At 39.8% G+C, this 56,468-nt stretch carries 57 protein-coding genes and 1 rRNA gene (2 of these 58 running past the window's edge); 39 read left to right on the top strand and 19 right to left on the bottom strand.

Translation table 11 applies throughout. The annotated features are described in order from the left end of the window. The 5 genes in view from rnc to LEP1GSC195_RS00265 are tightly spaced (at most 1 nt apart) and all read left to right on the top strand, a layout consistent with a single transcriptional unit that may run on beyond the window. On the top strand, nt 1-416 hold the 3' portion of the coding sequence (gene rnc, locus LEP1GSC195_RS00285) for a ribonuclease III (protein WP_015679727.1). 313 nt of this gene lie to the left of the window's left edge; 416 of the gene's 729 nt are visible here — the last part of the coding sequence; the start codon falls outside the window, past its left edge; it ends in the stop codon at nt 414-416. After that, nucleotides 413-877, top strand: coding sequence for an NUDIX domain-containing protein (locus LEP1GSC195_RS00280; RefSeq protein WP_015679631.1), 465 nt, complete (start codon nt 413-415; stop codon nt 875-877). The genes rnc and LEP1GSC195_RS00280 overlap by 4 nt, the downstream gene beginning before the upstream one ends. Continuing rightward, on the top strand, nt 874-1,965 hold the full coding sequence (gene aroB, locus LEP1GSC195_RS00275; RefSeq protein WP_015679572.1) for a 3-dehydroquinate synthase: 1,092 nt from the start codon (nt 874-876) through the stop codon (nt 1,963-1,965). Before LEP1GSC195_RS00280 ends, aroB begins: the two co-directional genes overlap by 4 nt. Nucleotide 1,966: 1 nt before the next feature. Beyond that, complete coding sequence (locus LEP1GSC195_RS00270) at nt 1,967-2,863, top strand: mechanosensitive ion channel family protein (protein WP_015679657.1); 897 nt, start codon at nt 1,967-1,969, stop codon at nt 2,861-2,863. Further along, on the top strand, nt 2,838-3,578 hold the full coding sequence (locus LEP1GSC195_RS00265; RefSeq protein ID WP_015679732.1) for a toxin-antitoxin system YwqK family antitoxin: 741 nt from the start codon (nt 2,838-2,840) through the stop codon (nt 3,576-3,578). The genes LEP1GSC195_RS00270 and LEP1GSC195_RS00265 overlap by 26 nt, the downstream gene beginning before the upstream one ends. 34 nt (nt 3,579-3,612) lie before the next feature. Here the strand turns inward: LEP1GSC195_RS00265 and LEP1GSC195_RS00260 are convergent, their stop codons facing one another. Together LEP1GSC195_RS00260 and LEP1GSC195_RS00255 are read right to left on the bottom strand one after the other, a co-directional pair. Continuing rightward, on the bottom strand, nt 3,613-4,632 hold the full coding sequence (locus tag LEP1GSC195_RS00260) for an LIC_10230 family protein (protein WP_015679517.1): 1,020 nt from the start codon (nt 4,630-4,632) through the stop codon (nt 3,613-3,615). Nucleotides 4,633-4,637: 5 nt separating this feature from the next. Continuing rightward, nucleotides 4,638-5,624, bottom strand: a complete 987-nt coding sequence (locus LEP1GSC195_RS00255) for a hypothetical protein (protein ID WP_015679609.1) — start codon at nt 5,622-5,624, stop codon at nt 4,638-4,640. Between the two features lie 60 nt (nt 5,625-5,684). Between LEP1GSC195_RS00255 and LEP1GSC195_RS00250 the strand changes: the two genes are divergently transcribed. The 11 genes from LEP1GSC195_RS00250 to LEP1GSC195_RS00200 all read left to right on the top strand — a co-directional run bounded on the left by LEP1GSC195_RS00250 (nt 5,685) and on the right by LEP1GSC195_RS00200 (nt 17,659). Further along, nucleotides 5,685-7,037, top strand: coding sequence for an ABC transporter permease (locus LEP1GSC195_RS00250; protein ID WP_040506146.1), 1,353 nt, complete (start codon nt 5,685-5,687; stop codon nt 7,035-7,037). Next, entirely contained in the window at nt 7,030-7,725 is a 696-nt protein-coding gene (locus LEP1GSC195_RS00245) for an ABC transporter ATP-binding protein (RefSeq protein WP_015679716.1), read from the top strand. The genes LEP1GSC195_RS00250 and LEP1GSC195_RS00245 overlap by 8 nt, the downstream gene beginning before the upstream one ends. Before the next feature lies 1 nt (nt 7,726). Beyond that, on the top strand, nt 7,727-8,506 hold the full coding sequence (locus tag LEP1GSC195_RS00240; protein WP_015679696.1) for an ATP--guanido phosphotransferase: 780 nt from the start codon (nt 7,727-7,729) through the stop codon (nt 8,504-8,506). Nucleotides 8,507-8,566: 60 nt separating this feature from the next. Continuing rightward, entirely contained in the window at nt 8,567-11,119 is a 2,553-nt protein-coding gene (locus tag LEP1GSC195_RS00235; RefSeq protein WP_015679618.1) for an ATP-dependent Clp protease ATP-binding subunit, read from the top strand. Nucleotides 11,120-11,145: 26 nt separating this feature from the next. Continuing rightward, nucleotides 11,146-11,580 carry a hypothetical protein gene (locus LEP1GSC195_RS00230; RefSeq protein WP_002978155.1) on the top strand — a complete coding sequence of 145 codons (435 nt, stop codon included), beginning with the start codon at nt 11,146-11,148 and terminating at the stop codon, nt 11,578-11,580. Further along, nucleotides 11,577-12,356 (top strand): tetratricopeptide repeat protein, encoded by a 780-nt coding sequence (locus LEP1GSC195_RS00225; protein WP_015679533.1) that lies wholly within the window; start codon nt 11,577-11,579, stop codon nt 12,354-12,356. Before LEP1GSC195_RS00230 ends, LEP1GSC195_RS00225 begins: the two co-directional genes overlap by 4 nt. Next, nucleotides 12,353-13,642 carry a tRNA (N(6)-L-threonylcarbamoyladenosine(37)-C(2))-methylthiotransferase MtaB gene (gene mtaB, locus LEP1GSC195_RS00220; RefSeq protein WP_084597379.1) on the top strand — a complete coding sequence of 430 codons (1,290 nt, stop codon included), beginning with the start codon at nt 12,353-12,355 and terminating at the stop codon, nt 13,640-13,642. Before LEP1GSC195_RS00225 ends, mtaB begins: the two co-directional genes overlap by 4 nt. 55 nt (nt 13,643-13,697) lie before the next feature. Next, complete coding sequence (locus LEP1GSC195_RS00215) at nt 13,698-14,468, top strand: efflux RND transporter periplasmic adaptor subunit (protein WP_040506145.1); 771 nt, start codon at nt 13,698-13,700, stop codon at nt 14,466-14,468. Continuing rightward, entirely contained in the window at nt 14,468-15,721 is a 1,254-nt protein-coding gene (locus LEP1GSC195_RS00210; protein WP_015679680.1) for an ABC transporter permease, read from the top strand. Before LEP1GSC195_RS00215 ends, LEP1GSC195_RS00210 begins: the two co-directional genes overlap by 1 nt. Beyond that, on the top strand, nt 15,722-16,390 hold the full coding sequence (locus tag LEP1GSC195_RS00205; protein ID WP_015679512.1) for an ABC transporter ATP-binding protein: 669 nt from the start codon (nt 15,722-15,724) through the stop codon (nt 16,388-16,390). It abuts the gene before it with no gap. Between the two features lie 96 nt (nt 16,391-16,486). Next, the gene (locus tag LEP1GSC195_RS00200) at nt 16,487-17,659 is read left to right on the top strand and encodes a trans-sulfuration enzyme family protein (protein WP_015679638.1); all 1,173 of its coding nucleotides are present in this window, start codon (nt 16,487-16,489) and stop codon (nt 17,657-17,659) included. On the opposite strand, the gene LEP1GSC195_RS00195 is transcribed toward LEP1GSC195_RS00200, so the two are convergent. The 8 genes from LEP1GSC195_RS00195 to LEP1GSC195_RS00160 all read right to left on the bottom strand — a co-directional run bounded on the left by LEP1GSC195_RS00195 (nt 17,619) and on the right by LEP1GSC195_RS00160 (nt 25,693). Then, on the bottom strand, nt 17,619-18,791 hold the full coding sequence (locus tag LEP1GSC195_RS00195; RefSeq protein WP_015679599.1) for a multiheme c-type cytochrome: 1,173 nt from the start codon (nt 18,789-18,791) through the stop codon (nt 17,619-17,621). The two genes, LEP1GSC195_RS00200 and LEP1GSC195_RS00195, sit on opposite strands and share 41 nt — an antisense overlap. A 67-nt stretch (nt 18,792-18,858) precedes the next feature. Then, nucleotides 18,859-20,307 carry a rhodanese-like domain-containing protein gene (locus tag LEP1GSC195_RS00190; protein WP_015679503.1) on the bottom strand — a complete coding sequence of 483 codons (1,449 nt, stop codon included), beginning with the start codon at nt 20,305-20,307 and terminating at the stop codon, nt 18,859-18,861. A 9-nt stretch (nt 20,308-20,316) separates the two neighbouring features. Beyond that, the gene (locus LEP1GSC195_RS00185; protein WP_015679616.1) at nt 20,317-21,273 is read right to left on the bottom strand and encodes a hypothetical protein; all 957 of its coding nucleotides are present in this window, start codon (nt 21,271-21,273) and stop codon (nt 20,317-20,319) included. A 3-nt stretch (nt 21,274-21,276) separates the two neighbouring features. Further along, nucleotides 21,277-21,636, bottom strand: a complete 360-nt coding sequence (locus LEP1GSC195_RS00180; RefSeq protein WP_015679573.1) for a hypothetical protein — start codon at nt 21,634-21,636, stop codon at nt 21,277-21,279. Between the two features lie 83 nt (nt 21,637-21,719). Further along, nucleotides 21,720-23,096: a rhodanese-like protein gene (locus LEP1GSC195_RS00175; RefSeq protein WP_015679501.1), complete on the bottom strand. Its 1,377-nt coding sequence runs from the start codon at nt 23,094-23,096 to the stop codon at nt 21,720-21,722. A gap of 194 nt (nt 23,097-23,290) precedes the next feature. Further along, the gene (locus LEP1GSC195_RS00170; RefSeq protein ID WP_015679561.1) at nt 23,291-23,902 is read right to left on the bottom strand and encodes a helix-turn-helix domain-containing protein; all 612 of its coding nucleotides are present in this window, start codon (nt 23,900-23,902) and stop codon (nt 23,291-23,293) included. Next, nucleotides 23,886-25,202, bottom strand: a complete 1,317-nt coding sequence (locus LEP1GSC195_RS00165; RefSeq protein WP_015679650.1) for a hypothetical protein — start codon at nt 25,200-25,202, stop codon at nt 23,886-23,888. Before LEP1GSC195_RS00165 ends, LEP1GSC195_RS00170 begins: the two co-directional genes overlap by 17 nt. A 14-nt stretch (nt 25,203-25,216) precedes the next feature. Beyond that, nucleotides 25,217-25,693 (bottom strand): DUF4395 domain-containing protein, encoded by a 477-nt coding sequence (locus LEP1GSC195_RS00160; RefSeq protein WP_015679690.1) that lies wholly within the window; start codon nt 25,691-25,693, stop codon nt 25,217-25,219. Between the two features lie 139 nt (nt 25,694-25,832). Here LEP1GSC195_RS00160 and LEP1GSC195_RS00155 point away from each other — a divergent pair, with 139 nt between their 5' ends. From LEP1GSC195_RS00155 to LEP1GSC195_RS00135, 6 genes are read left to right on the top strand one after another with little or no spacing between them, the layout of a single operon-like run. Then, complete coding sequence (locus LEP1GSC195_RS00155) at nt 25,833-26,756, top strand: sulfurtransferase (protein ID WP_015679728.1); 924 nt, start codon at nt 25,833-25,835, stop codon at nt 26,754-26,756. Then, entirely contained in the window at nt 26,714-28,069 is a 1,356-nt protein-coding gene (locus LEP1GSC195_RS00150; RefSeq protein ID WP_015679724.1) for a cytochrome c3 family protein, read from the top strand. The genes LEP1GSC195_RS00155 and LEP1GSC195_RS00150 overlap by 43 nt, the downstream gene beginning before the upstream one ends. Next, entirely contained in the window at nt 28,062-28,643 is a 582-nt protein-coding gene (locus LEP1GSC195_RS00145; RefSeq protein WP_015679505.1) for a glycosyltransferase family 2 protein, read from the top strand. The genes LEP1GSC195_RS00150 and LEP1GSC195_RS00145 overlap by 8 nt, the downstream gene beginning before the upstream one ends. Before the next feature lies 1 nt (nt 28,644). Beyond that, nucleotides 28,645-28,818: a hypothetical protein gene (locus LEP1GSC195_RS19910; protein ID WP_015679575.1), complete on the top strand. Its 174-nt coding sequence runs from the start codon at nt 28,645-28,647 to the stop codon at nt 28,816-28,818. Continuing rightward, nucleotides 28,805-30,085 (top strand): hypothetical protein, encoded by a 1,281-nt coding sequence (locus LEP1GSC195_RS00140; protein WP_015679660.1) that lies wholly within the window; start codon nt 28,805-28,807, stop codon nt 30,083-30,085. Before LEP1GSC195_RS19910 ends, LEP1GSC195_RS00140 begins: the two co-directional genes overlap by 14 nt. Further along, a complete protein-coding gene (locus LEP1GSC195_RS00135) occupies nt 30,045-30,641 on the top strand; it encodes a TIGR04282 family arsenosugar biosynthesis glycosyltransferase (RefSeq protein ID WP_015679550.1) in 597 nt (198 codons plus the stop codon). Before LEP1GSC195_RS00140 ends, LEP1GSC195_RS00135 begins: the two co-directional genes overlap by 41 nt. Here LEP1GSC195_RS00135 and LEP1GSC195_RS00130 read toward each other — a convergent pair. Beyond that, nucleotides 30,638-31,114, bottom strand: coding sequence for an OmpA family protein (locus LEP1GSC195_RS00130; RefSeq protein ID WP_015679603.1), 477 nt, complete (start codon nt 31,112-31,114; stop codon nt 30,638-30,640). The two genes, LEP1GSC195_RS00135 and LEP1GSC195_RS00130, sit on opposite strands and share 4 nt — an antisense overlap. 102 nt (nt 31,115-31,216) lie before the next feature. Here LEP1GSC195_RS00130 and lpxD point away from each other — a divergent pair, with 102 nt between their 5' ends. Then, nucleotides 31,217-32,236, top strand: coding sequence for a UDP-3-O-(3-hydroxymyristoyl)glucosamine N-acyltransferase (gene lpxD, locus LEP1GSC195_RS00125; RefSeq protein ID WP_015679491.1), 1,020 nt, complete (start codon nt 31,217-31,219; stop codon nt 32,234-32,236). Nucleotides 32,237-32,295: 59 nt separating this feature from the next. On the opposite strand, the gene LEP1GSC195_RS00120 is transcribed toward lpxD, so the two are convergent. The 3 genes from LEP1GSC195_RS00120 to LEP1GSC195_RS00110 are packed head-to-tail and all read right to left on the bottom strand — an operon-like array spanning nt 32,296 to nt 33,746. Next, complete coding sequence (locus LEP1GSC195_RS00120) at nt 32,296-32,643, bottom strand: arsenate reductase family protein (protein WP_015679652.1); 348 nt, start codon at nt 32,641-32,643, stop codon at nt 32,296-32,298. Then, entirely contained in the window at nt 32,640-32,879 is a 240-nt protein-coding gene (locus LEP1GSC195_RS00115; RefSeq protein WP_015679611.1) for a hypothetical protein, read from the bottom strand. The genes LEP1GSC195_RS00120 and LEP1GSC195_RS00115 overlap by 4 nt, the downstream gene beginning before the upstream one ends. A gap of 39 nt (nt 32,880-32,918) precedes the next feature. Further along, on the bottom strand, nt 32,919-33,746 hold the full coding sequence (locus LEP1GSC195_RS00110; RefSeq protein WP_015679516.1) for an LIC_11366 family protein: 828 nt from the start codon (nt 33,744-33,746) through the stop codon (nt 32,919-32,921). Nucleotides 33,747-33,781: 35 nt separating this feature from the next. Here LEP1GSC195_RS00110 and asd point away from each other — a divergent pair, with 35 nt between their 5' ends. The 14 genes from asd (at nt 33,782) to LEP1GSC195_RS00035 (ending at nt 49,678) form a co-directional block, all read left to right on the top strand. Continuing rightward, nucleotides 33,782-36,028, top strand: coding sequence for an archaetidylserine decarboxylase (gene asd / locus LEP1GSC195_RS00105; RefSeq protein WP_015679639.1), 2,247 nt, complete (start codon nt 33,782-33,784; stop codon nt 36,026-36,028). Between the two features lie 2 nt (nt 36,029-36,030). Continuing rightward, nucleotides 36,031-36,354, top strand: coding sequence for a DUF971 domain-containing protein (locus LEP1GSC195_RS00100; protein WP_015679600.1), 324 nt, complete (start codon nt 36,031-36,033; stop codon nt 36,352-36,354). A 95-nt stretch (nt 36,355-36,449) separates the two neighbouring features. Beyond that, entirely contained in the window at nt 36,450-37,520 is a 1,071-nt protein-coding gene (gene fliN / locus LEP1GSC195_RS00095; protein ID WP_015679519.1) for a flagellar motor switch protein FliN, read from the top strand. Between the two features lie 41 nt (nt 37,521-37,561). After that, nucleotides 37,562-38,299, top strand: coding sequence for a FliO/MopB family protein (locus LEP1GSC195_RS00090; protein ID WP_040506144.1), 738 nt, complete (start codon nt 37,562-37,564; stop codon nt 38,297-38,299). Continuing rightward, nucleotides 38,296-39,105, top strand: coding sequence for a flagellar type III secretion system pore protein FliP (gene fliP, locus LEP1GSC195_RS00085; protein ID WP_015679593.1), 810 nt, complete (start codon nt 38,296-38,298; stop codon nt 39,103-39,105). The genes LEP1GSC195_RS00090 and fliP overlap by 4 nt, the downstream gene beginning before the upstream one ends. Further along, entirely contained in the window at nt 39,102-39,365 is a 264-nt protein-coding gene (gene fliQ, locus LEP1GSC195_RS00080) for a flagellar biosynthesis protein FliQ (RefSeq protein WP_002974890.1), read from the top strand. Before fliP ends, fliQ begins: the two co-directional genes overlap by 4 nt. A 1-nt stretch (nt 39,366) precedes the next feature. Beyond that, the gene (fliR, locus tag LEP1GSC195_RS00075) at nt 39,367-40,149 is read left to right on the top strand and encodes a flagellar biosynthetic protein FliR (protein ID WP_015679750.1); all 783 of its coding nucleotides are present in this window, start codon (nt 39,367-39,369) and stop codon (nt 40,147-40,149) included. Further along, complete coding sequence (locus tag LEP1GSC195_RS00070) at nt 40,146-41,411, top strand: EscU/YscU/HrcU family type III secretion system export apparatus switch protein (RefSeq protein WP_015679529.1); 1,266 nt, start codon at nt 40,146-40,148, stop codon at nt 41,409-41,411. The genes fliR and LEP1GSC195_RS00070 overlap by 4 nt, the downstream gene beginning before the upstream one ends. A 4-nt stretch (nt 41,412-41,415) precedes the next feature. After that, nucleotides 41,416-43,530: a flagellar biosynthesis protein FlhA gene (locus LEP1GSC195_RS00065; protein ID WP_015679486.1), complete on the top strand. Its 2,115-nt coding sequence runs from the start codon at nt 41,416-41,418 to the stop codon at nt 43,528-43,530. Between the two features lie 10 nt (nt 43,531-43,540). Further along, the gene (gene dusA, locus LEP1GSC195_RS00060; protein ID WP_015679669.1) at nt 43,541-44,515 is read left to right on the top strand and encodes a tRNA dihydrouridine(20/20a) synthase DusA; all 975 of its coding nucleotides are present in this window, start codon (nt 43,541-43,543) and stop codon (nt 44,513-44,515) included. A 331-nt stretch (nt 44,516-44,846) separates the two neighbouring features. Continuing rightward, nucleotides 44,847-46,544 carry a DNA repair helicase XPB gene (locus LEP1GSC195_RS00050; protein ID WP_015679595.1) on the top strand — a complete coding sequence of 566 codons (1,698 nt, stop codon included), beginning with the start codon at nt 44,847-44,849 and terminating at the stop codon, nt 46,542-46,544. 8 nt (nt 46,545-46,552) lie between these two features. Further along, nucleotides 46,553-47,770 (top strand): pyridoxal phosphate-dependent aminotransferase, encoded by a 1,218-nt coding sequence (locus LEP1GSC195_RS00045; protein ID WP_015679476.1) that lies wholly within the window; start codon nt 46,553-46,555, stop codon nt 47,768-47,770. A 1-nt stretch (nt 47,771) separates the two neighbouring features. After that, a complete protein-coding gene (locus LEP1GSC195_RS00040; RefSeq protein ID WP_015679748.1) occupies nt 47,772-48,872 on the top strand; it encodes an SH3 domain-containing protein in 1,101 nt (366 codons plus the stop codon). Between the two features lie 11 nt (nt 48,873-48,883). Further along, complete coding sequence (locus tag LEP1GSC195_RS00035) at nt 48,884-49,678, top strand: alpha/beta fold hydrolase (protein ID WP_015679524.1); 795 nt, start codon at nt 48,884-48,886, stop codon at nt 49,676-49,678. Nucleotides 49,679-49,836: 158 nt separating this feature from the next. Here LEP1GSC195_RS00035 and LEP1GSC195_RS00030 read toward each other — a convergent pair whose 3' ends face one another. Beyond that, complete coding sequence (locus tag LEP1GSC195_RS00030; protein ID WP_002978136.1) at nt 49,837-50,307, bottom strand: Dps family protein; 471 nt, start codon at nt 50,305-50,307, stop codon at nt 49,837-49,839. 26 nt (nt 50,308-50,333) lie between these two features. Continuing rightward, nucleotides 50,334-50,951, bottom strand: coding sequence for a CsgG/HfaB family protein (locus LEP1GSC195_RS00025; RefSeq protein ID WP_232227587.1), 618 nt, complete (start codon nt 50,949-50,951; stop codon nt 50,334-50,336). Nucleotides 50,952-51,078: 127 nt separating this feature from the next. On the opposite strand from LEP1GSC195_RS00025, the gene LEP1GSC195_RS00020 reads away from it, so the two are divergent. Beyond that, nucleotides 51,079-51,993: an alpha/beta hydrolase gene (locus LEP1GSC195_RS00020; RefSeq protein ID WP_015679686.1), complete on the top strand. Its 915-nt coding sequence runs from the start codon at nt 51,079-51,081 to the stop codon at nt 51,991-51,993. 9 nt (nt 51,994-52,002) lie between these two features. On the opposite strand, the gene LEP1GSC195_RS19905 is transcribed toward LEP1GSC195_RS00020, so the two are convergent. From LEP1GSC195_RS19905 to LEP1GSC195_RS00010, 3 genes are read right to left on the bottom strand one after another with little or no spacing between them, the layout of a single operon-like run. Then, entirely contained in the window at nt 52,003-52,449 is a 447-nt protein-coding gene (locus LEP1GSC195_RS19905; protein ID WP_232227584.1) for a hypothetical protein, read from the bottom strand. Further along, nucleotides 52,439-53,734: a hypothetical protein gene (locus LEP1GSC195_RS00015; protein ID WP_015679726.1), complete on the bottom strand. Its 1,296-nt coding sequence runs from the start codon at nt 53,732-53,734 to the stop codon at nt 52,439-52,441. The genes LEP1GSC195_RS19905 and LEP1GSC195_RS00015 overlap by 11 nt, the downstream gene beginning before the upstream one ends. 10 nt (nt 53,735-53,744) lie before the next feature. After that, nucleotides 53,745-54,773, bottom strand: a complete 1,029-nt coding sequence (locus tag LEP1GSC195_RS00010; protein WP_015679608.1) for an LA_0442/LA_0875 N-terminal domain-containing protein — start codon at nt 54,771-54,773, stop codon at nt 53,745-53,747. Nucleotides 54,774-55,878: 1,105 nt separating this feature from the next. On the opposite strand from LEP1GSC195_RS00010, the gene LEP1GSC195_RS00005 reads away from it, so the two are divergent. Then, nucleotides 55,879-56,468, top strand: a 23S ribosomal RNA gene (locus LEP1GSC195_RS00005); it runs 2,349 nt beyond the window's last position.

The following is a 56,468-nucleotide window of genomic DNA, read 5'->3' as shown; positions in this document are numbered from 1 at the left end:
CCTACAGATTCCCTGAATTTTTACTTCTAGGCAGAGGGGAGAGAGAAAAGGGGGAATCCAATACCAATCTCCAAGCAGATAGCTTTGAGGCCTTTCTGGGGGCACTGTATCTTGACCAAGGCCTTGCGAGTTGCCGTAAATTCCTTACTCCCCATTTCCAGGTGATGGAGAAGGGTGTGGATGATGCAGAAGAGACAAAAGATTATAAAACCATTTTACAGGAATTTTGCCAAAAGAAATGGAAAAAAATACCTGAATATTCCGTTATGAAAGAAGAGGGTCCTGACCACGACAAAGAGTTCCTTGTCTCTGTTCTTTGCGAAAATCACTTCCAAACCAGTGGGGATGGAAAGAACAAACGTCGGGCAGAACAGATGGCAGCTAAGGCAGCTCTCCGCTTTTTAAAAATACTATGATAGACTTTTTATTAAAATCCAAATCGATGCGGGTTCGAGTGGCAGCCCTCATCCAAGATCCTAAAGGAAAAATTTTGCTTGTACAGCAGCAGAAAAAACAATCGGGGTATTGGTTACTTCCGGGTGGAGGGATTGAATTTGGGGAGACGGGAGAGGAAGCTCTCAAACGAGAACTGAACGAAGAGTTGTCTCTGGAGGTAAGCCAGATGGATTTTTTATTTTTAAATGAATCCATTGATCCAGATAAAAAACGCCACTTGATCCAAATTGTTTTTTTAACCAAGGTAAAAGATTTGTTACCTACCTTAAATCCAAAAGAAAAAGCGATTTCTGGATTTGGTTATTTTACGACAAAAGAAATTTTATCTATGGACATTCGTCCGGACATTAAACATTACTTCCGGGCCAAAAGCACAAATAAACCTAGATATATTTCCAGCCCATGGGTGAATGAACCATGAAGTTGTCAGAACGTGAAATTATTGGACAAGGGTTTCGTTACCCAATCGAATTACACGAAGACTTCCAAGGCCTATCTGAGAAATTAAATTCGCTTCCCAAAGTTTCCAAGGTCTATGTCCTCACAAGCCGTGAAATTGCAGGAATCTACGAAAAATATATTACAAAAGAACTAAGTTCCCTGAACGTTCCTTTTTCCTTCATTTATTTAAAACCTGGAGAAAAGAACAAACACATTGATCGAGTAAAGAAGGTCTACAACCAACTCATTGAAACAGATGCAGATAGAAAGGCGGTTGTTATCGCTTTTGGTGGGGGGGTTGTTGGAGACTTCGCTGGTTTCATTGCTGCCACCTACCAGAGAGGTGTACGGTTTGTCCAGGTGCCTACAACACTCCTTGCTTGTGTTGACTCCTCTGTAGGAGGAAAGGTCGCAGTCAATGTGGATTCTGGTAAAAATATGGTGGGAGCTTTTTACCAACCAGAGTTTGTATTTGCACCTCTCTTTACTCTTTCGACTTTACCAGAAAAGGAATGGAGTTGTGGTCTTGCGGAAATTGCAAAACACGCATTTCTCGATGGAGGGGATTTTTTAGATAAAATATCTAAATCAAAACGTTCCGATTTTTCAGCAAACTCGCCAATTCTTCGTTATGCGATTGAAGAGTCAGTCCGAGTGAAGTCCGGAATTGTTTCGCAGGACGAAAAAGAAACGGGCCTACGTGCCGTTTTGAATTTGGGACATACCACAGGGCATGCCATTGAATCCTTAACCCAATATAAAAAATACTCTCATGGAGAAGCAGTTGCTGTTGGTCTTGTGACAGCCTTACTGTTGTCACGTGAGCTTGTCGGTTTTTCAGAATCAAATTTTCAAAGAGCAATTACGCTTATGAAACAATTGGAACTTCCGACACGTTTAGAAGAGAAACCAGATGAAATTCTGAAACACATGGAACATGATAAAAAAAAGGAAGGGACTTCCTTAAAATTTGTTTTATTGGAAGACTTCGGAAAACCAAAATTTGGTGTTTCTGTCGAACGAAAGAACATCTTTGAAATTTTAAAACGTCAAAAAGGGAAACTATAGAATGGGTGGAGGAAGCCTAAAAGAATTCTATTTGGATTTGAATCCATTAACCCTGCTACGAAGTTCCGGTCGTGATGTTGCAGAAACTATGATCCTATTTGGATACATGGTGGTTTTTGCTATTTTCTCCTATAAAATCACAATGCTTCTTGTCGAGAGAATCAAACCAGCACCGGATGCCGTTCACGAATACAATCGTAGAAAAGTGGCTCGTATGGGTTTCCTCTTAGTTTTTGGCATTGCCTACCTTCCTATTATTTTTTCTAGTTTATCACTACTGCCTACGGTCCTTGGTCTTGCCGGTGCGGGGATTGTCATTTCGCTGAAAGAAGTTTGGCTGAATATGGTAGGTTGGTTTATGATTATGGGAGGGAATGGTTTTAAGGTTGGTGACCGAATCGAGATCGACAACATCAAAGGAGATGTTGTGAATATCGGTTTTTTTAAATTCACTCTACTGGAAATTGCGTCAGATCCTAGATTTGAACAATCCACCAACAGACTCATTCATTTCCCCAATTATAATGTAGTTTTACATCGTTTTTTTATTGTTTCGGAAACCATGGATTTTGTGTGGGATGAGTTTCGCGTATATTTGCATTTGCATTCCAACTGGGAAAAAGCTGAAAAAATTTGTTCTCAAATTCTGAATGAAGAATTAGTATTAGCACCGGAACTAGTGGAATCAAAAATTCGCGAGATGTCAAAAAATTACCTAGTGAGGCTTGGTAAAACCACTCCCATTGTATATACTTCCTTAGAACCGGAAGGAACGATCTTAATGTGTTTGCGATATTTAACGCCTATTAGGTCAAAGCGTCTTAATCGAATCCTTATCTCCAAAGAAATTCTTACAAAGTTCAAAAATGAAAATGACATCCACATCTACTCCCATTAAAGATAATTCCATTTGGATCTTTGTATCCTTACTTCTTTTTGTTTTGTTAACCGGCGTAATTTTGGGTCCGTGTAAAGGTGGGACAACAAAACATAACTCAATTCCAAAAGAAGCGGTATACAATAAAAAAACAAACTACTATAGTTTAACTAGTGAAGGCATCTATAGGGAGTGGTATGAAAATGGAAATTTAATCACAGAGTTTCCAGTAAATGCACTCGGTCAGCCAGATGGATACAGCAAAAAATTAAACTATCTTACCGGAATTACTATCATGGAAGGAAAATTTTTAAACGGAGATCGGGATGGTCTTTGGAAATTTTATTTTTCTGATGGAAAGATTTATATTGAACAAAACTACAAATCGGGGAATCGGAAAAAACAACTGTGGATCCAAACTGCTGAACTTGGAAATGAAACGGGATCATTTCATAGATACTTCCGAAGTGGTAGGCTAAACGAAAAAGGTTTCTTTGATGGTGGGCTCCGCACTGGGGACTGGGTGCGTTATTATCCAGATACTAGAGTGGAAGAGAAAGGTAGTTACGAAAACGATAAAAAAGTTGGTGAATGGTTTTATTATTATCCCACTGGTGCGAAAGAAGCCTCCGAAGTTTACTCCGATGACGGAGAGTTGATTGCAAGATCAACCTATTACCCGAATGGGAGTGTATGGTGTTTGGTGCGGAAAGGGAAGGAACCAGAGTGCCACTAGGGTTAGGGCACTCTTTCAAATTATAACTGAATTATTAGAATTCGGTGGCTTTACCGAAGAGTCCCAAATGGTTTTGGATTAAGTCGATATTAAACAGTAAAAGACTAAACAAAAACGTTACAAAAAGTACAATCAAAATGGTGCTAAACACCGCCCAGAAACTATTTCTTAAAAAACGAAATTGTAGATAAGCAAAACTAACGGCCAGGTTCTTCCAATTGTTACTGTTTGGCTCTCCACCTACTTTTTTGTAATTAAAGATATAAAACAGAGATAAAAGCCCAAGTAAAAAGAAGATAAAGTAACTAAACTCAGTTACGTAGTGTTTTTGTAAGAGAAAGAGAGGAATGTAAATCAAATTTCCTATCAAAATTCCAATAAGGATGATAATGGCCACATGAAAGACAGGCGCAAAGATGGATCCCGTTTTTGTATTACTGGGTGATCTCCCTTCTTCTTCTAGGGAAGAGGAAAACTGTAGGGATTGAAATCCTTCTGCTAATTCTTTATTTTTTAAAATCAAACGGTAAGAAATTATAGTGATCACATAAGTGAAAACTAAAAATACAAAATAGAAGTAGGATAATACTTCCTTTTGTAGCATTAGATTGAGTTGAAAAAAAACTTTTGGTGCCAATACAAGAAAAGAAACAGGATAAAAAACGTGCGCTAAGGATTTATGAAACCAAACTCGAAAAGCATAAGAAACAGCCGTAGAAAAGGTTAACAATAAATAAAATAGAGAAAGCCCAAGCAGTAACTTTTGTCCCACTAAAACGCGTTTGATATTGTCCTTGGTTTCTTCTTGTTCTGTATCGACTGGAAGTTCTCTGGATTCCAACTCTACTAAAAAAGATTCTAAGTAAGAAATTCGGTTCAAAACTCCATTTTCAGAAATTACTTTTGGTTTCATTGATTCCATAGCGGATTCTGAAGTCTCTGCTGCGATATAGTCTGGGAATTGAACTGTGTAATCGACAAAGAGGGAGTGGATGATTACGATAGCAATGAATATAGGTGTAATGATAGGGAGTTGTTTTTTCAATTTTTCCATAGAGATTATAAGATCACAAAAATAGTCATCATACCAATAGCAAGGACTACTAACATAATGATGTAAGGCCATAAATGAAAACTTTCATCCGCAGAAAGAGTCGGATTCTGTTTCGCTTTTGAGACTGCTACTGTAGGTGAAGCAACCGAATTCATGATATTGGCAGCACCTTGTTGGCTGTCAGTGGTTTTGATTTTTACAGAGTTTTCTTCTTCAATGATTTTACCATAGACTTGTTCATTGATTTTGATGACAACTTCCGAAAAATTCTTGTTATTCGAGATGTTCACAATTTTAGCTGGGATTTGTTTGATCGCTCCCGACTCTTCTTTCAATTCTAAGGAATTGATGATAGAATCTGTTACTGCGTCTCCTGGAACCAAACGGATGTACACATTGTCACCTGCTTTCAGTTCTACGAGTGGCGTTCCATTTACGGGTGAGAGTTGGAATTTGAATTGAACAATTTGTTTGTCCGCAGGAACTAAAAATCCAGAGGCTTGAGGAACTGGTGTTACCGGAGGAGCTTCTTTTTTTGCAATTTCTTCTTCATCAACCGTTGTTTTGGAAATATCGTTAGGATCGATTAGTTCAAAATGGATTTCTACTTTGGGTTCGGTGTTCCCAGAAGTCCTTTTGTGTATTTCGCTAAAAACGAAGTCCAAACGATCCGTTAGGTTGTGGTCCATGTAGTGGAGGATTTCTTCCAAAAAACTTTCCGAGCCAAATTTGGTTTTGATAAGCTCCTGGAGGGACTTAGTAATGTTTTTTTGCTGTTCCCCTTTGTAGATGACCCTCTGCATTCGGTTGTAAAAGTCCTGAAATGTGGACCGAACAGGTAAAAGGGACAGCGGGCTTGTACATGAAACTCCCTCAAACTTCACCGATTTGGTTTCAACCGGGTCAATGACTGCAGCAATCATGGTATAAACCATATTGGCTTCGTCTCGAAGGTTTACTTTGACAGAATAATAGTTTGGTGTCTCAGGCATAAGGTTCTTTTTTGACAGTATCCATCTTTAGAAGAAAGCTGTCAAAAAGATTAGGTCATCATGGGAATCGTCTCTTTAATCACAATCCGTTACATCCGAGGGTCCAGAGTTCTGGGTTTCCTCTCTATCAAATCCAGGCTGTCGTTCATTGTTATGGCGGTCGGAGTAGGGCTCCTAGTAGTAGTCCTCTCCATTTTCAACGGATTCCAAAAACAAGTAAAGGAATCACTCTGGCAAGGGGGGCCTCATATCACTATTGAGAACTCTTATGGCTCCGGCGCCATTTATGATTACGAAAAGGTCATCCAACACCTCAAGGCCGACCCGAAACTCGCCGAGTCCTTCGTTTCTGTAGAAGGGAACATCACAAGTCACGGTCTCATCCAAAGTAATAACAACTTCAATCCAATCATGATTCGCGCAGTCCCCGTGGACTCCGTAGAAAAATTGGTGGAGAATGGACTTCCGAACTTTCCTCGGATTTTACAATACGATCGAGACGAAATCCAATCCATCAATACGAAGAAACTCGTAGTTGTGGGAAAAGAAATGAGTGCCATTTACGGATACGGCCTTGGTCGTGAGATCACAATGGCAGTTCCTGGAGGAAGGTTTACTGTCGAACGTGGGGTGCAAGTAAATGTCCAAACCTTTCGTTTGGTTGGACTTTTTAAAACGGGATATTATAACTACGATTCTAAGTTTGTGTTTTTGTCTCTTCCGCAAGCCCAAGAGTTTTTTAAAATGCAAGGTGCTGTGAACCAAGTAGCAATTAAGGTTCGTTCCCTGGATGATTTAAAACTTACTAAACATAGAATCTTATCTCGGTTAAACGAAGACAATTGGAATCAAAAAATTCAGGATGAAACTTCTTGGTCCGTGCGAACCATTGCAGAAGAACAAGAAAATTTTTTGGCAGCACTAAGATTGGAAAAAACAATCATCTCCATTATTGTTTTTCTTTTTATCGTTCTTGCTGCCCTTGGGATGGTGGCCACTGTGCACTCTCTTATCCGTGCTAAACGTAGATCCATCGGAACATTAAAAGCTCTGGGTCTTGCATCCAATGATATCCTACTTATCTTTACATTGAATGCCATGATTGTGGGAATCTTATCATCGCTTGTGGGTGGGATGACGGGAATCTTTATCGCAACAAAATTAGAAGTGATCATCAATATCATTTCTGAGATTATCAATGGGATTGGTGGTTTACTCAATCCAGGTGATTGGGATCCTGTGGAGCTTGTTCCAAAAGATATTTATTATTTTGATCATATTCCTGTAGATATTGATATATCCTTTATCTTTATGGTGACAACGGCTGCAACCATCCTCTCTGGACTTGCTGGTTATTTCCCGGCACGTATGGCAGCGAATCTAAACCCAGTGGATACAATAAGAAATGACTGATATGAATGTAAAACCGACTGTTTCTGTTCGCAAATTAGAAAAATACTACCAGGTTGTAGACAAAAAGTACCATATCATTTCAGGTCTGGATTTTGAAGTGATGCCTGGAGAGATTGTTTCTGTGGAAGGAGCCTCTGGTGTTGGTAAGTCCACTCTCCTCAATATTCTTGGCGCTATGGATTCGTTTGACGACGGTGAGGTGGAAGTTTGCGGGGTTTCCTTAAAGAACCTGAACGAAAAACAAAGAGAAACTTTCCGTGCTGAAAAAATTTCTTTTATCTTCCAACAACATCTTTTATTACCAGACTTTACGGCATTGGAAAATGTGATGATGCCTCTTCTCATTGCAAGGATGAATCCGAGCATCGCTAAAGTCCAAGCTACAGAGATTTTAAAAAAAGTAGGCCTTGGGGAAAGGACTGGAAGTTTCCCTTCCCAACTTTCTGGTGGAGAGAGTGCGAGAGTCGGCGTGGCTCGGGCCCTTGTGGGAAGAAGACAACTGATTTTGGCCGATGAACCCACAGGAAACTTGGACCGAGACAACTCTCGTCATTTGATGGATCTTATCAAAGAACTCCAAAATGAATTTAAGTTTTCTTTGATTCTTGTGACTCATGACTTGGAGCTTGCTTCCATGGCTCATAAACGAAACAGGATTGTATCGGGACAACTAACCCCAGTTACTTGATATGCGATTTTGTCGTTTTTGCGGAGCCAAAGAAATTCAGTTTCGTAAAAGCGGCAAGTTCGGCTGTGTCCATTGTGCTCAAATTTTTAACTATCCCAAACCAAACCGCAGAATAAAAATTCCCGAAAACCAAATCCAAACTTTAGAAAGTTTTATAAAAGAGAATTTATCGTCTCTGACTCTTTTTTCACTGCGAACCCGCATCACAAGAAATCTAAAATCGAGTTTGTTTCCTTTTTATGATCCATTGTTAGATAAATCCAAACAATTGTTAGTTGAAAGTGGATTCGGCTCCCAATTGTATTTGGATACAAATTTGCCTTCTTTGCATTTAGAGGAGAATCCAGAACCTAGGATGGGTTTTTATTTGGGATCGGAGGACCATATCCGTTGGGAAGAAATCTCCTTCCATCCATATCCAAATCGAAACCAAACCTTAGTCCAGAAAAAGGAAAAGATTTCTATCTTTCGGTTTTTGTTCCAAAAATCCCATTGGGCAGAGCTTCCAGAGATTGGATTTGTCTCTTCTTGTCCTACGAATTTAGGGGCTGGAAGGAGGGATTCGATCCTGCTCGGACTCACGCCAGAGGTCGTTTCTGAGTTTTTTTCAATTTTACAAACATTGTCTGAATTTGGTATAGAATTTGCTCCATCCACCGATTATAGAATTAGGAACATCGGAAAAGACCGAGTTCTTGTCGTAAAAATCTCGTGGAAGAACGTTTTGGCAGTTCAAAAACGTCAGTTTTACAAAATTCTTGGTTTACTAGGCTCCTATTAAACCGGTACGGTCATGATGGGAACAAGGACGTTCGTCTAATTAATAAAGGCAGGGTGCGGCATGTTGGAATTCACAAAAAGAGCAAAAAGAGTCATCAACGAAATCGCCCAAGATGAGGCTAAACGTTTGGGTTCCGATTTTATCGGTCCTGAACACATTCTACTTGGGCTTCTCCGGGAGGAGGACTCTGTCGCGATTAAGATTCTTACGAATCTAAACATCAATTTAAACGAACTCCGTAAAGAAGTCGAAAAGAGAACTCGTGAGGGTTCCGGTGCCTTGTTGCTTGATGTGAGCCAAGGACAAGACAAATACCAAAAGATGATCGAAGTTTCTAAAGAGGAAGCAAAACGCCTCAAACACAACTATGTGGGAACGGAACACATTCTTTTGGCACTACTTCGCGATAACAATAATATCGCCGGTGGATCGTTATCCTCTTTCAGCGTAAATTATAACGTCATTAAATCAGAGATTTTACGACTTCTAGGAGCGCCACCTTCGGGTGCGGTAGGTGGTGGGGCAACCGGGACACAATCGGGTACCCAAGGCCAAACGCAAACAGCGGCTCCAAGACAAGAAAAAAGTAAAACTCCTATTTTGGATGAGTTTGCACGGGACCTAACACAACTGGCTCGTGAGAAAAAATTGGATCCAGTGATTGGTCGTTCCAAAGAAATCGAACGGGTCATCCAAATCCTTTCACGTAAAACAAAAAATAACCCAGTTCTTGTGGGAGAGTCCGGTGTTGGTAAAACGGCCATTGTAGAAGGACTTGCGCAAGCAGTGATTGAAAAGTTGGTTCCTGATCTACCTTTCGACAAACGAGTGTTATCTTTGGATTTGGCAAGCCTGATTGCAGGTACTAAATACCGTGGTGAATTTGAAGAACGATTGAAAAAAATCATGAAAGAAATCGTCACTTCCCAAAACATCATCATCTTTATTGATGAGTTACACACTCTCATTGGTGCCGGTGCCGCAGAAGGAGCAGTGGATGCAGCAAACATTCTCAAACCAGCCCTAGCAAGGGGCGAGCTACAATGTATTGGTGCTACCACAAATAATGAATACCGTAAATACATAGAAAAAGATTCTGCCTTGGAAAGAAGATTCCAAATGGTGAAGGTTCTTGAACCTTCCGTGGATGATGCGGTTCTGATCTTAGATGGTTTGAAAAAAGCTTACGAAGCTCACCATAAGGTTCGTTATACGGAAAAAGCAATCGAACAAGCGGTAAAATTATCTCACCGTTATATCAACGATCGTTTTTTACCAGACAAAGCCATTGATATCATAGATGAAGCGGGAGCGAAAGCGCGCCTTGCGAATTGCCAACGTCCTAACGAAATCAAGGAAATTGAAGAAGAGATCAAAGGTCTTTCTGTTAAAAAAGAAGATTTAGTTCGAAGCCAAGAGTATGAAAAAGCAGCAGCGGTTCGTGATGAAGTGAATCGTAAAAAAGGCCTTCTGGATGAAAAAACCAAACAGTGGCAAGAACGAATGGAAGGGTATGCTGTTTCGATTGAAGAAGAAGATATTCTATCCGTTGTTAGCCTCTGGACAGGAATTCCTTTGAAAAAAATGGAAGAGTCCGAGAATACAAAACTTCTCAATTTGGAAGAAGACATCAAAACTCGCATCGTGGGTCAAACCGACGCTATTGAAAAAGTAGCTCGTGCTGTCAGACGTTCTCGCACTGGACTCAAAAGTGAAAAACGTCCTACAGGATCGTTTATTTTCCTTGGGCCAACGGGTGTCGGAAAAACGGAACTAGCAAAAGCGCTCGCAGAACAACTCTTTGGTTCGGAAGACAATATGCTTCGAATCGATATGTCCGAATACATGGAACCTCATGCAGTCTCAAGACTAATTGGAGCACCTCCAGGTTACGTAGGATATGATGATGGTGGCCAACTTACAGAATTTGTAAGAAGAAAACCGTATAGTTTGGTTCTTCTTGATGAGATCGAAAAAGCTCACCATGATCTTTTTAATATCCTACTTCAAATTATGGAAGAAGGGAATTTAACAGATACTAAAGGTAGAAAAGTAAATTTCCGAGATACGATCATCATCATGACGTCGAACATCGCTGCGAAAGAAATTTCTAAAGGTGGTCGATTGGGTTTTGAGGATTTTGCAGACGAAAGAGAAACTTACAAAGCAGAACAAGCTAGGGAACAATTGAAAAAACATTTCAATCCAGAGTTCCTCAACCGTGTAGATGAAGTTGTTTACTTTGCTCCTCTCAAAAAAGAAGAGATCGTAAACATTGTAGACATCATGTTGAAAGACTTTAACAAACGTTTGACTGAAAAGAAAGTGCTAGTGGATCTTTCTTTTGCTGCAAAAGAACATTTTGCTACCATTGGATACGACCAAAACTATGGAGCTCGTCCTCTCAGAAGAGTTTTCCAAAGAGAATTGGAAGACTATATGGCAGTGCAATCGTTGAAAGGTGTCTATGATAACCCAACTAAGATCCTAGTAGATTTGGCCGAGGGGAAACTCGTGTATACAGAAACTCCTTGGACTGAATACAAGGAAGCTCCGAAAAAAGACGGTGGTTCTTCTCCTAGTGCTGAGGAAAAAGATTTGGCTCTCGTTTAGAGAGTCTTTCGGACAGGCGAACGGAAATGGCTATCCTCATTCCCCTCGTCTTTCTGTTTTCTTATTTTTTTATTCGCAAAGTATGGTTCCAACTCCGGAAAATCCGCACCGTTGGAACCATCGAACGGATCGAACTGGGTTACATTCGGCCCAATCTTATCCTCCCAGAAGTCAAAGTTTTTTATAAATATTACTTTCAGTCGGGTCTCTATTTTGGCTCTGGTTATCTCAATCTGTCCGATTTTCTTACCAATCAGGAATTTCATGTCCATTTAGGACCAGGTGAAAATCCCATTTTGTATACGGAAGATTCAGAGATCATCACGGAAGAACATATCGAACATTACTTGCTTTCCAAGGGGGGCAGCGTTTTCCTATACCTGGACCCCATCGAACCCTACCATTCTAGGATAGATTCGGTCAATTTGAACTCCATTACAGTTCCCTCGGATCTTTTATGAAACATTTTATTCAGATTGCTGCTGTTACTTGTCTTCTCGTAACTTCCCTTTATTCTCAAGAAAAAGAACAAGTTGGTTCTGCTTACTTTCAAGCTGTTGATGAATACAAGGTAAAAAATTATAACAAGTCCATTGAGCTTGTAAAAAGCCTACTCACAGATGGTAAGTCTTCCTATGAATTTTATGCCTTACTTGCATATAACTATGACAAGTTGAATGATTTCGAAAATTCCTATAAAAATATTTTGGAAGCGAGAAAACGTAAACCCGATGATGAAGATCTTTTGCAAGGTAGCCTTGCCATTTTGACTCGGCATAAAAAATGGAAACCCGCCATTGAACTGGCAGAAAAAACCATTCCTTTATACCCACAAAATCCAGAAGTTAGATATTTTTATGCTTTGGCTCTTTCAGAAAAAGGTGCTTCTAAAACAGCATTGTCTCAAATTGAAAAAGCAAAGGCAGGTAGTCCAAGCGACTTTCGGATGTTGGAATTAGAAGGCAAAATTTATTATAACTTAAAGAATTATGACAAAGCAGATGTTAGTTTACGATGGGCATCTTCTTTGAACCAAAATTCTGCGGAAATTTGGAATAACTTAGCCCTCGTTCAAGAGTCCTTATACAAATCGAACAAAAAATTGGGTAAAAAAAATCAAGCAAACACTTATTTAACGGAAGCTAAGGAATGTATTCAGAAAGCTTCTGATTTGAATGGGGAAAGTATTACAATTAAAGAAAATTCTAAACGGATTGCTGCCTTCACATCCCTGTGAAAATTAAGTTTCATACACTTGGCTGTCGGTTGAACTTTTTTGAAACCGATGGTATGTACTCTGTGCTGAGAGACAAAGGTTTTTCTCTTGCCCAAGCGGAAGAAGAGGCTCAATACATCGTTGTCAACACTTGCACCGTTACTAATAAAGCGGATGTAAAGAACAGAAATATCATTCGTAACGCCATTCGCACAAATCCCGGTGCAAAAGTCTATGTGACCGGCTGTTATGCGGAAACTGACAAAGAAATCTTACAAAATATACCTGGCGTTTTTGGTGTTTTTGGGAATACGGAAAAAAGTTCCCTTCCATATAAAATATTAGAAGATTGGGAAGGAAAAGAAACTTATCCCCATAAAGCCCTTGACCGTTTTTCTTATTCGGATGTGCTTCCGGAAGGTCATACCCGTGCGTATTTAAAAATTCAAGATGGTTGTAATAGGAAATGTTCCTATTGTAAAATTCCTGCAGCAAGGGGCCTTGGGGTCAGTAGAAATTACAATGACGTTTTAGACCAAGTTAGATACTTACAAGACAATGGTGTTGGTGAAATCCAGCTAACGGGCGTTAATTTGGGCTGGTACCGGTTAGAAAATGGGGAGAAGGGTTTTTTAAATCTATTGGAAGGTATTCTAAAAATTTTAGAATACTCTAGAATTCGTCTGTCTTCCATTGAACCACCCGATGTGGGCCCCGGCCTACTTGATCTAATGAAACATTCCAGGTTTTGTAAATTTTTGCATATACCCATTCAAAGTGGCAGCCGTAAAGTTTTAAAAGATATGCGAAGGACTTATCATCCAGATGCCTTCCGCACAAGGATAGAACTTGCAAAAGAAAAACTTCCCAACTTATTCCTCGGAACCGATGTAATCGTTGGATTCCCTTCTGAAACAGAGATAGAGTTTCAGGAAACAAAACAATTGTTAGTGGAGCTTGGGTTTGCAAAACTGCATGTATTCCCGTATTCGGTTCGGAAAGGTACAACTGCTGAATCTTTTGGGGATCCTATTCCGGGTGATGAAAAAAAACGCAGAGTGCTTGATTTGATGTCACTTAGTTCTGCGCTTCATACTAAATACGCAGAGTCAGTGATTGGAAAAACTTATGAAGCCATTCTTGAAAGTGATGGAAGGTTTGTGACTGACAATTATCTGAAAGGCAGGTTGGCTGATTCTTTCCGATTTGATACCCTACAAACAGGTCAATTTGTAGATGTTAGGTGTCTGGATTACAAGCCCGCCAAAGATAGAGAAGGTGAGTTTGTTTTTGGATTGTCTCTTTAGATTTCCTTAGAAAAAGAATTTCCAAAAACACTTGATTGATTACGATTAGGTCATCATGGATCGTAAAAAGCTATATATTCTTGGTTTTATTATTGTAATGGTTCTAATCATTACGTCCTTTTGGTTCCTCCGAAATTCCCAATCCAACCGATTAGGAGTCGAAAGAGGTTCGTTAGTGGAAGCCGTTTATGCTTTGGGAACGGTAAAACCTGTAGATAGTTTTAGTTTAAAATTTGGAATTGCTGCTTCAGTCCGTGAGATCTTTGTAGAAGAAGGGCAGGCTGTCACAAAAGGCCAACCTCTCCTTGTGAATGATTCAGGAATTACCTTTCGCTCTCCTTTCAACGGAACCTTAACCAAGTTAAATGTTGCCAAAAATGAAACGGCTATGCCTGGGCTTCCGCTTTTGGAAATTCAAAATTTAAAAGAAGTTTATATCTCGGTATCTCTCGATCAAGAATCCGCTTTACGAGTCAAATCAGGGCAACAAGCCCAACTTAGTTTTGAATCCATTCGAGGAAATGTCTATAAGGGAAAGGTGGAAAGGATCTATCCATCAAATGGTCAGTTTTTAGTTCGAATCGAACCAGATGAACTTCCGCAAGGGATTTTACCTGATATGACAACAGACGTTGCCATCGAAGTGTCTTCTAAGGAAAATGTCATCTTAGTTCCGTTAGTTGCAGTTGATCGTGGGAAACTAACTCGGTTTCGGAATGGAAAACGCGATAAAATTGAAATTCGGATCGGAGCTATCAATTCAGAATATGGGGAACTCATCCAAGGAGATTTGAAAGAAGGCGACGAAGTATTGGTAAAAAATTAATGTTGTTTCTTGCCATTAGACAGATCCTTTCTAGGCCACAACAATCTATCCTTACACTCATTGGAATTGTACTTGGGACCGCTGGATATATTGTCTTTTCAGGAATTATGTTGGGGTTCCAGGCAGTCATTACCGACCAATTGGTGAATTCCGATGGGCAAATCAAAATTTCTCCCAAAGATGAACTTATTACGGAACGAACATTCGAAGATGTTTTTTTTCAAGGTAAAACAGTTCGTTGGTTGTCTCCCCCATCAGGAAGGACTGACAATTCTCGATTAACAAATGTTCTTGGGTGGATGGACAAACTATCTAACGATCATAGGGTTCTTTCCTTTGCTCCCCAACTAACCAAGGAAGTTATTTTTGTAAATGGAAAAGCAACCGCACCGGCAAGGTTTGTAGGCGTTGACCCCAATATCCAACCTAAGGTTACTAATTTAGGTGATTATATTATCGAGGGAAAAATTTCAGATTTATCCAGAGGAACTTCTCTTGCTATTATGGGTGAGGGTGTGCTTAATAAACTTGGTGCGAAAATTGGTGATACCATTTCTGTCTACATCCCAGGAACTGATTTAATTCCTTTGAAAGTGGTTGGAATTCTGAGTACAGGCAACCGCCTTGTTGATGAAGTCACGGTTTATTCGTCATTATCCACGGTTCAAAGTATTACGAAATCCAGTGGCGAAATTTCGCAAATCATTGTTAAAATTAAAGACATTCGAGAAGCTGCAAAAATTGCAGAAGATTGGCGATACTTTAGCAAAGATAAGGTGGAAAGTTGGGATGAAGTAAACGCAAGTATTCTTCAAGTTTTTAGAACTCAGGATATAGTGCGAAATTCAACAACGTTTACGATTATTCTCGTGGTTGCTTTTGGAATTTATAATATTTTGAATATGGTTGTGAACCAAAAGAAAAAGGAAGTAGCCATCCTTCGTTCGATTGGGTTCGACGAAAAGGACACAATCCAGCTGTTTATTTTCCAAGGATTATTTTTGGGAACCTTGGGTGCGGTGATTGGAATTTTAGTCGGGATCCTCGGATGTTATTATATCGATGGAATTCCTATTGGGGACCCCAAACAAAATTCAAAAGCACTAATGAAAACCATGATGATTTCTTGGGACTGGATGATTTACGTGAAAGGATTTTCGATTGCAGTACTTAGTGCATCGATCGCCAGTTATATTCCGGCACGGATGGCAAGTCGGCTTTCTCCTGTTGATATCATTCGAGGGGCAACGTAAATGTTAGGAATCGAAGCCAATCATATTTTTAAATCTTTTGGTGAACCACCGCAAGATGTGATCAAGGATGTTTCTTTGGAGATTGCAGTAGGTGATTTTGTTGCCCTTACGGGTAAGTCAGGATCTGGTAAATCTACTTTACTGTATATTGTTAGTGGTTTAGACAATCCAACTAGTGGTGATGTCAAATTGAATGGACAGTCGCTCGTTGGTATGGGAAGTGAGGAGATTCATCGTTTAAGAAATTTATCTATTGGTTTTGTTTTCCAATTTCACTACTTACTTCCTGAACTTACAGGGCTTGAAAACATTACTATGCCTGCCAGAAAAACTGGCTCTCAAAAAGCAATTGAAGAGTATGCTCTCCATTTGATGGAAAGTTTTTCAGTTTTACATTGTAAGGATAAGTTTCCAAGTCAGATGTCTGGTGGAGAAGGCCAAAGGGTTGCCATCGCAAGGGCTCTCGTTCAAAAACCAAAGTTTCTCTTTGCCGATGAACCAACTGGAAACTTAGATACAGCTAATGGTGATAAGGTGATGGAAATATTCAAACGAATCAATCAAGTAGATGGCACTACCATTCTATTTGTTACGCATGACCCTGATTATGCGGGCCTTGCAAGTCGCCGTGTCCACATGATCGACGGTAAAATTGCAGAAATTTCTTGAAAATTCTGTTATATTAGTTTAAATTCGATTCTATAGCAGATTTTTTCCAAAAAAATTAATGAATTCGAACGTTCATCGCCAACCTTGGTAGAAGATATGTTTGAACACTTTGAAACTGATGCCATCCGCATCCAAACCAAACGAACCGGGGAAAAGGAACATTCTACCCCTCTTTTTTTAACATCCAGTTTTGTTTTTGATGATGCGGAACATGCAAGGGCTCTCTTTGCAGAGGAAGTTACCGGTAACCAATACACAAGGTTTTCCAATCCCAATACGACGGAACTTATCGATAAACTATGTTCTTTGGAACATACTGAGGATGGAATTGCAACGGCATCTGGAATGTCGGCAGTTTTTACATCTGTGTTTGGCCTTATCAAATCGGGAGATCATATTGTATCAGCAAGGGCCATTTTTGGGTCCACTCATCAGATTTTTGCAAACATTCTCCCTCGTTTTGGAGTAACCACAACGTATGTTGATATCAACAAACCAGAGTTATGGGAAACTGCTTTCCAAGAGAATACGAAATTGGTATATATTGAAACACCTTCCAACCCAAGTCTTGATATTGTAGACTTAGCTTGGGTATCAGCACTCTGTAAAAAGAAAAATGCGATCCTTATTGTGGATAATTGTTTTTGTTCACCTTACATTCAGAGACCAGCTGATTTTGGCGCTGACGTTGTGATTCACTCTGCAACTAAATACTTGGATGGCCAAGGACGGGTCATAGCCGGAGTCATTTTAGGAAAAAAAGAATTTATCCAACCCATTCGTTATATGGCCCGTAATACAGGGCCAGCTTTATCTCCTATGAATGCATGGATTATTTCAAAAAGTTTAGAAACACTTGCTGTGCGGATGGATAGACATTCTGAGAACGCCTTAAAGTTGGCTGAATTTTTAGAACAATCACCAGATGTGGAACTTGTTCGGTATCCTTTTTTACCGAAAGATCCAGGTTATGCGATCGCTAAAAAACAAATGAAATTGGGTGGTGGTATTGTTTCCTTTGTCATTAAAGGGGGAGTAGACAGAGCAAGAAAATTTTTAGATTCTTTGAAATGGTTTTCTCTTACTGCCAATTTAGGTGATACAAGAACCACTGTAACTCATCCCACTTCAACAACACATTCTAAATTATCAGAAGCAGAGAGACTTGCAGTAGGAATTTTGCCTGGGCTTATTCGTGTATCTGTTGGGTTAGAACATATTGATGACATCATTGCGGAAGTGAAACAGGCACTTTCAAACTCAAAGTAAAGAGCATATAACGAGAGTTCCTTTTTTCAATGAGGGACTCTTGTAATAATTTTTTTGTTGGTTTGGAAAGTGCATCTCCTTTCTTCGCTAATTGTTCTTCAAAACTTCGGATGTACTGTTCATCTGGGTCTACTTCAATCTTCCACAAAAATTCTTGGATCGTATTTTCTTTTGGTTCATAATCGAATCGCACAAGATGTGATTCTTGAGGTTTGATCCTCGTATCTAAATACTCTTCTGTCAGATCCGTATTTACGATCCTTCCCACGACTGATTCTTCAAGGAGAATGGGTGTTAATTTGTCTTTGAGAATCGCATAAAAACGTAGGTAGATTTTGGGAACAATATAAGTGGGAAACTTGTGACCAACTCCCATAGATTTAAGCTCAGCTTGGATTTTGTAGTTACCATTTTTTTCTGTAATCGTCCAGGTAGGCAGTAATGAATTTTTGACAAATGTTTTATCATGGATTCCCTTCCAAGAATGTTCCCTATCTGGCATATGGCAGTTTTGGCATTGAATCCCTTGTTTTGCAAAAGGACTTTTTTCCCATTCAGAATAAACTTCCATTAGTCTTTTACCAGCCAGTTTAACTCCGTCTTTTTTACTTTCATGACAAGACTTACAAAATTCGGAAGATTCAAATTCCTTTTTCACAATATATCCGTTATGTGGAAGATTGTTAGTGGGATGTTCATTTGCCGGTTGAACTCTAGATGGTGGCCCAAATCGAATTTGATTTCGGATATGGCAAGAAGCGCAGAGGATGGAAGGATTTGAGATTCCCTTTGGAAAGTTGTGGGATTTTGAATTCAGAATTTCCGATGTTTGGAATTCCACGGCAAGTTCTGATTTTGTTTCTGCTAAAGGTGAATGGCATTGGAAACAAGACCTGTACTCTTCAGAAGTTAAAATTTCCTTCTGCCATAAAAAACCTTTGCTGATCGATTTTGCATGAAAACTCTTTTCCCAATTTTGGAACTGATCTTTATGGCAAGTTCCACAAGCATTCGGATCCAAGTTTTTTTCTAGATCAGAGAAATTCACAGGGGGCAAACCTTGTTCTGCGATAGGATGTTTCCAATGAGATTCTAAAAAATTTGAATCCAAACAACTTACGAACATGATCATGAAGAGAAATATGCTCGTAAGTCGAATTGTTGGGAATGCCATACAATAGTTGATCGTATCTAAGGGATTATCCCCCGCAAGCATTTCCTCCACCACCGGAAGGTGCACCGCCACCACCACCACCGGACCCAGATGAAGCTGTTCCTCTTAAAAAAGATTTATCTTCGGTTCTTAGTTTGTTGGAACTTTTGATAAACTGTCTAGAGACATCCAGTTGGTAATTGGGAACATTCGCATCAGCATTGGGAGTATTACTTTCTGAGAGTGTTGCAATGTCCGTTCGCCAATAAGAAGCCGGTTGTGAGATAGCGCTAGGGCTGGAACCAGAAGTAGGAGATCGAAGTCCAAGTGCACCGAATTGTTTCCAGCCACCTTCATATAGTCTAGTTGGTTTTCCAAGGATTTGATGTACAACAAACCAAACGAGAGATCCTTTCGTTGCATCCTCTCCGTAAATATAAATTTGTTTATTCGCAGGGTATCCCGTATTACTCAAATAGGTTTGTAATTGGCTAAAGGATTTAAACTGGAAAGTGGTTCCATCATATAAATCTGTCGGCACTAAATTTACAGAAGATTTAACTCTTCCTTCATAGGTTGCTACACAAGTATTTGAGACAAATGTTGAATTGGTTTTAGTTGTACAATTGGCATACTTGGAACCAGAGGCAGTTGAGTTAACTGTTCCCGTATAAGATGCATTCGGTCTTCCATCAATTATATAAAAACCTTCCGCTGGGATTGGATCTACTTCCTCTAAATTAGTATTTCCATTTTTTACAGCATGGATCAAATCTCCAATTGTGAGTTGTAAGACTGTATGATCTCGAAAGAGGTTCTTTATGTTTCCTGCACGATTACTATTTGCGTAAGTGTAGGAGGGAGTGGTAAAAAGACTATTTGCTACTGTTAAGTCTGCGATTGAACCATTTAACACAGCTAATCTTTCTTTTGGGAAACCCCAGTATAACAAAGAATAGTATGCAAATGTTGCTGACGATAGGTTTGCAAGTGAAGTTGTATCACTTGCAAAGACAATATAATCTAAAGCCGGATCAATTCCATAGATGGAAAAAAAATCAGATATTTTTTTCCCTTTAGGAACAACGCCATCAATCGCTAACACTCCATCATCTCTCACATCTGCGAGCAGCTCCGATAAGTTTGGGACGGGATAGGCAAATACCTGTTTCCCATCGAAAAAAACATAACGTCCACTCCCTCCAGAAGTTTGAACTTGGAAAACTATTAAATTTCCAGGGACTCCGGCAGGTCGATTGTTATTCCAGTTTGATAAATAACGTGATAACTTACTCGCGGTTATAAGTCCACTTTCGTTCAAGTTATAATCGGCATTCGATAAAGTTGCTAACTCCGCAGGTGAGTAAACACGGAATAAAAAAGGAGTTAAATCAAACTTTAAACTCTGCGGAAGGAATAAATATTCCGGCAAACCTTTACAGCCGATCAACTGAGCGAATATAAAAGTAAGGATTGTTAAGTATTTAAGTTTCATAGTTATACCTCAAAGATTGTAGGGAAGCGTTACAGCAAATCCCACGGTTTTTAACCTTGCGGTGTTATATCCTGCAATTGTTTCTGAATAGAAAAGGGTGTAAAAGTTTCCGAAACTATCCGAATAACTTAAGCCTACTTCTGCGTTATGAAAACTTTCTTTTCTTCCCCATGCCGGCCGATCATTTTGTACATAGACATCATAAGGATTGATACCATATAGCGATGGTTGCGGATATCGAACTAAATTGAGAGGCGGTTGTTGCCTTGGATCAGCATAAGCATAACCACCTTGACCTACTTGGCCACGAAGACCAACAGTCAAAAATAAGGACTCAAAGAAACGTTTGTAGATTGCGGAGTAATAAAGAATATCGTCGGGAACAGGATTTTCTCTTTTACGATAAGAAAATTCACCTAAAGATCCAAGACCCCATACACCAAAATCTTTTGCTAAGTAAAGATTGACCTCCCCACCGCTGGCACCATCACCAAGGGACTGAGGGTTACGATCGTAATCTCCTCGTTTGATTCCACCGACACGTAACGATATTGTTGGCATCCATCTGTATTTAGAGTCAAACTCGTCCAAAATTTTATAACGAAGTCCAAACCTTGTATCCATAAATCCATACTTATCCGGAACATCTGGTGTTTGTTGCAAACCCAAATACCGATTGAAGACTCGATGACGACCTAACTTTCCGAATCCGATTGTTAAGTCTGCTGTAAGTCGATCTGTGATTCCGTATTCCAAAGCTAAGTTAGCAACCGACAAACGTACGTTATCATCATACTTTGCCTTTTGACCTGCAAGAAAAGCACTATCATATTCCGAATGTATGAATACAGGACGAACCCAAAGTTGTCTTTCGTAAGGTGCCCATGCTTGTTGTGCATAAATACTGGGGGTAATAAAAATGGATAAAAAAGATATATATTTTATAAAGTTAAAGAAAGATCTCATTATTTATTCCTTCTTTTTTTCTGGCAATTTTACATTGAATCTTACTTGAACAAAATATTCGAGAGCTTGTAATTGTTCTTCCGTTAGTTTCCCAGCAAAATCTGGAAGATTAACTCTTCTTTTTTCTGTATTTGGTAAACTTCCCTGCAAGTATTCCAATCGTTCTTCTTGTTCTTGCAACTTAACGTTCGTTTGGTTTTCTAAGGTTAGGTCTTGGTTATAGACTGCTTTCCCTAAATGATATTTTTCACGATCCTGCCCTTGAGGAATATTTGCAATTCCACCACCCCCAATTCCACCAGATGCATTTACACCTGAAATCAGAAGTAGATTCATAATCAAAATTTTTATTAAGTTCTTCATGTAACTTTCCCTGTTAATTCGATTTTTTATTTATAGACTTTGAGAGGAATGGAGAACCATCCCTCTCTTTTTCGATTTTTGCTCTAACGTTTGTAAGCCTTGTCATCCTCAATGATTTTTCTTGAAGTTGTTGCAGAAATATTTAAGTTAGTTGGTAAAGTTGTATCAACATCACCAGCAACATTGTAAGTAATCACTTCTGAAAGCTCCGGTAAGTCTGTTCGGAATGGCGAGTCAGTTGGTAATTTAGGAGCTGGTCCCGCACCAGTTAAACTTCCCCATTCGATCCAACTTCCATCATAATATGTAGATGGATACCCGAGGATCGCAATATAGGAGAATCCAGTCACCTGAGATCTGTTATTTGTTCGGCAAAGTTGGATTGCAGTTTGGCCTGATTGGTAACCTCGTGCAGCAAAGTAAGCTTTTAGATCTGCTTTCGATTTGAATCGATGATCTGTATCCAAAAGTCCTGTCCATGGAACATCCTTTGCTCCTTTGATTCTACCTTCAAATCCAACGTATTTTCCTGCTATTTCAGATTGAGTGCTTTTGATGGTTCCGTTGTATTCGGCGGCACTTGCAGAAGACCTTGCATCTGATACAAAAATACTGGAAGTAAGACCGGCAATTGTTACATTGTTAGGTGCTTTTACTGCTTTAATCACATCTTCTAATGGAAGCATTAGAATTGTATTATCCACTCTCAAATTCTTTACACTATAGCGGTTGTTAAGACCTGGAGGTGTATTTGTGGTAGAGCTGAAAGGGACAAAGTTTCCTTCTGATGCAATAAGTTTAGGCAATGTTCCATTTAAAAAGGCAAGGTTTTTATGGTCAAAACCCCAATAACGAAAGGAATAAAAAGCTCTTAAAGTACCTTGCACATGACTTGCTGCATCTGCTGAAGAAACAAGAACCACTAGGTCATTAGAAGGATCAATTCCATATTGGTTTAAGATTTTATCAATATGTGCACCATCAGCAATGATCGAGATTGTATCAGCCAGTCCATTGTTTCGTTTCTGACTAAATCCATCCCCACCATCTAGTGCATTCGCACCACTAGCAAAATTGAAGGAATAGACCACGACATCGTTTCCATTTCCACCAATGTATTCTTTTCCGGCCTGGGTTCCCGTTCCGCCTGCACCGTTTGGATTGACTCCGTTTTGTAAGATAACTAGTTTACCATTGATCCCTGCAGGTTTAGTGCCTGACCAATTGTTGACCCATTTACCCAAAGTTGATGGAGTGATGAGTCCGTATTCGTTTAGGTTGTAATCGTCGTTAGATTCCTTTGCTAACTCCGCGGCTGTATTGACTTTGATTCCTGAAGAAAGCGCAAGTGCTGCCAGAAGTAGGTTTTCGATGTCGTTATTTTTTTTGGCTCCACCGCAGGCTCCGATGAACCCCGCGGTAATAAGAGCAATCAACTTGTAAAATAGATTGGTTTTCATTTGTTAATCCTTAGATTTTATTCCTGCTTCCCCTCTGTAGGGGTTGCACCAGAGGAAAGAAACAGGTAAGGTCAGTCTTTAAAGGTAGCAAAAATCCAAAAACAGTTAATCTTATATAGTGAACAATAAATCTTATATAACGCACAATATATTCTCGTGATGTGCATTCTTTTAGCCGTTATTTTGAGGATGTTCTACCGTGCTTTTTTGGAAGCAATCCAGAGGAATTTGGATTCTTCGAGGAATTCATTTTCTACAAATTCTAATTCTGCTATAGGAAAAAAGGCACTATCAGCTGGTCCTAAAACAAGTTCTTTTGTTTTTAGTTTGATTTTGGTTTTTCCAATTACTTGGTAGATTTTGATATCAAATGCGGATGGTAAATGATTGAACTGTGAAACTTTGCCAATGGTTAGTTTCCATTCCACAATACTCAATCGGTCTCTTTCCTCTTGATAAAAAATACGAGATTCTGCTGTATTTTTGGGCGAAATCCAGCGTTTTCCTTCATTTGCTCCGATAAAACGAGGAGATTGAGCAAACAAATCTGGAATCATTTCGCCAATAGGGATACGGAGTGATTTTGATAACTTCCATAAAATTCCAATACTGGGAGTAGTTTTTCCAGACTCAATGAGTCCTAACATACCTCGACTAACAGTGGAAAGCTGTGATAGTTTTTCCATTGATAATCCGAGTTCTAGTCTTCGACGTTTTAAGGTCTCTCCGAGGACAACTGTCAAAACTTCATCGACATTTCTTTCGTTTTCTGTTGTGGCCGAAAAACTTTCAATTTCTGTTTCCATACCCAATACTTCCCTTAGTGGCTATGTTTGATATATTGGATATTTTGTAAAGTAAAATGAATATTTGCTTGAAATGCCATAGGAGGCAGATTAGGGATATCGTTGCTTCGAGTAGGAGAATAATGTCAGGAATTTCATAGAAATAAGTAAATTCGAAACCCAAACGCGCTTTCGTTAGGTAGGATAATTGCGGTATGGAAATCAAAATCCAAGGAGAAAGGCTTTCGGATTTGGATGTTACTAAAAGCGGCAGTAGGATTAAAAAGTACCAAGGATTGTAAACTGGTAATAGAGTCAGGAGTAAATATCCGGATAAAAAGTATAAATCTAATTTTGCAGTAACTGATGCGAATTTTCGCATACGATTCTGTTTCTCTAAGGAGATAAACACAAAGACTGTAATTGTAATTAAATGTAGTAAAAAAGGAAAAGTTTTAAGGTCGATAATTCCAAATGTTTTCCAGATAGGTTCATAAAATTGGTTGAATTTAAAACTACCACCAAACTTCAATAAATTGGAAATTCCAAAATCGAAAGTATTTGGAAAAATAAAATAGTAAATAAGGTAGAAAATAAAAAAGCCAGTATTTAAAAATATGGCATATAAGACCCATTGGATCCAATCACTTTTCCATTTTCTATACTTCAACGTTGTGATTAGCGGCAACAAAAAAGGAAGGGCTAAAATTTTAATATGGATCGCTAGACCCAATATAAAACTCGAAAGAATTATTTTTTTGTCTCTAATAAGACTAAAAAAAATCCAAAGTAACGAGAGAATTAATACTTCAAAGTGGAAATTAATATATATTTCTTTAATGAAAACTGGGAATAGCCAATACAATAAACGAGATTTGTTAAAATTTCCCTTAGAAAAAAAAACAAAACTTGAAATCTCAAAAACTAAATAAGCAAGTTTTAAAAAATATCCCGAAAAACCTATAGAAAATAAGGCAAAAAATAATAAAACAAAGGGGCTGTAAATTGTGGTCCAATCAGGATGATTGATCTGTGATAAAATTCCAATTTCTGTTTCGCTTAAGTTCGATTTTTGAAAGTAATCAAGGGGAGCAATTTGATAAGGTGATTCACCACCTCGAATCAAATTTCCTTCCCATAAATATCTCGACCAATCGTCCTCCCAAAGAGGAGGAAGAAATATACTTATGATTCGCACCGCCAATCCTAAGATGAGAATCTGATTTCTGTATTTTTTAAAAAAATCTTTAGGAAGGGTTACCATCCAAAGAAAGAGAATGGTAACCAAAGAAAATACTGAGAATAAAATCCATTGTAACAAAGTTGTACAACAAATTATTTATTAAAGTTGAGGTTATTACATCGTTCACAAATTTCTTCAGGAATCACTCCCAGTTTCATAAGCAAACCAAATGCAAAACAACCAGCACACCAACCTAAAAAAGATTCTAAAGAAGCAAAGAAAACTAAAGTAGCAAGTGTGATTTGGTATGCCAACGAAAGCCCAAGTGTGAAGAATACAATGGCCCCAGTGCTGAATAGAAACCCGATAAGCTGCGCAAACCGTTTCGGTGGTCCAGCTGTTCCGACAAAAGAAATTCCAAGCCAAGGAACTAGGTATCTAGAAGTAAAAAAAGCAAAAGGCTCAAACTTGGGACCGTAACTAAGCCTTAGAGTAAATCCGAAAAGAAGCAGTCCGAGCACATAAGGATTTGGAAATAAGATAGCAAGCACACCAAGGAATACGACAGTCGAGGCGACAATCCTCGTGACATTTTCATTGACCACATCTGGATAATAACCTATTTTCATATTGCCCTCCATTTGCTTCCAAAGTACGGAGAGGGTTCGGTTAGGCAAGAAAAATTCGTTTTCTTGGATGAAATGTTTATTTTATTGACGGATATTCGTCTTAGAAGAGAAAGATTGTAGAAATTGGGAGGGTATCTTCGTGAAAGTACTGCGTGGTTATGGGATTTATCTATTTTCTATTTCTCTGTTATGGGCATTTTGGCTCCAATTGAGTGCAGGGCCCCCAGGTCTCTCCCAGTCCAAGAAGGATACTCCCTGGTTTTTGTCGGCAGAATTAGCCTTGCAAGTTTCTAAACCGAGGATCCTTGATACCCGATCTTTCACCCAGCGTTTGAAAAACAAAGTCCCTGGTTCGAAAGCTATTTCTTGGGAAGAGCTTTCTCGAACGGATGCTCCTCACAAGGGAGAACTTCTTGAATTAAAGTTGGTTCGTAAAAAAATAAATGATTTAGGAATCAAACAAAATGAAAATATTCTTGTGTTAGGTGATGGAAACTCAGGTTGGGGGGAAGAGGGGCGCATTGTTTGGAGTTTACGTGAAGCTGGGTTCCCCCAGTCTTATTGGGTGGATGGCGGTTATCCTGCTTATGAAAAAGAGATCCAAAGGAAATCAAATGCAAAGGTGAAAAAAAACACAGTAACCGGTTATGGCATTTCTGAAAATAAAACAATTCAATCATCAGCGATACAAAAAGAAGCCATCCTAAAAGGATTATCATCAAAACAATTTCAAATCCTGGATACAAGGGAACCCAGGGAATTTTCTGGAGCGACACCTTACGGAGAAACCAGAGGTGGACATATACCGGGTGCCAAATCTTTATTCTACCAAGACTTATTCGATGCAAAAGGTAATATCAAATCTAAAGCTGAGGTGGAACTATACTTGAATCAACTCGGCATCCAAAAAGAGAAACCAATTGTCGCTTATTGCACAGGAGGTGTTCGTTCTGCTTTTGTCGTTGGAATTCTTCGAACCTATGGATATAATGCTTATAATTATGCCGGCTCTATGTGGGAATGGTCTCACGATCCGAAACTTCCGTTGGAAACTGGAAATTGAAACGAAACATTTACATTTCATTTTTTTTATTCTTAGTTTTGGGAATTAGTATTTATCTCTATCGTAATCAACGAGAAATTGCCATCGAACAGGTGTTTCCTGGTAAAGTTTGGGCAAAACCAATTGAAAATCTCCCCAATTTGAAAGGTGTCGGCGCGCCCACGGCAAAAAACTGTGGGAGCTGCCATACAGAAATTTATGAGGAATGGAAACGTTCCACTCATGCGAATGCACTTTCCGATATCCAATTCCAATCAGAATTAGCAAAACCGAGTTCGCCAAAATGGATTTGTTTGAACTGTCATATCCCTGTTCAAAATCAAAGAGAAACTATCATCACTGGACTTAAAAATGGAGACTATTTCCGGCCAGTCGAAATCCCCAATCCAAGTTTTAATGCAGAAATGAAAGCCGAAGGAGTCACATGTGCCACATGTCATGTTCGTGTGGATTCGGAATCTAAGGAAAGTTATGTGATCGGGGCTTTAGGTGGAACATCTCCTCCTCATCCAGTAAAAATTGATCGTAAACAACTACAAGAGCGTTGTTATGATTGTCATAACGAAACTTACACTTTAAATGAATCACTCGTTTGTTCTTTTCAGACAGGCACAGAACTACTTTCTACTAAGTCAAATGAATCTTGTTCTTCTTGCCACCAACCGGAAGTTCGTCGGTCAATAGTAAAACCGTCCCTACACAAACCGATACGAAAATCGCACAAACATGGATTTATTGGAGCCGGTGTTCCTAAAACTTTCGATTTATATCCTGACCAAATCCGATTGGGTTATAAACCGGGAATTGTTCTCACTGAGATAAAGGTCGAGAAAAATACTATAGAAGTTCAAATTGGAAACATAAATGCCAATCATCATGTAACAACAGGGGATCCTGAGCGTTTTTATCGATTGCTTCTTGTTGGGTTAGACCGAGATGGACATTCTATTTTCAATGCAGAAACAACGATTGGGCAAGAATGGAGTTGGTCTCCTGTTGCAAAAAAAGTTGGTGATACGAGAATTCCTTTTGGAGAGAAGTTTGTTTGGAAACTCAAACAATCAGACTTACCTATTGTATCTTTTAAATTCCAAGCAATTCACGTTCGGTTAAAGAATATAACTTCGGATTATATGATACAATCTTCTGGATACGTTTCTTCCCCCTACAGAGAAAAAGTAGAAAAAATGAAAGATTTATACCCACATAGTTCTTTGGTCATTGAGTCATTGTATCATATAAACTCAAAATCCAGAAAAGACACTCCTCTTGAAGAATTATTCAAACGGAATCAACTCAGAAAAGGTGAATAATGTTTTTTGTATCATTCCTGCGCGTGACGAAGAGGAAGGCATTGAACGTGCATTAACTGGTCTTCTTTCTGGATCTGGGTTAACCAAATCCAATTTTATAGTAGTGAACAACGCATCTACAGACCAAACATCGAAGATCGTAAAACAAATGGGGTTTTTGTCTCTGGATTGCCCTGAAATTGGCTATGGGAACGCTTGTTTGGTGGCATTGGATTGGATCAAACAGTCAAATCTGCACCCAGATTATATCTTATTTTGCGACGCTGATGGTTCCGACGATCCTTCCGATATACAAAAATTAATTCGAGTCATCCAAGAGACGGGTGCAGATTTAGTGATTGGGTCAAGAACCATTGGTGTAGTGGAAAAAGGTGCTTTGTCACCGATTCAAATTTTTGGAAATGCATTGACTTGTTTTTTAATATTTATTTTTTTTCGACGAAGGTTTACGGATATGGGGCCGCTACGAATCATAGGGTATCCCTCTATTTTACAATTGCAGATGGAGGATCCCACTTGGGGTTGGAATATTGAAATGCATGTAAAAGGATCCCACTTGGGGTTGGAATATTGAAATGCATGTAAAAGCGTTACAATTTGGATTTGATATTCGTGAAATTTCTGTTAACTATAGGAAACGGTTTGCGGGTGTTTCAAAAATATCGGGAACCCTTTCTATGTCCTTACGTGTTGGTATCAAAATTTTATACACTTTTTTTCGGTTACTGCTTTTCCGTGTCCATCGGTAACAAATCAATAAAAATTATATTGGGTGTGTTATACCCATTACTTTTATTCGTTTCGACTCACTTTGGTGATAGAAGCGATGTAAGTATCATACTCGTTGTTGCTGCCATTTTGCCTTTATATTTTTATTTTTTGTCTGATTTCTGTTCTTTGTTTGGGAAGCACTTTTATCCTTTTTTTCTTTACTCAATTATATTACGTTTTGCTGTAATTGGTTCTCCTGCGGTATGGAGCGATGATATCTATCGTTATCTGTTTGATGCCAGAATTTTTTTAGAAGGGATCTCTCCTTATCAATATACACCGCAGGATTTAGTTGGACTCAACGGGTATCACTTGGGGTTGGAACCTCTTCTGTCGAAGATGAATAGTCCAAATTATTATTCAGTTTACCCCTTGTTGCTTCAGTGTTTTTTTTCATTGGGAACTTTGTTTGGTTTGGCCTTGGGGAGTAGTTTTCTTGGAGTGCAAGTTTTGCTTTTGGTAGCTGATAGTTTGAATTTATATTTAATTCGAAAGTTGTTTCCGCAGGCGACAATGAAGTCCTATTGGTTATATTTTGGAAACCCAATTGTCATTTTTGAAGGGGTATCTCAAATGCATCCAGAGGTTCTTTTAATAACAGGATTCTTATTGTTGTTTGGTGCAAGGTCAACAAGTTCTCGTATTCTTTCTTTCTTTTTGTTGACTCAATTAAAATTTAATACTTTCCTTTTTGCTTTTGGATTTTTATGGGATCGTACTTTGTGGGTTAGGTTATTCGCTATCACTGGACTTTCTTTAATTCTGTGGAAGGTGACAGTTTTTTCTGATTTGGTATCGCAAGGTAGTGCAGGGATTGGACTTTTCTTTCATTCCTTTCGATTTGCGGGAATTCTTGAACCTTTTTTCTATCTTCTTTTGTATCCATTCCAAGGCGAATACCTTTCTGGGATCATTTCCTTCATCGTGCTTTGTAGCATTTACATATTCTGTTTTAAAAAGAATCTTCTTTTTGGCCTAAACCTTCAGAATAGATTTCTATTTATTTATTCTTTGTTTCTTTTGTTTTCTCCTGTGATCCATCCTTGGTATTGGATTCCTTGGATTCTATTTTTGGTTGGGAAAGAAAAAATGGAGATACTTGTAACATTGGTTTCTTTTTTAGCTTTTTTATCTTATGGATTATATGTTTATACCGATTTTGTGTACATTCATTGGATGGTCTCAATTTCGGTTTTAGGTTATTATGGAAAAAAACAAATTAATTATTTTTGCAAAACAACCTAAGTTGGGGAAGGTTAAAACTCGCCTGGCTGCCAGCATCGGTGAAGAAAAAACCTTAAAGGTTTATTATGAATTACTTGCGATCACAAAGTTCGTAACTTCTACGATTGAAGTAGATAGGATTGTTTTCTGGGATCATTTAATGGATGGTTCATCCAAAGAATTTGAGTTTGGATACCGAAATGAAATTCAGGAAACTGGAGACCTCGGGTTCAAAATGGAAATCGCATTCCAAAAGGAATTTCAATCGGGTGCAAAAAAAATTATCATCATAGGAACAGACTGTCCCTTTTTAACAAAAGAGATTTTACAGAATGCCTTTGCTGCTTTGGATCATTCTGATTTTGTTTTGGGACCGGCGTTAGATGGCGGGTATTATCTATTAGGAATGAAAGAATTCTCTTCTTTTGTTTTCAAGTCTATTCCTTGGAGCACAGAGGATGTACTTTCATTAACAATCAATTCGATAGAAAAAAATAACAAAACGGTAACTCTTTTGGATTCGTTATGTGATATTGACGATATTGATGATTTGAAATTTTGGAAAGGTCAAGTTTAAGGAATTTGTTGTATTTTGATTTCAACTCGCCTGTTGAGTGCTTGGTGTTCTTTTGTTTTGTTTGGTGATTTGGAGTTCCCGTAAAAGAGTCGTCTGATTTGATTTGGTTCTACAAAGTGAATCAAAAAAAAACGTTCTACCTCCAAAGACCTTTTTTCACTCATTGTCAAATCATCCGTTGTAGTTTTCCCTTCGTTAGCATGGGCTTGGATATACACTTCGTAATTTCTGTTTTGGTTCAGAAAATCTGCTGCGGTTTGTAATCGGACCAAATCAGATTTCGATATTTTTGATGATTGTTTTGAAAAGTATAAAGTGAAGGATTTGTCATCAGAAGCATTTTCTGTTTTTTTGTATGGATTTTCAAAAACCACACCTTCTTGCGCTACCAAACCTTGTGTAAATAAACAATATTGAACGGTGTAAGTTAACAAAAGCAAACGGAGGCCTTTGTTTAAATTGAGGTAGAACATAGTCTAATCATCGGATAGTTTGAAAAGTTTCAACATGATAGATTTTAAAATTATGATTGAAATATGTCCCTTCCAATTATTTTTCAAGTGTAAGGTGTATTAATGAAACTAAAAGATTTGGCTGAACAATTAGGCGCAAGTTTCACCGGTGCCGGTGATTTGGAGATCAACGGAATCAAAGATTTGGAGCACCATACTCCAGTAGATCCTAGCAGTATATATTATGTGGCTTCCAAAAAATATTTAGCCAAACATAAAAAAGCATCCGAAGTGAAAGTCGCACTCACGATTGAATCGTTAGCTTCCCAATTCCAGAACGCAATTATCATCCCAGAAGAAGGATCTAAAGTAAAGTTCATTCACGTCGTATCTTTATTTGAAAAAAAACCAAAATACAGTGCCTCGATTTCCGAAAAAGCGAGTGTCCATCCCACCGCCAAACTTGGTAAAGATGTTACCATTATGGATTTTGCTGTGATTCAAGAAAATGTTGTGATTGGAGATCGTGTTGTAATTTATCCCAATGTTGTTTTGGAATCCAATGTGGAAATTGGAGAAGAAACAGTTTTAAAATCTGGAGTTGTCGTTTATTACAACTGTAAGTTGGGCAAACGAAATTTAATCCATTCAAATACAGTGATAGGTGCCGATGGTTTCGGATTCTATGACTATGCAGGAGTACGTTACAAAGTCCCACAAATTGGAAACGTAATCATAGGTGATGAAGTAGAAATGGGAGCTCACTGCACTGTAGACCGTGCGGCCCTCGAATCTACAACGATTGGGAATTTTACAAAATTTGATGACCATGTTCACGTAGGACACAATTGTCGAGTGGGTAACTACGTATATATTGCGGGAGCTACTGTTCTTGCGGGTTCTGTTACCATCGAAGATGGATGTTTTCTTGCAGGTCAATCTGCTGTTGCAGGACACCTAACAATGAAAAAGGGATCCATTCTTATGGGTCTTTCTGGACTTACGGAAGATTCGAAAGAAAAAACTGCTTATTTTGGTATCCCTGCAAGACCTGCATTGGAGATGCATAGAATTCACAGTTCGCTTCCTATGTTACCAGAAATAGCGAAGGATTTTTCAAGACGAAAGAAAGGGGAGTCTTAGGATTTCGAAATTCTTTAGCGAAGAAAAATTGATCCCTCCTTATAGAAGGAACCAACTCTTTATTTTTTAGATTCTGAAATCCATTGTTTCCAGATATCGGGAACAAAGCCGATGGTGGCACGTTTGCCATCCCGAACTATCGGTGTTTTGAATAACAGTGGATTTGTGAGTAGGGCTTCCTCTTTGTCGTATAACATATATTTTAGATTTTTGTCTTCGTAAACTTTCGATTCCGTATCAATCAAATCATCTAATTTCACACTTCCTAAAATGGACCTAAGTTCCCCTTTGCTCATTTCTTTTTCTTGAAGGTTGATGAATTGAAAAGGTACACGACGTTCCTGAAAGAACAACTGTGCCTTCTTAGAATCTTTGCATTTTTTGGTTCCGAAGATTTGGAGGTTCATCCAAAAATAGACTTTTTGAAATCTTCTAAAAGAGGTTCTGGTCCAGATAACATCAACTCAATCTGATCCTTGTCCAAATCATACATCACATGTGCTTGTAGGTATAAAGTGAATTCTTCTGCAGAAACTTTTTTTGCATCGAAGTTTTCTTTTAGAAAATTATACCAAGCAGCAAGGATGACTTTTTGGTGAGCCAATTCTTTGATACCGATGGTAATGATTTTAGAGGATTTCATGTAATTTTCTTAAAGAATGATACCCTTCCCAAGAGATCGTCAATCCAAAAACCTTTGGAAGACTGAAAAATAAAGAACCCATGATCCGGAATTCATATCCAACCTTCTGAAAGTTTGTGCACTGCTCACAGTGGCATCAATGATCCTTGTATCATCAACGACACCTACCTTACCATCAGCTCGGATATAGAAACTAGAGGTTTCTCCGTTATAATTTCCACTAAACTTATCGATAGCTACATAATGGTATCCAAGTCCAAGTTGAAAAAATGTATTTTCGTATAACCTATGATTGATGGCAGTTTCTACTCTGTAGGCGAGTCCACTTCCCCTCAGTCTTCCTTTTTGATTGAAGTACTGAGTATCAGGAGGTAAACCACCACCTGCAGAATATCCTCGAACGTTCCAATCTGCGGAAGTAAACCCTCCACCCAATCCATTTTCCCATTCCCAGTTTCGAAATACAGGCACATTAAAGTAATACATTCCCAAAAAATGATAGGAATAAATTTCGGAACGAAGTTTTGTATAGTAAAAGTCACTTGTAACTTCGGTTAGGTGTAGCATTTGCCAGTCATTCCTTCCAACAACAAAACCGACTCGAGACCTTGAGTCCAACAGGAATCGAACAAACCCCTCATACAAATTGGTAGATCTGCCACCACTTAAATTTACGTCAGAAGCAATCAAGGGACTGAAGGTTGATGAGAACTGTTTTAGGTCTCCATCAAATCGCCCTGGAATTCTTTCTCCGCCACCATACCGTAATCCCACTTCCATTCCAGAAGGTTCGGAGGCCAAGTTGCCAAAGACAATAGAAGAAATCATAAAAACCAGAAACGGAAGGATCACAATACATCTTGACATAACAATTTCATCCAATTTCGTGAGGAAGAACCAATATGGAAACACTCTTTCAAAACGGATCTAAGTTTAATCTGATTTTAGGATCGGACATCCTGAGCCCTTATTTCTATCTCATCCTTGTCGCCTCGCTCTATTTGAGTTTTCGGTTGGGATTTCCACAAATTCGTTTTCTCTTTCTCGCACTCAAGATCCTTACGGGCAATATGGACTTCAAAGGTTCCAAAGGCCAGTTGGTTCACTCACAAGCCTTCTTTGCTGGGATTGGATCCTCGCTGCTTGCGGGTTCTGTCATTGGAACAGGCCTTGCCATCGCCTATGGTGGAATTGGCGTTCTTTTTTGGATTTGGGTGATGAGTTTGTTTGTGATGCCCATTCGTTTTGTGTCCTCCACTTTGGCGGTGAAGTTTCGAAACCAACTTCCAAGCGGGCGTTATCTATCTGGCCCCATGTATTTTATCGAGAAGGCCTTACGTGCCAAGTGGCTTGCTGTTGCATTTTCACTAGCGAGTATGGTAACTGTCCTTTTGTTTGGTGGGATTTTCCCTTTTGTGGGGCTCACTTATATCACAAAAGAGGGTTTGAATTTATCCGGGCTTTCGGGTCCCATTTCTATTTCTGTAATTTTACTTTTTATCGTAATTGGTGGTGTTAGGCGGGTGGGACGCGCTGCTTCGATTCTTGCGCCCATCGGAATCATTCTTTTTATTTTTGGATATGTATCCCTTTTTTCCAATGGAATGATTTCCTTTTTCGGATTTTTGTCCGATGTCACAAAAGAAGCTTTTTCCATCAAAGCTTTGCAAGGTGGTGGAGCTTTCGGAATTTTACGGGCTCTTTCCGTTTCTTTGAGTACTTTCTTTTTGTCTACGGAAACTGCGGTTGGGAAGTCTTCAGGAATTGCGGGTGTGGTTCGAACCGACTATGCTGCAAAACAAGGTTTGGTAAGTATGCTCGCTTCCTTTTTTGAAGGTTTTGTTATGGCGACTCTTGTTGGCTTTGTTTTATATTCGTATGGGGCAGTCAATTTAGATACTATCTTATCATTTCCGAATCGAATTTTAGAACAAAAAGAATCGTTACCTGCTATTTTGTTTTTTGTATCTTTTTTATGTTTTGGGGTTTTAAGCCTTGCTGGTTGGTTCTATAGCGGGGAACAAAATGCTTTTTATGTATTTGGAGAAAAGTTCTCCAATTTTTTCAGAATGTTGTTCATTGGTTCAACGCTTGGTTTTGCCTATCTCTATGTAAAATACGGAATTGACGTGCTTGTTTTTGTGATGCATTGGGGTTATATTGCTGCGGTGATTACCAGTGTACCGCTGTTAGTTTCCCTTATGTTGCTTGGTAAATCGGCTAATTTGGAACTTAAAAAATATCTCTCGGAATCCGGAGCGCGGTATGAAATTTTCAAAGATATCTATCTTTTGTTTTTAACATTACTTCCAAAAAACCTAATTTCTAAAATCTTCGGATATTTCTCTACCTTACGTTTGCCACGATTTATGATGATCCCTATTTTAAAGGCTTTTGCGAAGGCTTATAAAATTAATTTAAGTGAAGCGGAGTTAGAAATTAAAGAATACCCATCCTTAAATCAGTTCTTTACTCGGGCACTTCGGGCTGAAGCAAGGATCATTGACTCGGCGGCTAATGCTGTAGTTTCTCCCACAGATTCCAAAATTACAAGTTTTGGAAATATCAACCAGTCTACTATCATTCAAGCAAAAGGGATCGATTATTCCGTAAAAGAATTGTTAGGTTCCGAGAAGTATTATCCTCACTTTACTAATGGAAAATATATCACTTTCTACTTGTCCCCACAGGACTACCACCGCATCCATAGTCCCTTTGCTGGCCAAATTTTGGGATACTATTATGAACCAGGAAAACTCTTTCCGGTAAATGATTTGGCCGTTCTTAACATTCGGGGGCTTTTTCCGAAAAACGAAAGACTCATCACCTTCTTACAGACAGAATACGGGAAAATTGCCGTGATTAAAGTAGGGGCCTCGAATGTGGGAAAGATCCGGGTAACTTATGATAATAAAATTGTCACAAACAACTGGATCCGTTTTGCCAAGGAACACCACTACAAAGATGTCTCGATCATGATTGATAAAGGGTCAGAGCTCGGTCGTTTCGAAATGGGCTCCACAGTGATTCTTGTTTTTGAAAACGATACCATCGACTTGACAAACATAGCTCTCGGTGACAAAATCCAATACGGAACCACCGTTGGAAATTTTCGTTCCAAAACGACAAAACTACCGGTGAAAGCATAAAAATGCCAAACTCGCAGCTAGCCACTTTCCCCCAAGAGATCTCTTTCGATGACGATTCTCTGTATATCGAATGGAAAGACGGCCATGGCTCCAAGTATTCTCTTCTCGACCTGCGCAAAAAATGCCCTTGTGCGACTTGCCGTGGAGGACATGGGGGGAGTGTGGGGCAGGCAACGGGTCATATTGAGTCCATCAAACTCCTTTCTTGGACCAAAGTGGGACGGTATGCGATTTCGATTGTTTGGAGTGACTACCACAACACGGGAATTTACTCTTATGACAATCTCCGTGCTTATTCGGACGGACTTGCGAGTGCTTTTGACTAAACTCGTTTACTTTTTGTCAATTCGGAAAAAAACTGAGTGACAAAAAGATTCATATTATGTCTCATTATCCTAAGTTTTTCCGGAGATAAAAGGGTATGGGTGAAGGTTCACTCTCACAAGACGAGATAGACGCATTACTACAAGGTGCGGATGATACATTCGACCTCTCTTCCTTAAGTGGCGCCTCCAGTTCGTCATCGGACAACCTATCTCCTATTGACCGCGACATTATATCCGATGTGATCGGCTCTGCATTCCAGGTGGCGGGGAACACACTTGGCACGATCTTGGCAAAAAACACTCGTTTTATGAACCCTGCCACCGAATCGAGCTCCTCTACCGATGTTCAAAAGGAACTCGGAACCAAATCAGTCAGTTTGTTTTCAACAATTAGCGGAAGTTTGGTGGGGCGGGCTTGTCTTATTATGGCCCAAGAGAATGCAGCAAAAATTGCTGGCGTGATGATGGGGGGAATGACTCCTCCTGGACAACTCGACAACGCACAGCTCCAAACATTAAAAGATTCTTTATCACCAATTTTGGGAACTGTTACGGCACAAATTGGAATGAAACTTGGTGGCACCATGTCTGGCAGCCCACCAGAAATTGCCCTTGTCAATTCAGGACGTGATTTGCAATTACCAGATGACAATAGTTTGGTGAAAACTTCTCTTAGTTTGAATATTGATGGAGTCGGTTCTTTTAAAGTATACTATGTAATTTCTCTCTCAATGGCGAATTCCGTTTTGGATATTCAAAAGGGTGGGGGCCAAAAACAACAACAACAGTCCGGCGGAATGAACGTCAACATGCAACCCAATATGGGAATGGGTGGTGGACAAGGTTCTGTTGGAATTAAAGGTGTTAATTTTCCTTCTCTTGCGACAGCAGGTGGTGGGCCAGGACAAACCAACCTCAATCTGCTTATGGATGTGCAAATGGCACTGACTGTGGAACTCGGAAGAACTAAAATGTATATCAAAGACATTTTGGGCCTTGGAGAAGGTTCCATCATCGAACTAGACAAGTTAGCTGGTGAGCCAGTGGATTTACTTGTCAATGGCAAACTCATCGCTAAGGGTGAGGTTGTGGTCATCGATGAAAACTTTGGTGTTCGTGTTACCGATATCGTAAGTCCGACCGACCGACTCAAAGGCGAAAAATGATCAACTTCACTAAGAGATTGTTAAAACAAAAGGGGCAAGTTATGTACTTTTGCCTCGTCCTTGTTTTTGCAGTTTCTCCTCTTCTTTCGCAAGCTGTGGAAACCAAAGAACTTGATCAAATCCTTCGCCAAGAGTTGGGAGATTCTAAATCCAAACCTGCAGAAACAAACAATTCCAATGCAGCTCCGAAATTCGAAGGATCCCCTAACAAAGCGAATACGGGAGAGGCAAACAAGGCTTCTGAAGAAACCAATTTGATTCAAGAAAGGTATGCAGAAAATCCAGATGATTCTCCTTCTGCGACTTGGATTTTACTAAAGATTTTGTTCATTCTAAGTATCCTTGTGGGCGCGGGGTATTTCCTCATATTACAAATGCAAAAAACAAAATCGGCAAAATACCCTGTAAAGGGATTTATGAAGGTTTTGTCTAGCCTCTCTCTCTCGGCAACACAATCAGTGCAAATCGTTGAAGTGGGTGGACGTACACTTGTGTTAGGTGTTGCGGATGGGTCTGTGAGTTTACTTACAGAAGTGACTGCTCCTGATGAAAAATCGCAAATCCAAAAAATGAAAGAGGAAGCGGATCCTTATGTTCCTAATTTTCTAGAATCGGTTCTTGAGAGTTTGCAATCCAAGGCCCAAAGAAAAATCCGTATCAACCCTTCCAAAATGGAAAGTTTGGAATTTGATGGGGCCGCCGAGATCCAACGTAAGGCCAAAGAGGGTCTCGAACGTCTACGCAAACACCGGGAATTGTTAGAAGGAGGGGAGTCATGAAATCTCGTTTTTTATCCTTCCTTAAGAGACATAAATCTATTATTTTTCTCATTAGTATCCTATTTCTCATCACGGCCGGAGGGTTTACCGGGCTTATGGCTCAGGATAAGGGCACAAGGATCCCAATCCCAAACCTATCCTTTAACGTAAATGAGGCGAGGGGACCAAAAGACACCAGTCTTTCCCTTATGATCCTCTTTCTTGTGACCATTCTTTCTTTGGCACCAGCTATTGTGATGAGTGTCACTTCGTTTACAAAGGTTGTGATTGTGTTTGATTTTGTGAGAAGGGCGCTGTCACTTCAAAACTTACCACCAAACCAGGTAATGATGGGCCTTGCACTTTTTGTCACTTTTTTCATTATGGCACCTACGATTGGTAAGGTGAATGACGAAGCACTGCAACCTTACTTAAACGGTAAAATTGATCAATCCACATTTATGGAAGGGTCGATGAAACACTTACGTCAGTTTATGATCCGCCAACTAGGTCGGGATGGAACCAAAGACGTCGCATTGTTTTTGAAGATTGGAAAAGTACAAAATGTGAAGTCCTTTGAGGACGTTCCTTCTTATGTTTTGGTTCCTGCTTTTATGTTAAGTGAAATCAAAAAAGCCTTTATCATTGGTATTTACATTTTCATTCCTTTCATTGTCATCGATTTGATTGTGGCATCTGCACTCCTTGCCATGGGTTTTATGATGTTACCTCCGGTAATGATTTCCCTTCCTCTAAAACTCATTCTTTTCATTTTAATTGATGGATGGAACTTACTTGTCCTTGAGCTCGTAAGGAGTTATAAATGACAGAAGTCGATGTAGTCAACTTACTTAGAGAAGCATTCATCGTAACTCTCAAGATTTCGAGTCCGATTTTGATTACGGCCCTGGTTGTGGGACTCATTGTCGGTATTTTACAAACAACCACTTCCATCCAAGAACCAACTATTGCTTTTGTTCCCAAACTCGTTTCTATTTTTGCTGTGATTGTATTTTTTTCAGCTTGGATGGTGCGAGTGATGACGGACTACACTCGTGAAATTTTTTTTATGATAGAAAAGATATGATATGGAACCATTTGTTTTACACTTTCAATCTTTTCTCTTGGTCTTAGTCCGCCTCCTCGGACTGTTCTTGGTTGCCCCTTTCTATTCTTCGGAGTCGATCAATTTTTCACTTAGAATGATATTTTCGTTTATGGTATCACTGATCGTTTACCCAGTTGTCGCGACTTATATGCCACCAGTTCCAGGGAATATGATTAACTATGGGATTCTTATTATTTCTGAGATGTTGATTGGAGTGTTTATTGGTTTTCTCGTATCATTAGTGTTTGCTGCCTTCCAGATGGCTGGTGAATTTTTTAACAACCAAATTGGTTTTGGGTATACGGAAATTTTAGATCCTGTCACTCAAAACTCACTCCCAGCTATTGGAACCATGAAAAACCTTATGGCGACAGCACTTTTTCTTGTGATTGGGGCACATAGGTTTCTCATTGAAACTCTCGCTTATTCTTTTGAAAAAATACGAATCATTTCATTTACCGGCCAGGTGAACGCAGGCTTGTATCGCCTAATGGAAGAAGCCATTGGAGCCATGTTTGTTGTCGCTTTTAAGATTGCCCTCCCTGTGATGGGGATTTTGTTTTTGGTCTCTCTAGCGGAGGGCCTTATGGGAAAGGCCGCCCAACAAATGAATGTAATGTCGATGTCTTTTCCGCTGAAAGTATTTATTGGAACACTCACTCTCATCGCGACACTTACTTTTATCGCCACACAAATGGTTCAAGGAATCCAGATTTCGATGGATAAGGCAAGTTTACTCATTCGGGAGTGGCCAAGTCTATGAAATTGAAAAGATTCACTAAGTTTATATTGAATGGTGATTCCATTTTTACTTGGATCCAATCATTGTTTGGTGGGTTTGATCCGTTTTGTTTGAAAACTCTCCCTGCTTTCTTTGGTTTGGATTTTATAAAACCGAAGAAGATAACACTAGCTCCAGCTTCCTCTGGATACTATGAGATAGACCTTCAACTTTTCGCTGCGGCCGATGAAGGTCGAACAGAACCTCCGAGTGAACGTCGTAGGCGAGAAGAAAAAGAGAAGGGGAATGTTCCTAAATCCAATGAGGTTGCATCCACATTGGTTTTGTTAGGTGGGACAGGTGTTTTGTTTGTATTAGGTGATACTTTTATCAAAAACACTGCTATTTTTATTAAAAAATACCTTCCTATGGGAATGAAGATGGATCGTTTTGGGGCCGAAGAGTTTCGAGTAATTCTGTCGGGTGTTTCTCGCGATTTTTTTAATCTCCTTTGGCCAGTCCTTGCCATTACTCTCGTATTTGCCATTGTAGGAAATGTGGTTCAGGTGGGATTTATGTTTTCACCTAGAGCCTTATCCTTTCGGTTTGATCGAATAACTCCCAATTTCAAACGAGTATTTCCTAACCGCCAAACATTGTTTAACTTGGTGAAGTCACTCGCTAAAGTGATCATCATCGGCATCATTAGTTATATATTGATCTCTGGTGATTTTTTGAAAGTTCTTTTGACAGGAAATATGGGAATGATGCAGGCCATCAAACTCATTACCTATTCAGGATTTAAGATTATGATGGCCGCAGGACTTTTGTTACTCGGTATAGCCGTGGCTGACTTTTTTTTCCAAAAGTCAGAATTTGAAGAATCTCTCAAACAAACTCCTTCAGAAGCAAAACGAGAGATGAAGGAAGACTCTGGGGATCCGGTTATGAAAAACCGCCGGATGCAACTGGCTCGTGATATGATGCAAGGAAATATGCTTCGTGAAGTTCCGAAAGCCGATGTTGTCATTACCAATCCTACGCATTATTCTGTGGCCTTGTCTTATGAAATGGGAAGGGATTCCGCACCCCGTGTGATTGCCAAGGGAGAGAACCGCCTAGCACTCGAAATACGAAGGATCGCTCGAGAAAATGATGTTCCGATCGTTGAAAGTCCAAAACAAGCACGTCTTTTATATGCACAAGTCGAAGTAGGTCAGGAAATTCCGCAAGAGTTCTTCAATGCGGTGGTTCAAATCCTAATCACTCTTGAGAAGTTTAGAAAAAAAGTAGGAATGGGATAAGCGAATGAATTTTAGAGACTTACTCAAACAATCTGATGTGATTTTAGGAGTGGGGACACTCCTCATTTTAGGGATGCTCATTGTCCCTTTGCCCGGTTTTGTTTTAGATATTCTTATCGTTATCAGTATTGGGCTTGGATTACTCATACTCATGACGGCATTGTCGGTAACAGAACCCAGTGAGTTTTCGATTTTTCCAAGTATCCTTCTAATAACCACCTTATTTCGATTAGCTCTTAACGTTTCGACCACAAGACAAATTTTGTCGAAAGGACCTGCGATGAATTCGAGTGTGATCGAAGCCTTCGGAACCTTTGTGGTCGGTGGGGAATCGGGACTTGGTAAATATGTTGTGGGGCTCATTATCTTTATCATTCTAACGATTGTTCAGGTACTCGTTATTACTAAAGGTGCGACTCGGATCTCGGAAGTGGCAGCAAGGTTTACTTTGGATGGATTGCCACAGAAACAAATGTCCATTGATATGGAATTAAATAGTGGTGCGATCACTGAAGCGGAAGCCAAAGTAAAACGTAAAAAAGTCCAACGAGAAGTGGATTTTTATGGGGCTATGGATGGAGCTTCCAAATTCGTGCAAGGGGACGTAAGGGCAGGGCTCATCATTACCGCCATAAATCTACTTGGTGGAATTTTGATTGGATCCACCATCCGTGGGGAATCCTTCCTTGCTTCCATTGAAACTTATGGAAAGTTTACAATTGGGGATGGACTCGTTTCTCAAATTCCAGGACTACTTTCTACAACAGCAACCGGTATCATTGTCACTCGTTCCAGTTCAGAAAAGAAACTGACCGTAGAGATCAAAGACCAACTTTTTGGGAATGCCAAAACTTTATATGTAGTTTCGGGAGCCCTTGGCCTCTCTAGTTTAATTCCCGGTCTTCCTTTCTTCTCCCTTATGTTTTTAGCAGGAGCCATTGGGTATTTGGGTTATTCGATTGAAAAAGTAGCCAAAGAAGAAATCAAAAAAATCGAAACAGTTGCCCAGGAAAAAGTCCAAGAGAAAAAACCAGAAAACTATATCAAAGAAATTTCTGTGGAAGCCATTCAGGTGGAACTCGGACGCGACTTACTCCCGTTAGTGGATTCCTCTTCGGGTGGGCATTTACTCGAACAGATTGCCAACACTCGTAAAAAATTTGCGATCGATTTTGGTCTTGTGATTCCGGCCATTCGGATCATCGATAATTTAGAAATTCCTCATGATAACTATAGCATTCGTATCAATGGAGTGGTTGTGGGTCAGTCGGCAGTCAGAGCAGATCGTTTGATGGCAATGAATAACACTGCAAGAAACTTAGATGCCATCATCGGCGAACCATTCACTGAGCCTGCCTTCGGTCTGAAAGCCACTTGGATTGATCCGAATGATAAAATTGAAGTGGAGAATAAAGGGTATTCGGTAGTCGATCCATCCACAGTCATCATCACTCATTTGAAAGAATTGATTTCCAATTATGCATCGCAGCTACTCGGAAGAGAAGAAGTGAAAGCCCTTCTCGAACACTTGCGGCAAACACATCCAACCCTTGTGGGTGAACTCGATTACGACAAACAAGGAAGACTTGGGATCATCCAACAAACTTTACAGAATCTTTTGGCAGAAGGCCTTTCGATTAAGAACCTTCCCAAAATTATGGATGCCATTGCAAACCATCTCCCTCGGACAAACAATCCGTTTGATTTGGCGGAACATGTAAGACAAGCCCTCTCTCGCCAAATCATCAACGACTTTCTTTCTCCGGATGGAAAGTTACATGTGGTCACCATTGATCCAAGGATCATTGATCGGATGAACAAAAGTATCACTCTCGATGAAACGGATGGAAGTAAAATCATCATCCTTCCTCATGATGTGCGTGTAAGAATTTTGGAATCTGTTTATAACGAACTCCAAAAGGCTTTGGATGAAAATAGATTCCTTATTTTTGTGGTATCTCGTTACCTCAGACAAGCGTTCGCATTCTTTTTGACAAAGGAACTACCCCCCAGGAACTTTGCAGTAATTGCTTCGGAAGAGATCCATAGAGGGGTTCCTACAGAAATTGCCTCGGTTCTCAGCCTTCCATCCAGAGAGGAACACCCGCAAGAAGCATAGGAGAAAGTTTTTGCAGCCAAAGGTTCCCGTCAGTCGAATTTCCGTCGCTCCGATGATGGACTGGACTGACAGGCACTACCGCTTCTTTCTCCGACTTATCTCCAAACACACGTTACTTTATACGGAGATGGTGACTACTGGTGCCATCCTCCGTGGGAAAGACAATCATAGGTATCTAGAATATTCTAAAGAAGAACATCCCGTGGCTCTTCAGTTAGGTGGAGATTCGCCGACGGCTCTCGCTGAATGCGCCAAAATCGGTGAAGATTACGGGTATGATGAAATCAATTTGAACGTGGGTTGTCCATCGGATCGGGTACAAAGTGGAAGTTTTGGGGCCTGTCTGATGAAAGAACCAGACCTTGTGGCCGAGATGGTTACAGCTTGCAAATCCCAAGTGAAAATTCCCGTGACCGTAAAACACCGCATAGGTGTGAATGGGAAGGAAAGCTACGAAGACTTACATCATTTTGTATCCAAAATTCGCTCGGCGGGTGTAGACCAAATCATTGTACATGCCAGGATTGCGATTCTCGAAGGACTTTCACCAAAAGAGAACCGAACGATTCCTCCCCTTCGGTATGAAGATGTGTATTCCCTAAAGAAAGATTTTCCCGATTTGCCAATTGTAATCAACGGGGGGATTAAAACTCATGAGGAAGTAGAACAGCATCTAACCAAGGTAGATGGGGTGATGATTGGACGGGCAGCTTATGACAATCCATTTCTCTTTAGTGAAGTCGATTCTCTCTATTATGATTCGAAAGATTCTGTCAGAACAAGGGAGGAAGTTCTTTCCGAACTGATTCCCTATGTCCATTCCGTATTAGAGAAAGAGGGAAAGGTCCACTATATCCTCCGCCATATCTTGGGGCTGTATCATGGGGAAAGAGGTGCAAGGGAATACCGAAAGTTTCTTACCGATAGAATGCATAATCACGATGCCACTGAATCTATTTTAAAAGACTATTTACTTTTGCGTTAAGGATCCGTAGGGCGAAGGTCACCTGCTATCGTTAGATGGCTGGGGACGGGAGCGTTAGCGCACCCCGAAGTGAGCCTGACCCTTAGTTAGAAAGAAGTTGGGCAGAGGTGAGACCTGGGAACGCCCATAAAAAGAGGGAAAAGTCAAACCAATTATTTTGAACAGATAGATATAGCTTAACCTGGATTAGACGGTCTTGCTGACCTATTCGTTCGAAATTTTCTCCATTTGCCTGAAAAACAAAGCGAAAAAGCATCCAAAATCTATTAAAATCAAATAGGTTGACAGGGCGGTTTCCATTCCCAGCCTGGTTAAATTGAGAGGGAATACCATGACCAAGCCACTTACTGTACAAAGTGACAAAACGATGCTTCTTGAGGTAGATAACCCCGAATTTGAAGCCTGTCGGGACCTCATTGCTAAGTTTGCCGAGCTCGAAAAAAGCCCGGAATATATGCACACCTATCGCATTTCTCCACTTTCTTTGTGGAATGCAGCATCCATTAAAATGACTGCAGAAGAGATCATCGAAGGTTTAACAAAATTTGCCCGTTATTCCGTTCCTAAAAACGTAATGAATGAAGTGAGAGAACAAATCTCTCGTTACGGAAAAGTGAAACTCGTGAAAGAAGAATCTGGGGAATTGTATATTATTTCCAATGAAAAAGGATTTATCACAGAAATTGCCAACAACCGTGCCGTTCAACCCTTTGTGGATGGAATGGAAGGCGATAAAATTCGGATTAAAAAAGAATACCGTGGTCACATCAAACAAGCGTTAATCAAAATTGGTTTTCCTGTGGAAGACCTTGCGGGTTACGATGAAGGAAACAAATATCCATTTAACTTACGTCCTACGACAAAAGGTGGAATTAAGTTTGGAATGCGCGACTACCAAAGAGCATCAGTAGAAGCTTTCCATGCGGGTGGACGTAACGAAGGGGGATCCGGTGTTGTGGTTCTTCCTTGCGGTGCGGGAAAAACCATCGTGGGAATGGGTGTTATGCAAATCGTTGGAGCAGAAACACTCATTCTTGTAACGAACACTTTGTCCATTCGTCAGTGGAGAAATGAAATTTTAGACAAAACGGATATCCCTGAGTCAGACATTGGTGAGTATTCTGGTGAGATGAAAGAAATCAAACCGATCACTATTGCCACATACAACATCTTAACTCACAGAAAGAAAAAAGGTGGGGACTTCACTCACTTCCATATCTTCAGTGCGAACAATTGGGGACTTATCGTTTATGATGAGGTTCACTTATTACCAGCACCGGTATTTCGTATGACATCAGAATTGCAAGCCAAACGTAGGTTAGGTCTTACGGCAACTCTTGTTCGTGAAGATGGACTAGAAGAAGATGTGTTCTCACTCATCGGTCCGAAAAAATACGATGTACCTTGGAAAGAACTAGAAGCCAAATCTTGGATTGCCGAAGCCAATTGTGTGGAAATTCGAGTTCCTATGGAAGACGACCTTCGTATGAAGTATTCTGTCGCGGATGATCGTGAGAAGTTCCGTTTGGCTTCCGAAAACCCAGAGAAACTACGTGCGATTAGTTATATTTTGAAGAAACATTCGACTAACAACATTTTGATCATTGGACAATACATCAATCAGTTGGAAGAAATATCTCAAACCTTCAAAATTCCATTGATTACAGGTAAAACTCCTCTTCCGGAAAGACAGGAACTCTACCAAGCGTTTCGTTCAGGCCAAATCAAACAACTTGTGGTTTCGAAAGTGGCGAACTTCTCAATCGACTTACCAGATGCCAACATTGCCATCCAGGTATCGGGAACCTTTGGTTCGAGACAAGAAGAGGCGCAGCGTTTAGGTCGGATCCTTCGTCCAAAATCGCAAGACAATACAGCAATTTTCTTTTCCCTAATTTCGCGTGATACGAATGAAGAGAGGTTTGGACAGAACCGACAACTATTCCTCACCGAACAAGGGTATGAATACGAAATTTATACTTTGGATCAGTTTAAAGAAACTGTTCCGGAAGAATTACTCACTAAATAGAGGACAAAATGAAACTTGTAGCAAGACGACTGGATGTCGTAGAACCTTCTCCCACTCTCGCGATCACTGCGAAAGCAAACCAACTGAAAGCGAGTGGACTCGACGTTGTTGGATTTGGTGCAGGGGAACCTGACTTTGATACGCCTACACATATCAAAGACGCAGCCAAAAAAGCAATGGACCAAGGGAAAACCAAATACACTCCCGTGAGTGGAACTGTTTCTTTGAAAGAGGCAATCATTCGTAAATTCGAAACCGAAAACGGTCTGAAATACGAAAAGAACCAAATCATTGTAGGAACAGGGGGAAAGCAGGTTCTCTACAATTTTTTTATGGCAACTCTCAACCCAGGCGACGAGGTCATCATTCCCGCACCGTATTGGGTGAGTTATGCGGACATCGTTCGTTTGGCTGAAGGAATTCCTGTGATTGTGGCAACCGATATTTCCAGTGGATTTAAAATCACTGCCGACCAATTGGAAAAAGCAATCACACCTAAGACAAAAGTTTTTATTTTCAACTCGCCATCCAACCCAACAGGGGCAGCTTACACTCGTTCGGATGTGGAAGCTCTTGTAAAGGTTCTCGAGCCCAAAGACATCATTACTGTTTCTGATGACATCTACGAAAAAATCATTTATGATGGATTGGAATTTGTAAATCCTGCCATGATCTCGCCGAAGATGAAGGAAAAAACCTTTGTAGTGAATGGAGTCTCCAAAGCTTATTCCATGACGGGATGGAGGATTGGATATGGTGCCGGGAATGCGGAGATTGTGAAAAACATGGACACCATGCAAGGCCAATCTACAAGTAATGCTTCTTCCATTTCCCAAGCTGCGGCAGAGGCGGCTCTCACGGGAGACCAAACTCCTGTTGCGGATATGTTGAAAGCTTTTGACAAACGCCGTAAACTCATCGTTGGACTTTTGCGCGAGATTCCAGGATTCGAGTGTCGGATGCCAGAAGGTGCGTTTTATGCTTTCCCTTATATCTCTGGTGTTTACGAAACTCCTGGATTTAAGAAGTTAGTGGCAGAGAAAAAAGAAAGTTCTTACTCCAAACTATTTTGTGATGTTTTACTCGATAAATACAATGTAGCAGCAGTTCCCGGGATTGCTTTCGGGGATGACAAAGCCATTCGATTGTCTTATGCGTTAGGTGATAAAGACATCGAAAAAGGTGTCTCTCGCATCAAACAAATGGTTGAGGATTTACAAAAGTAAAATGAAATCCGGCCCTTTACTTAAAAAATTTCGTAGAGGGTTGGTGTCTTCTCGTTTTGGATTTTTCTTTCTATTGACTTCCGACATATTTTCTTTTGTCGGACAGGTTGTATTTTTTTCATTATTGTTTGGTTCGCTTGTGGCAGCACCCACGATTCAGGAAAAAACCAAACAGATAAAACCTTCTGAACTTCTGAAACGGGATTCTAGTTCTGTAATTGTGATTCCCGTGATTGGACTAAACTTACATTTGTTTGCTGACCAGAAAAGTGATGTTCTTCGCAAACTCAAGTTTGGTGAACCTGTTTCTTATGATAAAGATTCTCTTGAAAGTCCCAAAGAGGACTGGATTCCGGTTAAGTTAGAAGATGGACTTTCTGGGTTTATCAAACGGTCGGTGGTGCGTTCTGTTCCAACGAAACAATATCTGTCTACTTTGTTATTTGAAGCCGAACGAATGGTTCTCTCGAAAAACGTTGATTTTACGGACAAACAAGAAATCACCGATACTATCTTTCAAATTTCCGGTTCTGGGAAATATACCGGTGATGACTTTATTTTCATTCGTGCGAAGGCTGGATTTTTTTTAAAGAAAACCGTGGATCTGATGAACGAAAAAGGGATCAAACCTGACAACGATCCTGCCACTCTGGAATTTTTAAAACGCCACCAAACCAAGTTATTATATGATTATGCTTCCGGAAAATACTACGTGGATTCTAATTACTTCTGGAAGTTACTTGAGTCCTATCCCAAAACAAAACATTCAGATTACGCAGGTTATCTGGCCTCAGAAAGTATGCCGGCAGTAGAATGCGGAACTGATTTGAAATGTCGATTGGAAGAAATGCGTAAGGGAAAACTGCGTTATATTTATTTATTTCCTACAGGCAATTATGTAAATTTATACACAAAAGACTTGGTGGCAAATTTGCATTCCATGACAAAGGATCCGGATTCCATTCCTTGTTTTTCTCCTGTGGGAGAAGGAATTAAATCTGAGATAGGCCAAATGATTCGGTATGCGTCAGAAGTGGGCCCTAGGGAAAAAAAACAAATCCTTCCTCATTTGCAAATTCTAAAGAAGGAATGTTTTCGGTAAGAAGGCTTTTCTTGAAATTAAGTTTTAAACTTTATCCCTTTTCGCCAACTTCAGAAAATCAGAAATCCATCGGTGAGATCGTCATCTTACATGGGTTATTTGGTTCTTCGAAAAACTGGGTTACGGTGGCTAAGGCCCTCTCTGAATTTGGATCCGTTTATACCCTGGACCAAAGAAACCATGGAGATTCTCCTCACGCAAACGAACACTCCATAAAACTTATGTCCGAAGATTTGGAAGAATTCCTATCGGATCACCAAATTCAAAATCCTATTCTACTCGGACATTCAATGGGTGGACTTGTGGCTATGTATTTTGATTTTACTCATCAGGGTGTTTTAAAAACTTTAATCGTCCAGGACATCGCACCTAGGTCTTATCCCTTCGTTTATGAGAAAGAAATCGCTTCAATGTCCTTTCCGCTTGGTGGATTTTCTTCACGAACGGACATTGATACAGAGATGGCAAAATATCTACCGGACACGTTTATCCGCCAATTTTTACAAATGAGTTTGGAGAGGTTGGATTCGGGTGAATATCGTTGGAAGCTGAATGTATCGGGACTAAACCAAGCAAGACGAGTTTTTGATCATCCTTTTCCTGAGGTAATTCATTCTGATACAAGGGTTTTGTTTATTGTGGGTGGGGCTTCGGAATATATCACAAAGGATGATTTGATTTTGATAGAAAAATTCTTCACGAATGTTAAAATCAAAACTATTCCATTCGGCGGTCATTATATCCATTTTACTCACCAGAAAGAGTATTTGGAAATTTTGAACAAAGAAGTATTATTAAATTCTTGAGTTTTTGGTTCGCATAACTTAAAGTTAAAGTAAGATACAATAAGTTTGCAATAAAAAAAAGAAAAATTATACGTTAGTTGGTAAGCTTAGGTTGGAACTAGACTGGTTTTAGTGGATGAACAAACAGTAGTCTGGATTTGACTACTGTTCAAATTTGTTTATTCTTCTAGTAACGATCGCAACATCCAAGCGGTTTTTTCATGTATGTCGAGTCTTTGTGTGAGTAGATCCAATGTGGCTTGATCGTTTCCTTTTTCTGCAGGCTCGTAAGCGGCGCGTGCCGTGCGGATCACCGCTTCGTTTCCTTCTACCAAATGTTTGATCATTTCTTTGGCTTTGGGCACTTCCTTATCTTCTGTTATACTTGAATACTTTGCAAATTCCCATCCACCCATAGGAGCGTAGTATCCTAGGGATCTAATCCTTTCGGCAATGGGGTCGATTGCATTCCAAAGTTCTGTGTATTGAGTCATAAACAAAATATGTAGAGTTTGGAACATGGGCCCTGTAACGTTCCAATGGTAACTATGGGTTTTTTGATACAGAGTGTACGTATCCGCCAAGAGTTTTTTTAAAGACTCGGAAATAGCACTTCTTTCTTCTTCTGGGATTCCAATATTAATTTTCATCGTTTGTCCTTTTGATTTAAGATAAATTATTTCTTTAATTCTGAAACAATACGTTCCACCAAACTTTCTGCTACAACGTCGTATTGGCTGGTTGAGAGTAGAATGTCCTCTCGACTCCAAATGAGTCCGAGCCCCAAACTATATTGTAAAACTCGACCAAAAGTCCAATCGGCCCCTGGTTTTTTACGAGCATTAACAATGACATGGCCAGATTCAATGTGAACGATTTTTAATGAAACTGTATCTACTAAATTGGGGATGAGTTTGCCTTTTTCATCGTATTTTTTTAAGGCTGATCCCCTTCCAAAGATAAGTGCATCCACACCTAAAACTTTCCCTAGGCGAACGGCTGTTTGCGTATCGATAATTCCTGTTTTTGAAAAACTTTGTTCGTTCACCACTTTAGAAAGTTGTTCCCTCTCGATGACTTTGATAGGGAGTAACTTTGCTATTTGTAAAGATACAGCATCAGTGAACTCATCCCCCCATTTTGCTTCTTCAATGTCAAAAAGCAAAACAGCAACTTTGGAGATGCCTAGGTCTGTTTTTCCCGATTCAGGATATTGGATGGCAGCATCCATAGTGCGACAGTTCACAAAAGAAAGGCTAAGGAGGAGGGATAGGCACGCTAAATATAGTTTCATAGATTTCCTTAAGAAATGATGGAAGGATCTTACGCCGGCAATTCTTTTTCTCATCAAAAACTGGCATTTTGGAAAATTCGCTTTTCCTATTGTGGTCTTTCCTAGATTTTTCCAACTAGGTCCTTTGATGAAAAAGATTTTTAGTATATTTATAATATTTCTCACCTTTTTTTTGCTAGGCGCAGGTTATTACTTTTCCTCTTCTATTATCTCCTTTCCTGTCTCCAACTTAGAGGAAGATAAGACGAAATTAAATATTAATTCCTTTACTGATTTTGGGCTTCCCGAACCAGAATCCGTTCGATTTCAAAATGGAAGTCTGCGGCTTCGTGGTTGGTATTTCAAAAATCCTAAAAAGAAAAAATGTGGTGTAGTTTTGCTCCATGGACATGGAAGGACCCGTTATGGTGTTCTCAAGTATGCACCTTTATTTTGGAAACGAGGATGCAGTTTATTTACTTATGACGCTCGCCGGCATGGTGAAAGTGCGGGAGAATACGGAACGTACGGGTATTACGAAAAACATGATTTGGAACGTGCGATGGAATTTTTTTCTGAGATTAGTACTGTTCCCGAAGAAGAGATCGGTATTTTTGGTGCTTCGTTTGGGGCAGCTACAGCCTTACAATACGCAGAAGGACGAAGCGACTTTGCCTTTGTGATTGCGGACTCTCCGTTTATGGATATGCGTTCGATTGTGGAAAAACGTGCTGTCGATATTTACTCCCCATTGGTTCTATTTCTTTCTCCTGTCGCTCTGTCTATTGCGGAGGTGAGGGCGGACTTTCTTGTGGACGAAGTGTCTCCCAAAAAAGCGGCAAAATTCATTTCTATACCGGTCCTTCTCATCCATTCTAAGGAGGATGAGGTAACTCCAGTTGCTCATTCCGAAGAGATTTTCCAAAATTTAAAATCAAATCGTAAACAACTAATGGTTACAGATTGGGGCGCCCTTCATTGTAAGTCGATAGATACACGTTTTACTGAATATGAATCGATAGTGAATTCTTTTCTAAAAGAAAAGACAACTTTTCCCAAATGAATCCCTTTTTTAGCGGATTTTAATCAATCGAGGGACATCTTCCCAATTCCCATCATCTTTTGTAAAACGGGTGAGGTAAATAGGTAAGGAACCAATTCCAATCGGGCCATAGATGGACCAGCTATAGTTTAATTTTCCATTGGCAGATTGCAATTGTTCTGCATTGGTAATGGGAGAATTGTATTCTGCTGGGATTTGTGGCAAGACAGAGGCGCTGGCCAATGAATCTGTACTTCGATAGATTTCATAATTCGGTGAAATAGTGGTAGGACTAGAGGAAAGAAGAAAAAAGTCGGAGTTCCCTGAACTCTTCACACTGCGAATTAATGGGGTCGCATTTGCCAATGTGGTGCTAAACCCTGTGATTGGGCTTGTATTTTTTGTAATCGTTGGATTGGATCCTCCATAATTATCTGTAGGGAAGGTAAATCCTGATACATTCGTGCTAAAATTCAATAAGGCAACTAATTTTCCCCTCACATAAAATGGGGGGGGTTTGGAATGTATATCCACCTCCACCTGTATCAAAAGTAACAATACGATTGGAGAGTCCAACACTGTCCAGGCTACGGACTTGGTATGTTGTGTTCCCTAATGGTAAAGAAGATGAGCTTTGGCATTGCAAGTATTCGGTTCCTGCTACATTGATCAATTGGTAAGAGATAGCTCCGAGATTTGAGTCCGCTAGCATACAACTAAACCCCAAAACAGCGTCTTGGGTTACTGCGAAATTTTCGTTTAAAAGAGTAGGTCTTGTTTCCGTTGCTGCGTAGTAGGTTGGGGTGACGAGATAACGCCCAGAGAAATAAAATGCCGGGTAAATCCAAGGAAACATATCTGGTCGATACAAGTAAGCATCGGAGGCAATGGGAAGGTTGATAACTTCACTTGTGTTAGGGAAAGACTGGGGGATTTTAAAAATTAAGTTTCGGTTTGATAGAAAGTTTGCTGGAGAAGGAGGGCTTGTATCCCTTTCCTCCGATAAGAAAAAAACATATTCCGATCCATTGAACATCGGTTTGGAAATCTTTAAGAAGTATTCGTTTCCCGAATCAACTTTAATAGTGACACCATCAATCTTTGTTACTTGGTCATAATACTCCCCATCGGTACTGGAAATGATATATCCAATGGATGAATATTGAGTGGGTGAAGTGAAAGCGGTTTGTACTTGTAAATAGAGAAACTGACGTCCATTGACTGATCCAAGCGAGGTAAGTAAGTTAGCAGTTCCTAAGCGGTTTCTGTAATTGGCTAAGTCTTCCAAAAAAAACTGAGTGGTACCACTTTGGGTTAACCAGAAGAACGATTGTTTGGTGATTCCATTATAAACTCGAAAACTTGCATTACCGACAACGGCATTCCCTGAATTTTTAACTGTGATTTTTGCAATTCCCCTTTCACTGAAGAATAAAAAACCCCTGCCATAAGTATCCAAAGTAACCGTATATGGTTGGATATTGCCTGATTCTCCGAAGGGTGAAACTGGAACCCCATTTTCATCGGCTTCATTAAAAACAAAATATTCAACAATACCATTTACATAAGGAGTGCCATTGGAATCTGTAAATTTCATAAAGGCAACGGTTTGGCTATAGGTATTAAAAGCATCGGCTAAAGCAAGATACCGTAATAATGTCTGTAAGGTGCCCAAATCTTGTGAAGGGTCCAAATCGGAAGGTTTAAAAATTTTACAATGGAAGGAGAGAAGGATGAGTAGTGTGGTGAATATCTTTTTCATAAAAATCTCCTTAGAATAAAAATGAATAACGGATTTCCGCATAAACGGCATTTGTCTGCGGTCGAATTCCAGTAATCGAGTATGGTCTGTCCCAACTCGTCTCAAAGTCCAAACCTTCTTTGATTTGTTTTCCACCTGTACTGACGGTGGGCCTATCTGGATACCTGTCTTTTCCGATCATGTAGGCATGAACTAAATTTGTGATATAGAGGATACTTGCTGTGCCCAGTCCCGCTAAGTATTTTGTATTGGAGCTTTTTGCATTTTCTCTGCTTTTGGCAATGAAATCTTCAGCGATCGATGATTCGGCAAAAACTTGGAAAAATTCGGAGGGCAAACTGATGTTTTGTGCGTTGAGTCTTGTGCCTGGCCCTCCTATTTGGTTGAGTAAAATCATGGTATCGTAATGGGATTTGGCGTTTTGTTCTTCTGTACGTAGTGGTCCTAAGGTAAAAACTAAGGTACCAAAAAATAAGGTGCTAAATGTCCCCGCAGATACTTTCGATCCGCCGCATAATTGACCCCATCCAGGGATTAGTGCTGATCGCCAAATAATGGCTAAACGACCGCCACATTGAGTTGCAGCAGGAGAAGGTCCGAGTTTTCTCGTTGCAAGCCACTCTGCTTCTGCCCTTGCTTCCTTTTCTGCTAATGTTTCTTTATTTTTTTCTTCGGCGAGTCTCGTTTGTTCCGCGATTTTTGCTTCTTCTTCTAAACGTTTTTGTTCTTTTGCTTCCGCAAGTAACCGTTCCTTTTCTAATCTGGCTTTATCTTTTTCTTCTTTCTCTCGTAGTTTCTTTTCTTCTGCGATTCGAATCTTTTCTGCCTCTTGCTCAGTTACATCTTTATAAATTACTTTTAGGATTTGTGATTTAGAAATGGTTTGTTGGCCGTCAGCAGTTTGTACGGTCAGACCTCTTTCGTTTTGATCGGTGACTTTGCCTTTTAGAGTTTTTCCGTTTTTTAGAATGACTGTATTGACTGCAAGGAGTGGGAAAGATAACAACAAGAGGATAATTAAAAAGGTAGATCTTTTCATATAAGGAAATCCATTATAGACTCGAAAAAATTTTCGCATTCATTCAAAGAATTGCAAGAGAATTTTTGAGAGTTACAAATTGGGAATTGCTTATTAGGTAGAAGTGAGTTAAGATTCACTCTTATCTTGATTTGGTTTTCAATGTTGTTTAGGTTTTTTTGCGAGAGGGATATGGTTATATGCAGTTTAACGTGCGGTATTGAGAATAAGTTCACCCCGCCCTGATTTGAGGGTGGGGAACTAGACCCGCCTCCCAATGTTTTCCTTCTATCACATCCGTCGAAATCCAACCACCACCAATCGATCTTTTGTAAAAATTCTGCAAATAAGTTCACCTTTCGGTTTCAATACCACCTTTCCTACAGCATAGCTCGATCTCCCAACGTAACCTAGCTCGCATCACCTAACGAAAAACTTGTGGCTTCAAGAGAAGAAACTAGACGGATTATGTTTTCGCGGCCCAACTTCAAAAGTAGTCGACCATAACCATTAAATCTTCTGGAGAAATCGACTAATTATAGTTATATTAAATATATAATTCGTCGACTTGATTGTTTTCTGTCAGGTTTTCCCTTCAAATAGCGTAGGCCCGGCTTCTGCTTGCCAGTCACAACCAATCATTCGTTAGCCTATTCCTTGGAGTCGCCAAATCAGTGTTATCTGGCTTATTCTTTTGTTTGCGCACACCACCGTATTATGTCTCATTACATCTCCCCTTCACCAAACAATTCATAAAAAATATTTGATTGAACTACGAACTTTTTTATAAAACCGTGTTGACTGCTTAGGTTTTGAAATTACTTTGGTTTTTACCGCATGGATCTTTTCGATCTATGAAACCGGTAGCTTGCAGGCGACTGTGGGCGGAGGGAGAGGAAGATCTTCCTTTGCGAAAGCAAAACGAATAACCGACATTTTAATTTTCCACGAGAATACTCCTGGGTGATTAGTCTGTAGGGAAACATTCGTTCTTTGACAACATATATACGACATTGTAAAGAAAACAAACAATGCGCCGAGCGGCCATAACGACGCCGAGTCAGTTATGGTTGCATCAAAAAAGACGAACAAGAAAACTTTAGGATATTGCTCATAAGAGTAATATGGTCAAGTAATTAAGGGCGTACGGTGGATGCCAAGGCACTAGAAGGCGATGAAGGACGTGGTTTGCTGCGATAAGCGACGGGGAGTTGTAAACAAGCTTTGATCCGTCGATTTCCGAATGGGGAAACCCTACTAGGCAAAACCTAGTAACACAGCAATGTGGGCAAGACCCAGGGAATTGAAACATCTTAGTACCTGGAGGAAGAGAAAGAAACCTCGATTCCGTCAGTAGCGGTGAGCGAAAGCGGAACAGCCTAAACCTTTGACTACGTTACAGATCTGGATCGCTGTAGCAGAGGTGTTGTAGGGCTTACGGGTGCAGTTCAGAATGCATCGAGGAGTTACAAAGATTAGTGGTAGTGGAATGGTTTTGGAACAGCCAACCAAAGAGGGTGATAGTCCCGTAGACGAAACTGCTAATCCTCCTGTTAAGTATCCTGAGTACCACGGAACACGTGTAATTTTGTGGGAAACCGCGGGGACCACCCCGCAAGGCTAAATACTTCCTAGTGACCGATAGTGGACAAGTACCGTGAGGGAAAGGTGAAAAGCACCGGGGAACCGGAGTGAAATAGAACCTGAAACCGTACG

This window comes from Leptospira wolbachii serovar Codice str. CDC (genome assembly GCF_000332515.2).
Lineage (GTDB): Bacteria > Spirochaetota > Leptospiria > Leptospirales > Leptospiraceae > Leptospira_A > Leptospira_A wolbachii.
This window is presented reverse-complemented; position numbering and strand designations above follow the sequence as displayed.

Excerpts from the sequence above, each read along its gene's own strand:
- LEP1GSC195_RS00280 (WP_015679631.1), top strand. The coding sequence starts at position 413 with ATGATAGACTTTTTATTAAAATCCAAATCGATGCGGGTTCGAGTGGCA.
- aroB (WP_015679572.1), top strand. The coding sequence starts at position 874 with ATGAAGTTGTCAGAACGTGAAATTATTGGACAAGGGTTTCGTTACCCA.
- LEP1GSC195_RS00270 (WP_015679657.1), top strand. The coding sequence starts at position 1,967 with ATGGGTGGAGGAAGCCTAAAAGAATTCTATTTGGATTTGAATCCATTA.
- LEP1GSC195_RS00265 (WP_015679732.1), top strand. The coding sequence starts at position 2,838 with ATGACATCCACATCTACTCCCATTAAAGATAATTCCATTTGGATCTTT.
- LEP1GSC195_RS00260 (WP_015679517.1), bottom strand. The coding sequence starts at position 4,632 with ATGGAAAAATTGAAAAAACAACTCCCTATCATTACACCTATATTCATT.
- LEP1GSC195_RS00255 (WP_015679609.1), bottom strand. The coding sequence starts at position 5,624 with ATGCCTGAGACACCAAACTATTATTCTGTCAAAGTAAACCTTCGAGAC.
- LEP1GSC195_RS00250 (WP_040506146.1), top strand. The coding sequence starts at position 5,685 with ATGGGAATCGTCTCTTTAATCACAATCCGTTACATCCGAGGGTCCAGA.
- LEP1GSC195_RS00245 (WP_015679716.1), top strand. The coding sequence starts at position 7,030 with ATGACTGATATGAATGTAAAACCGACTGTTTCTGTTCGCAAATTAGAA.
- LEP1GSC195_RS00240 (WP_015679696.1), top strand. The coding sequence starts at position 7,727 with ATGCGATTTTGTCGTTTTTGCGGAGCCAAAGAAATTCAGTTTCGTAAA.
- LEP1GSC195_RS00235 (WP_015679618.1), top strand. The coding sequence starts at position 8,567 with ATGTTGGAATTCACAAAAAGAGCAAAAAGAGTCATCAACGAAATCGCC.
- LEP1GSC195_RS00230 (WP_002978155.1), top strand. The coding sequence starts at position 11,146 with ATGGCTATCCTCATTCCCCTCGTCTTTCTGTTTTCTTATTTTTTTATT.
- LEP1GSC195_RS00225 (WP_015679533.1), top strand. The coding sequence starts at position 11,577 with ATGAAACATTTTATTCAGATTGCTGCTGTTACTTGTCTTCTCGTAACT.
- LEP1GSC195_RS00215 (WP_040506145.1), top strand. The coding sequence starts at position 13,698 with ATGGATCGTAAAAAGCTATATATTCTTGGTTTTATTATTGTAATGGTT.
- LEP1GSC195_RS00210 (WP_015679680.1), top strand. The coding sequence starts at position 14,468 with ATGTTGTTTCTTGCCATTAGACAGATCCTTTCTAGGCCACAACAATCT.
- LEP1GSC195_RS00205 (WP_015679512.1), top strand. The coding sequence starts at position 15,722 with ATGTTAGGAATCGAAGCCAATCATATTTTTAAATCTTTTGGTGAACCA.
- LEP1GSC195_RS00200 (WP_015679638.1), top strand. The coding sequence starts at position 16,487 with ATGTTTGAACACTTTGAAACTGATGCCATCCGCATCCAAACCAAACGA.
- LEP1GSC195_RS00195 (WP_015679599.1), bottom strand. The coding sequence starts at position 18,791 with ATGATCATGTTCGTAAGTTGTTTGGATTCAAATTTTTTAGAATCTCAT.
- LEP1GSC195_RS00190 (WP_015679503.1), bottom strand. The coding sequence starts at position 20,307 with ATGAAACTTAAATACTTAACAATCCTTACTTTTATATTCGCTCAGTTG.
- LEP1GSC195_RS00185 (WP_015679616.1), bottom strand. The coding sequence starts at position 21,273 with ATGAGATCTTTCTTTAACTTTATAAAATATATATCTTTTTTATCCATT.
- LEP1GSC195_RS00180 (WP_015679573.1), bottom strand. The coding sequence starts at position 21,636 with ATGAAGAACTTAATAAAAATTTTGATTATGAATCTACTTCTGATTTCA.
- LEP1GSC195_RS00175 (WP_015679501.1), bottom strand. The coding sequence starts at position 23,096 with ATGAAAACCAATCTATTTTACAAGTTGATTGCTCTTATTACCGCGGGG.
- LEP1GSC195_RS00170 (WP_015679561.1), bottom strand. The coding sequence starts at position 23,902 with ATGGAAACAGAAATTGAAAGTTTTTCGGCCACAACAGAAAACGAAAGA.
- LEP1GSC195_RS00160 (WP_015679690.1), bottom strand. The coding sequence starts at position 25,693 with ATGAAAATAGGTTATTATCCAGATGTGGTCAATGAAAATGTCACGAGG.
- LEP1GSC195_RS00150 (WP_015679724.1), top strand. The coding sequence starts at position 26,714 with ATGGTCTCACGATCCGAAACTTCCGTTGGAAACTGGAAATTGAAACGA.
- LEP1GSC195_RS19910 (WP_015679575.1), top strand. The coding sequence starts at position 28,645 with ATGCATGTAAAAGCGTTACAATTTGGATTTGATATTCGTGAAATTTCT.
- LEP1GSC195_RS00135 (WP_015679550.1), top strand. The coding sequence starts at position 30,045 with ATGGAAAAAAACAAATTAATTATTTTTGCAAAACAACCTAAGTTGGGG.
- LEP1GSC195_RS00130 (WP_015679603.1), bottom strand. The coding sequence starts at position 31,114 with ATGTTCTACCTCAATTTAAACAAAGGCCTCCGTTTGCTTTTGTTAACT.
- lpxD (WP_015679491.1), top strand. The coding sequence starts at position 31,217 with ATGAAACTAAAAGATTTGGCTGAACAATTAGGCGCAAGTTTCACCGGT.
- LEP1GSC195_RS00120 (WP_015679652.1), bottom strand. The coding sequence starts at position 32,643 with ATGAACCTCCAAATCTTCGGAACCAAAAAATGCAAAGATTCTAAGAAG.
- LEP1GSC195_RS00115 (WP_015679611.1), bottom strand. The coding sequence starts at position 32,879 with ATGAAATCCTCTAAAATCATTACCATCGGTATCAAAGAATTGGCTCAC.
- LEP1GSC195_RS00110 (WP_015679516.1), bottom strand. The coding sequence starts at position 33,746 with ATGTCAAGATGTATTGTGATCCTTCCGTTTCTGGTTTTTATGATTTCT.
- asd (WP_015679639.1), top strand. The coding sequence starts at position 33,782 with ATGGAAACACTCTTTCAAAACGGATCTAAGTTTAATCTGATTTTAGGA.
- LEP1GSC195_RS00100 (WP_015679600.1), top strand. The coding sequence starts at position 36,031 with ATGCCAAACTCGCAGCTAGCCACTTTCCCCCAAGAGATCTCTTTCGAT.
- fliN (WP_015679519.1), top strand. The coding sequence starts at position 36,450 with ATGGGTGAAGGTTCACTCTCACAAGACGAGATAGACGCATTACTACAA.
- LEP1GSC195_RS00090 (WP_040506144.1), top strand. The coding sequence starts at position 37,562 with ATGTACTTTTGCCTCGTCCTTGTTTTTGCAGTTTCTCCTCTTCTTTCG.
- fliP (WP_015679593.1), top strand. The coding sequence starts at position 38,296 with ATGAAATCTCGTTTTTTATCCTTCCTTAAGAGACATAAATCTATTATT.
- fliQ (WP_002974890.1), top strand. The coding sequence starts at position 39,102 with ATGACAGAAGTCGATGTAGTCAACTTACTTAGAGAAGCATTCATCGTA.
- fliR (WP_015679750.1), top strand. The coding sequence starts at position 39,367 with ATGGAACCATTTGTTTTACACTTTCAATCTTTTCTCTTGGTCTTAGTC.
- LEP1GSC195_RS00070 (WP_015679529.1), top strand. The coding sequence starts at position 40,146 with ATGAAATTGAAAAGATTCACTAAGTTTATATTGAATGGTGATTCCATT.
- LEP1GSC195_RS00065 (WP_015679486.1), top strand. The coding sequence starts at position 41,416 with ATGAATTTTAGAGACTTACTCAAACAATCTGATGTGATTTTAGGAGTG.
- LEP1GSC195_RS00050 (WP_015679595.1), top strand. The coding sequence starts at position 44,847 with ATGACCAAGCCACTTACTGTACAAAGTGACAAAACGATGCTTCTTGAG.
- LEP1GSC195_RS00045 (WP_015679476.1), top strand. The coding sequence starts at position 46,553 with ATGAAACTTGTAGCAAGACGACTGGATGTCGTAGAACCTTCTCCCACT.
- LEP1GSC195_RS00040 (WP_015679748.1), top strand. The coding sequence starts at position 47,772 with ATGAAATCCGGCCCTTTACTTAAAAAATTTCGTAGAGGGTTGGTGTCT.
- LEP1GSC195_RS00030 (WP_002978136.1), bottom strand. The coding sequence starts at position 50,307 with ATGAAAATTAATATTGGAATCCCAGAAGAAGAAAGAAGTGCTATTTCC.
- LEP1GSC195_RS00025 (WP_232227587.1), bottom strand. The coding sequence starts at position 50,951 with ATGAAACTATATTTAGCGTGCCTATCCCTCCTCCTTAGCCTTTCTTTT.
- LEP1GSC195_RS00020 (WP_015679686.1), top strand. The coding sequence starts at position 51,079 with ATGAAAAAGATTTTTAGTATATTTATAATATTTCTCACCTTTTTTTTG.
- LEP1GSC195_RS00015 (WP_015679726.1), bottom strand. The coding sequence starts at position 53,734 with ATGAAAAAGATATTCACCACACTACTCATCCTTCTCTCCTTCCATTGT.
- LEP1GSC195_RS00010 (WP_015679608.1), bottom strand. The coding sequence starts at position 54,773 with ATGAAAAGATCTACCTTTTTAATTATCCTCTTGTTGTTATCTTTCCCA.